General features: G+C 61.3%; 59 protein-coding genes, 1 pseudogene and 3 riboswitches. Of the genes and pseudogenes, 25 read left to right on the top strand and 35 right to left on the bottom strand.

Translation table 11 applies throughout. The features are described 5' to 3' along the window. From JP75_RS18385 to thiC, 23 genes are all read right to left on the bottom strand, one after another. Positions 1-1,152: an AAA family ATPase gene (locus tag JP75_RS18385; RefSeq protein WP_051960913.1), complete on the bottom strand. Its 1,152-nt coding sequence runs from the start codon at positions 1,150-1,152 to the stop codon at positions 1-3. Between the two features lie 288 nt (positions 1,153-1,440). Next, a complete protein-coding gene (locus JP75_RS18390; RefSeq protein ID WP_051960914.1) occupies positions 1,441-2,160 on the bottom strand; it encodes a hypothetical protein in 720 nt (239 codons plus the stop codon). Further along, on the bottom strand, positions 2,157-3,476 hold the full coding sequence (locus JP75_RS18395) for an MFS transporter (protein WP_035085837.1): 1,320 nt from the start codon (positions 3,474-3,476) through the stop codon (positions 2,157-2,159). The genes JP75_RS18390 and JP75_RS18395 overlap by 4 nt, the downstream gene beginning before the upstream one ends. A gap of 10 nt (positions 3,477-3,486) precedes the next feature. Next, positions 3,487-3,777 (bottom strand): metal-sensing transcriptional repressor, encoded by a 291-nt coding sequence (locus JP75_RS18400; protein WP_035085839.1) that lies wholly within the window; start codon positions 3,775-3,777, stop codon positions 3,487-3,489. 107 nt (positions 3,778-3,884) lie between these two features. Continuing rightward, positions 3,885-4,682, bottom strand: coding sequence for a hypothetical protein (locus JP75_RS18405; RefSeq protein WP_035085841.1), 798 nt, complete (start codon positions 4,680-4,682; stop codon positions 3,885-3,887). 12 nt (positions 4,683-4,694) lie between these two features. Further along, the gene (locus JP75_RS18410; protein ID WP_244446354.1) at positions 4,695-5,417 is read right to left on the bottom strand and encodes a HupE/UreJ family protein; all 723 of its coding nucleotides are present in this window, start codon (positions 5,415-5,417) and stop codon (positions 4,695-4,697) included. 48 nt (positions 5,418-5,465) lie between these two features. Continuing rightward, positions 5,466-5,792: a hypothetical protein gene (locus tag JP75_RS18415; protein WP_035085842.1), complete on the bottom strand. Its 327-nt coding sequence runs from the start codon at positions 5,790-5,792 to the stop codon at positions 5,466-5,468. A 91-nt stretch (positions 5,793-5,883) separates the two neighbouring features. Then, on the bottom strand, positions 5,884-7,266 hold the full coding sequence (gene chrA, locus JP75_RS18420) for a chromate efflux transporter (RefSeq protein ID WP_035085843.1): 1,383 nt from the start codon (positions 7,264-7,266) through the stop codon (positions 5,884-5,886). Then, positions 7,263-8,072, bottom strand: a complete 810-nt coding sequence (locus tag JP75_RS18425) for a chromate resistance protein ChrB domain-containing protein (RefSeq protein ID WP_035085844.1) — start codon at positions 8,070-8,072, stop codon at positions 7,263-7,265. Before JP75_RS18425 ends, chrA begins: the two co-directional genes overlap by 4 nt. A 255-nt stretch (positions 8,073-8,327) precedes the next feature. Beyond that, positions 8,328-9,188, bottom strand: a complete 861-nt coding sequence (gene panC / locus JP75_RS18430) for a pantoate--beta-alanine ligase (protein WP_035085845.1) — start codon at positions 9,186-9,188, stop codon at positions 8,328-8,330. Then, entirely contained in the window at positions 9,185-10,396 is a 1,212-nt protein-coding gene (gene coaBC, locus JP75_RS18435) for a bifunctional phosphopantothenoylcysteine decarboxylase/phosphopantothenate--cysteine ligase CoaBC (protein ID WP_035085846.1), read from the bottom strand. Before coaBC ends, panC begins: the two co-directional genes overlap by 4 nt. After that, positions 10,386-11,159 (bottom strand): type III pantothenate kinase, encoded by a 774-nt coding sequence (locus tag JP75_RS18440; RefSeq protein WP_035085848.1) that lies wholly within the window; start codon positions 11,157-11,159, stop codon positions 10,386-10,388. Before JP75_RS18440 ends, coaBC begins: the two co-directional genes overlap by 11 nt. Next, positions 11,152-11,958 (bottom strand): 3-methyl-2-oxobutanoate hydroxymethyltransferase, encoded by an 807-nt coding sequence (gene panB, locus JP75_RS18445; protein ID WP_035085851.1) that lies wholly within the window; start codon positions 11,956-11,958, stop codon positions 11,152-11,154. The genes JP75_RS18440 and panB overlap by 8 nt, the downstream gene beginning before the upstream one ends. A gap of 144 nt (positions 11,959-12,102) precedes the next feature. Further along, positions 12,103-12,831, bottom strand: a complete 729-nt coding sequence (gene queE, locus JP75_RS18450; protein ID WP_169745534.1) for a 7-carboxy-7-deazaguanine synthase QueE — start codon at positions 12,829-12,831, stop codon at positions 12,103-12,105. Between the two features lie 5 nt (positions 12,832-12,836). Then, on the bottom strand, positions 12,837-13,196 hold the full coding sequence (gene queD, locus JP75_RS18455) for a 6-carboxytetrahydropterin synthase QueD (RefSeq protein ID WP_035085853.1): 360 nt from the start codon (positions 13,194-13,196) through the stop codon (positions 12,837-12,839). Beyond that, positions 13,193-13,891 (bottom strand): 7-cyano-7-deazaguanine synthase QueC, encoded by a 699-nt coding sequence (gene queC / locus JP75_RS18460; protein WP_035085857.1) that lies wholly within the window; start codon positions 13,889-13,891, stop codon positions 13,193-13,195. Before queC ends, queD begins: the two co-directional genes overlap by 4 nt. 123 nt (positions 13,892-14,014) lie before the next feature. Continuing rightward, entirely contained in the window at positions 14,015-14,812 is a 798-nt protein-coding gene (thiD, locus tag JP75_RS18465; RefSeq protein WP_035085969.1) for a bifunctional hydroxymethylpyrimidine kinase/phosphomethylpyrimidine kinase, read from the bottom strand. Continuing rightward, positions 14,809-15,786 (bottom strand): HesA/MoeB/ThiF family protein, encoded by a 978-nt coding sequence (locus tag JP75_RS18470; RefSeq protein WP_035085858.1) that lies wholly within the window; start codon positions 15,784-15,786, stop codon positions 14,809-14,811. Before JP75_RS18470 ends, thiD begins: the two co-directional genes overlap by 4 nt. 1 nt (position 15,787) lies before the next feature. Then, positions 15,788-16,387, bottom strand: a complete 600-nt coding sequence (locus tag JP75_RS18475) for a thiamine phosphate synthase (protein WP_035085859.1) — start codon at positions 16,385-16,387, stop codon at positions 15,788-15,790. After that, entirely contained in the window at positions 16,384-17,154 is a 771-nt protein-coding gene (locus tag JP75_RS18480) for a thiazole synthase (RefSeq protein WP_035085860.1), read from the bottom strand. Before JP75_RS18480 ends, JP75_RS18475 begins: the two co-directional genes overlap by 4 nt. Positions 17,155-17,157: 3 nt before the next feature. Continuing rightward, on the bottom strand, positions 17,158-17,355 hold the full coding sequence (gene thiS, locus JP75_RS18485) for a sulfur carrier protein ThiS (protein WP_035085861.1): 198 nt from the start codon (positions 17,353-17,355) through the stop codon (positions 17,158-17,160). Further along, positions 17,339-18,361 (bottom strand): FAD-dependent oxidoreductase, encoded by a 1,023-nt coding sequence (locus tag JP75_RS18490; RefSeq protein WP_425277295.1) that lies wholly within the window; start codon positions 18,359-18,361, stop codon positions 17,339-17,341. The genes thiS and JP75_RS18490 overlap by 17 nt, the downstream gene beginning before the upstream one ends. Continuing rightward, positions 18,342-20,171 (bottom strand): phosphomethylpyrimidine synthase ThiC, encoded by a 1,830-nt coding sequence (gene thiC / locus JP75_RS18495; RefSeq protein ID WP_035085863.1) that lies wholly within the window; start codon positions 20,169-20,171, stop codon positions 18,342-18,344. Before thiC ends, JP75_RS18490 begins: the two co-directional genes overlap by 20 nt. 53 nt (positions 20,172-20,224) lie before the next feature. Further along, a riboswitch (TPP riboswitch) is annotated at positions 20,225-20,339 on the bottom strand. Positions 20,340-20,406: 67 nt separating this feature from the next. Next, a riboswitch (cobalamin riboswitch) is annotated at positions 20,407-20,585 on the top strand. 44 nt (positions 20,586-20,629) lie between these two features. On the opposite strand from thiC, the gene bluB reads away from it, so the two are divergent. The 6 genes from bluB to queF all read left to right on the top strand — a co-directional run bounded on the left by bluB (position 20,630) and on the right by queF (position 25,430). Beyond that, on the top strand, positions 20,630-21,361 hold the full coding sequence (gene bluB / locus JP75_RS18500; RefSeq protein ID WP_035085864.1) for a 5,6-dimethylbenzimidazole synthase: 732 nt from the start codon (positions 20,630-20,632) through the stop codon (positions 21,359-21,361). 84 nt (positions 21,362-21,445) lie between these two features. After that, positions 21,446-21,595: riboswitch (FMN riboswitch) on the top strand. Between the two features lie 93 nt (positions 21,596-21,688). Then, complete coding sequence (gene ribD / locus JP75_RS18505; protein ID WP_051960915.1) at positions 21,689-22,696, top strand: bifunctional diaminohydroxyphosphoribosylaminopyrimidine deaminase/5-amino-6-(5-phosphoribosylamino)uracil reductase RibD; 1,008 nt, start codon at positions 21,689-21,691, stop codon at positions 22,694-22,696. Between the two features lie 9 nt (positions 22,697-22,705). After that, positions 22,706-23,314, top strand: coding sequence for a riboflavin synthase (locus tag JP75_RS18510; RefSeq protein ID WP_035085867.1), 609 nt, complete (start codon positions 22,706-22,708; stop codon positions 23,312-23,314). Next, positions 23,290-24,489, top strand: a complete 1,200-nt coding sequence (locus JP75_RS18515) for a bifunctional 3,4-dihydroxy-2-butanone-4-phosphate synthase/GTP cyclohydrolase II (protein WP_035085869.1) — start codon at positions 23,290-23,292, stop codon at positions 24,487-24,489. The genes JP75_RS18510 and JP75_RS18515 overlap by 25 nt, the downstream gene beginning before the upstream one ends. Positions 24,490-24,498: 9 nt before the next feature. Beyond that, positions 24,499-24,975, top strand: a complete 477-nt coding sequence (gene ribH / locus JP75_RS18520; RefSeq protein WP_035085871.1) for a 6,7-dimethyl-8-ribityllumazine synthase — start codon at positions 24,499-24,501, stop codon at positions 24,973-24,975. Next, on the top strand, positions 24,972-25,430 hold the full coding sequence (gene queF, locus JP75_RS18525) for a preQ(1) synthase (protein ID WP_035085873.1): 459 nt from the start codon (positions 24,972-24,974) through the stop codon (positions 25,428-25,430). Before ribH ends, queF begins: the two co-directional genes overlap by 4 nt. An 88-nt stretch (positions 25,431-25,518) precedes the next feature. Here queF and JP75_RS18530 read toward each other — a convergent pair whose 3' ends face one another. Continuing rightward, complete coding sequence (locus JP75_RS18530) at positions 25,519-27,897, bottom strand: S8 family peptidase (RefSeq protein ID WP_160194724.1); 2,379 nt, start codon at positions 27,895-27,897, stop codon at positions 25,519-25,521. A 627-nt stretch (positions 27,898-28,524) separates the two neighbouring features. Then, positions 28,525-29,799, bottom strand: a complete 1,275-nt coding sequence (gene hemA, locus JP75_RS18540; protein WP_051960917.1) for a 5-aminolevulinate synthase — start codon at positions 29,797-29,799, stop codon at positions 28,525-28,527. A gap of 350 nt (positions 29,800-30,149) precedes the next feature. On the opposite strand from hemA, the gene JP75_RS27405 reads away from it, so the two are divergent. Then, complete coding sequence (locus JP75_RS27405) at positions 30,150-30,299, top strand: hypothetical protein (protein ID WP_425277296.1); 150 nt, start codon at positions 30,150-30,152, stop codon at positions 30,297-30,299. Positions 30,300-30,688: 389 nt separating this feature from the next. On the opposite strand, the gene JP75_RS18550 is transcribed toward JP75_RS27405, so the two are convergent. Both JP75_RS18550 and JP75_RS18555 read right to left on the bottom strand, forming a co-directional pair. Continuing rightward, positions 30,689-32,050, bottom strand: a complete 1,362-nt coding sequence (locus tag JP75_RS18550; RefSeq protein ID WP_035085878.1) for an ATP-binding protein — start codon at positions 32,048-32,050, stop codon at positions 30,689-30,691. After that, positions 32,050-32,784, bottom strand: coding sequence for a response regulator (locus JP75_RS18555; protein WP_035085879.1), 735 nt, complete (start codon positions 32,782-32,784; stop codon positions 32,050-32,052). The genes JP75_RS18550 and JP75_RS18555 overlap by 1 nt, the downstream gene beginning before the upstream one ends. Positions 32,785-32,955: 171 nt before the next feature. Between JP75_RS18555 and JP75_RS18560 the strand changes: the two genes are divergently transcribed. Together JP75_RS18560 and JP75_RS18565 are read left to right on the top strand one after the other, a co-directional pair. Next, positions 32,956-33,477 carry an EF-hand domain-containing protein gene (locus tag JP75_RS18560; protein ID WP_035085880.1) on the top strand — a complete coding sequence of 174 codons (522 nt, stop codon included), beginning with the start codon at positions 32,956-32,958 and terminating at the stop codon, positions 33,475-33,477. A 61-nt stretch (positions 33,478-33,538) separates the two neighbouring features. After that, positions 33,539-34,042: a cytochrome b gene (locus JP75_RS18565; protein ID WP_035085882.1), complete on the top strand. Its 504-nt coding sequence runs from the start codon at positions 33,539-33,541 to the stop codon at positions 34,040-34,042. Between the two features lie 88 nt (positions 34,043-34,130). On the opposite strand, the gene JP75_RS18570 is transcribed toward JP75_RS18565, so the two are convergent. The 3 genes from JP75_RS18570 to JP75_RS18580 are packed head-to-tail and all read right to left on the bottom strand — an operon-like array spanning position 34,131 to position 38,021. Then, complete coding sequence (locus tag JP75_RS18570; protein ID WP_082093705.1) at positions 34,131-35,876, bottom strand: chloride channel protein; 1,746 nt, start codon at positions 35,874-35,876, stop codon at positions 34,131-34,133. Positions 35,877-35,900: 24 nt separating this feature from the next. After that, the gene (locus JP75_RS18575) at positions 35,901-37,343 is read right to left on the bottom strand and encodes a bifunctional metallophosphatase/5'-nucleotidase (RefSeq protein WP_035085884.1); all 1,443 of its coding nucleotides are present in this window, start codon (positions 37,341-37,343) and stop codon (positions 35,901-35,903) included. Positions 37,344-37,367: 24 nt separating this feature from the next. Then, positions 37,368-38,021 carry a L,D-transpeptidase gene (locus JP75_RS18580; RefSeq protein ID WP_035085976.1) on the bottom strand — a complete coding sequence of 218 codons (654 nt, stop codon included), beginning with the start codon at positions 38,019-38,021 and terminating at the stop codon, positions 37,368-37,370. Positions 38,022-38,174: 153 nt separating this feature from the next. Between JP75_RS18580 and JP75_RS18585 the strand changes: the two genes are divergently transcribed. From JP75_RS18585 to JP75_RS18600, 4 genes are read left to right on the top strand one after another with little or no spacing between them, the layout of a single operon-like run. Beyond that, a complete protein-coding gene (locus JP75_RS18585; RefSeq protein WP_035085885.1) occupies positions 38,175-38,807 on the top strand; it encodes a peroxiredoxin in 633 nt (210 codons plus the stop codon). Further along, positions 38,804-39,688, top strand: a complete 885-nt coding sequence (locus tag JP75_RS18590) for an MBL fold metallo-hydrolase (RefSeq protein WP_035085887.1) — start codon at positions 38,804-38,806, stop codon at positions 39,686-39,688. The genes JP75_RS18585 and JP75_RS18590 overlap by 4 nt, the downstream gene beginning before the upstream one ends. Positions 39,689-39,690: 2 nt before the next feature. Next, the gene (locus tag JP75_RS18595) at positions 39,691-40,032 is read left to right on the top strand and encodes an ArsR/SmtB family transcription factor (protein WP_051960920.1); all 342 of its coding nucleotides are present in this window, start codon (positions 39,691-39,693) and stop codon (positions 40,030-40,032) included. Between the two features lie 20 nt (positions 40,033-40,052). After that, the gene (locus tag JP75_RS18600; RefSeq protein WP_035085889.1) at positions 40,053-41,741 is read left to right on the top strand and encodes a bifunctional protein tyrosine phosphatase family protein/NAD(P)/FAD-dependent oxidoreductase; all 1,689 of its coding nucleotides are present in this window, start codon (positions 40,053-40,055) and stop codon (positions 41,739-41,741) included. Positions 41,742-41,760: 19 nt separating this feature from the next. Here the strand turns inward: JP75_RS18600 and JP75_RS18605 are convergent, their stop codons facing one another. After that, positions 41,761-42,384 (bottom strand): class I SAM-dependent methyltransferase, encoded by a 624-nt coding sequence (locus JP75_RS18605; RefSeq protein ID WP_035085890.1) that lies wholly within the window; start codon positions 42,382-42,384, stop codon positions 41,761-41,763. Between the two features lie 33 nt (positions 42,385-42,417). Beyond that, entirely contained in the window at positions 42,418-43,059 is a 642-nt protein-coding gene (locus JP75_RS18610) for a DsbA family protein (RefSeq protein ID WP_035085892.1), read from the bottom strand. A gap of 106 nt (positions 43,060-43,165) precedes the next feature. Between JP75_RS18610 and JP75_RS18615 the strand changes: the two genes are divergently transcribed. From JP75_RS18615 to JP75_RS18630, 4 genes are read left to right on the top strand one after another with little or no spacing between them, the layout of a single operon-like run. Next, complete coding sequence (locus JP75_RS18615; RefSeq protein ID WP_035085894.1) at positions 43,166-43,825, top strand: response regulator; 660 nt, start codon at positions 43,166-43,168, stop codon at positions 43,823-43,825. Continuing rightward, a complete protein-coding gene (locus JP75_RS18620; RefSeq protein ID WP_035085896.1) occupies positions 43,825-45,168 on the top strand; it encodes an ATP-binding protein in 1,344 nt (447 codons plus the stop codon). Before JP75_RS18615 ends, JP75_RS18620 begins: the two co-directional genes overlap by 1 nt. Positions 45,169-45,225: 57 nt before the next feature. Then, positions 45,226-46,998 carry a protein-disulfide reductase DsbD gene (gene dsbD / locus JP75_RS18625; protein ID WP_051960921.1) on the top strand — a complete coding sequence of 591 codons (1,773 nt, stop codon included), beginning with the start codon at positions 45,226-45,228 and terminating at the stop codon, positions 46,996-46,998. Beyond that, positions 46,995-47,798, top strand: coding sequence for a TlpA disulfide reductase family protein (locus JP75_RS18630; RefSeq protein WP_035085898.1), 804 nt, complete (start codon positions 46,995-46,997; stop codon positions 47,796-47,798). Before dsbD ends, JP75_RS18630 begins: the two co-directional genes overlap by 4 nt. A 32-nt stretch (positions 47,799-47,830) precedes the next feature. Here JP75_RS18630 and JP75_RS18635 read toward each other — a convergent pair whose 3' ends face one another. From JP75_RS18635 to JP75_RS18645, 3 genes are all read right to left on the bottom strand, one after another. Next, positions 47,831-48,514 (bottom strand): L,D-transpeptidase, encoded by a 684-nt coding sequence (locus tag JP75_RS18635; protein ID WP_035085899.1) that lies wholly within the window; start codon positions 48,512-48,514, stop codon positions 47,831-47,833. Positions 48,515-48,597: 83 nt separating this feature from the next. Continuing rightward, positions 48,598-49,068 carry a methyltransferase family protein gene (locus JP75_RS18640; RefSeq protein ID WP_035085900.1) on the bottom strand — a complete coding sequence of 157 codons (471 nt, stop codon included), beginning with the start codon at positions 49,066-49,068 and terminating at the stop codon, positions 48,598-48,600. After that, a complete protein-coding gene (locus JP75_RS18645) occupies positions 49,068-49,373 on the bottom strand; it encodes an ArsR/SmtB family transcription factor (RefSeq protein ID WP_035085901.1) in 306 nt (101 codons plus the stop codon). Before JP75_RS18645 ends, JP75_RS18640 begins: the two co-directional genes overlap by 1 nt. Positions 49,374-49,449: 76 nt before the next feature. Here JP75_RS18645 and JP75_RS18650 point away from each other — a divergent pair, with 76 nt between their 5' ends. The 8 genes and pseudogenes from JP75_RS18650 to JP75_RS18680 all read left to right on the top strand — a co-directional run bounded on the left by JP75_RS18650 (position 49,450) and on the right by JP75_RS18680 (position 55,311). Beyond that, on the top strand, positions 49,450-49,671 hold the full coding sequence (locus JP75_RS18650) for a YgaP family membrane protein (protein ID WP_035085903.1): 222 nt from the start codon (positions 49,450-49,452) through the stop codon (positions 49,669-49,671). Then, positions 49,668-50,075: pseudogene (locus tag JP75_RS27410) on the top strand (YeeE/YedE family protein); the annotation flags it as partial. The gene JP75_RS18650 and the pseudogene JP75_RS27410, both read left to right, overlap by 4 nt. Positions 50,076-50,088: 13 nt before the next feature. Next, positions 50,089-50,529: a DUF6691 family protein gene (locus tag JP75_RS18655; RefSeq protein ID WP_035085905.1), complete on the top strand. Its 441-nt coding sequence runs from the start codon at positions 50,089-50,091 to the stop codon at positions 50,527-50,529. 21 nt (positions 50,530-50,550) lie between these two features. After that, positions 50,551-51,444 carry an MBL fold metallo-hydrolase gene (locus tag JP75_RS18660; RefSeq protein ID WP_035085980.1) on the top strand — a complete coding sequence of 298 codons (894 nt, stop codon included), beginning with the start codon at positions 50,551-50,553 and terminating at the stop codon, positions 51,442-51,444. Positions 51,445-51,485: 41 nt separating this feature from the next. After that, complete coding sequence (locus JP75_RS18665) at positions 51,486-51,812, top strand: protein tyrosine phosphatase family protein (protein WP_035085907.1); 327 nt, start codon at positions 51,486-51,488, stop codon at positions 51,810-51,812. Between the two features lie 52 nt (positions 51,813-51,864). Continuing rightward, positions 51,865-53,616, top strand: a complete 1,752-nt coding sequence (locus JP75_RS18670; protein WP_046133984.1) for a SulP family inorganic anion transporter — start codon at positions 51,865-51,867, stop codon at positions 53,614-53,616. An 11-nt stretch (positions 53,617-53,627) separates the two neighbouring features. Then, positions 53,628-54,062: a thioredoxin TrxC gene (gene trxC / locus JP75_RS18675; RefSeq protein ID WP_035085908.1), complete on the top strand. Its 435-nt coding sequence runs from the start codon at positions 53,628-53,630 to the stop codon at positions 54,060-54,062. Continuing rightward, positions 54,052-55,311 (top strand): DUF3422 domain-containing protein, encoded by a 1,260-nt coding sequence (locus JP75_RS18680; RefSeq protein WP_035085909.1) that lies wholly within the window; start codon positions 54,052-54,054, stop codon positions 55,309-55,311. The genes trxC and JP75_RS18680 overlap by 11 nt, the downstream gene beginning before the upstream one ends. The last annotated feature ends 52 nt before the right edge of the window (positions 55,312-55,363 follow it).

The following is a 55,363-nucleotide window of genomic DNA, read 5'->3' on the forward strand; positions in this document are numbered from 1 at the left end:
CTAATCCAAGACCCAAACTGCGCCAAATGATCTGACGACGGACACGTTGTTGTCTTCCGGTAGGCGTATGACCGGTACCACCTCCCCTTTGGCGCCGACCATGTCCACCTGGAAGGACACGGCGGCTTGGTGGTCGAGCCCATCTACTGCGCGCAGTCTGGTTGACACATATGGCCGGGGATCGGTTACACCGGGATAGCCTATGCCCTGCACTTCAGTGAAGGCTGCCTTGAAACTTTCAGTCAGACGCGCGTCGAAGGCGTCCTGCGCCTGTTCGATAGCTTGTAGCGCGCCCAGGTCTTCGGCATCCGGACTGTCGGTCGGGTCAAGATGCTTATTATAATAAGCCCGCAGCTGATCGGAAAGTCTATGGCCGGCCGAGCGTGTTGTACGGATATCGTCGGGATCCGCGGCATTGGCTTCACCAAAACCGCGTTGGGCGTTGATCTCATCGACGCGTATCAACCCTGACAACGGGTCGCCGTCCAAGGGGAACGAGTCGTCGGGAAGTGCCTGTGGTCGAGCCCTGGAACTCGCCGGTTCAACCAGTCGGTCGGGATCTAGTGGATAGGCCCGGAGCCGAAAATGCTGATCCAGGCGTCGCGCCAGATAGTCCATTAGGTTAGCAGGCCAAAGCGTCAGCTTGGTTTCACCGCCTGCAGGATTTTTTGCTCCTGCGACGGCCTTCTTCATAGTCTCTGTCGCAGCGATCGCGTCCAGGAATTCCTTGTATAGCAACTGAGCGTCAACCGGCTCGAGACGTAGCCGAATGCCAAGCAGACCCCCTGCCCAATCAAGGGTGGGCACAAGCTTGCTCACATGGTGGAGCTCCCGGGGGGACACAGTCAGCCAGAGATCGAGAGCCGGCATGAAAGGCGCCCATGAAGCGACCGCAAGGTCAGGTGGTGCGTCTTCGTCTCGACCGGCGACCCAGGCGTTGCCAAGTGCGTTGATCCCGCTCCAGTGGCAGAGTGTTATGTCATGTGTCTCGAACTTGCGGCCGCGAGCAGTCAAAAAACGCCGCATCGCCAGCATGGCGGAAGTCTTTCCGCTGTTGTTCGCACCAACGAAGAGAGTAGTTTCGTCAGCCAGGTCGATCCGAACGGCCAGAAGTTTGCGGAAATTCGACAACTCTATGTGCTTGATGTGCATTGCGCCCCCATGTGACTAGCATTGGTCCATGGTGGGGCCCAAGATCAAGTGCGATACGATACAAACAGTCCAAACAAGGAGCGTCTAGTAACGCGCCACTCCGAAAGCGGACTTGCCGTATGCCGAATTCGCGGATCACACGAACGGCCAGATTACGGCGCAACCCGATCATCGGTGGATTCTCGTAATATGTGGTCTGGAACGTTGGTGTTTGCACAATGTGGATCGGCAGCTTCCGACCCCCTTTCAGACCTTTAACCCCGAGCCCGCCAAACCCGGAAGCGAACGTCAGCGGATTAGTTGGTGGCCGGCCATCGCAATAAGTGCCACACCGGCCATCACCTCCAGGCCTCGGGCAGCATGGGCGGCACTGGTACCATGGCGACCGAGGGATCGAGCAAGCGCCTGGCCACCGAACGAGGCCACCAGAGCGACCGTGGTGAGGACCAACCCGACGCCGGCCAGCATGGCGATGGCGAACACCAGGCCGGCTTCGGGGACGCCCTGGGACATTGCCAGCACCATGACGAAAAGCGTCAATGGGCAGGGGATGAGACCAGCGATAACCGCGAAGCCCAGCCCCTCTCCATGGGCATGAGGTCGTCCAAGAACGGAGCGCAGCACCAACCACAGCCCAATCATGACGAGCAGAATTCGACTTGCCATTTCGAGTAGCGGCGCCTGACCTGCGTTGGTGATGGTGCGCGAGACCAGGAAGCTGGCACCCATGGCGATAACGACGGCGGAGCCAACGTGAACGGCGGTTAGGACAATCGCGATTAGGCTGGCCCGCAAGGCCGGCACTCTGTCGCCAGCCACATAGCTGGCCAGCACCATCTTGTTGTGGCCGGGTGTAAGCCCGTGCGCTGCCCCAAACAGCATGCCCATGGGCAATACCGCAAGTAGGGTCAGCCAGTCGCCCGAGCCTGCAAAAGCCTGGATATGCTCGGCAATGGCCCCGTGGATTGTCGCCTGCAGCGCAACCAGCCAGCCAAAGATATTGGTCACCGCGCCGGCCAGGAGGCGTGTTCGTTGTCGATGATGAAATCATGGGCGTGGACATAACCGGTGCCGGCAGGCCGGGCCTGGGCGATGTGAGCATGACCTGCCGGCAGGTCGGCATGGGTGTGCTCGACGATGACTGGATCATGGGCCGGCCACAGATACAGGGCAGCAAGAAGCCCCGATGCGGCAATGGCGGCCATGACGAGGAAAGTAAGCGGCAATCCAGCGGCAACGCCGAGCCAGCCGGCGAGGGGATAGGTCACCAGCCAGGTTGCATGCGACAGGGCGAATTGAGCCGCGAACAGTGCCGGGCGATCCTCGGGATTGGACGACCTGCGGATCAGGCGACCCGCGGGGGTCTGCGTCACAGAGTAGCCAATGCCGACGACAGCCCACAGGATGAGCAGGCTCGCATAGCCGGCAAGCAGGCTGCCCAGCAGCATGGCCGCGACGAGTATGGCGGCACCGACCAGCATCACCGCTCGGTCCGGAAATCGGTCGAGAAGCGCCGGCAATGCGAATGCCGCCCCCATCGATCCCGCGCCGAAGGCGGCAAGGGCGATAGCTGTCCACTGCTGGTCCAGGCCAAACCCGGCTTGCACCAGTACGACTGTGTTGACGATGACCATGGCGCCCGCTGCCGATACGGCAAAAGTCAGCGCCAGCAGGCCGCGAAGACGAGGGGTCTTGAGATAGATACGCAGCCCGCGGGTGGTGCGGTCATAGATGCCACGGGGGGCAGCGGGCTTGGGGCTGGGCAGCACGACCGAGACCACCAGCAGGGCTGATGCGGCAAAGCCGATGACAGTTCCGGCGAACAGGCTGTTGAAGGAAATCACCGTCAGAAGCGCAGCGGCCAGTAGCGGGCTCACCACGCTTTCGAGGTCATAAGCCAGCCGTGACAGCGAAAGGGCGCGGGTGTAATCCCGCTCATTCGGCAGGACGTCGGGAATGGTAGCCTGGAAGGTTGGCGTGAACGCCGCTGATGCCGACTGAAGCAGGAAGATCAGGATATAGACCTGCCAGATTTCGGTCACGAACGGCAGCATCACCGCCACGCCAGCCCGCACCAGGTCGAGCGTGACCAGCATGGCGCGTCGCGGCAGTCGCTCGGCAAAGGCCGAAGCAATCGGCGCCACACCCACATAGGCGATCATCTTGATGGCCAGGGCTGTGCCCAGCACCGCACCGGCATTGGCGCCGGCCAGGTTGAAGGCGAGCAGTCCGAGCGCGACGGTAGCCAGCCCGGTCCCGATGAGGGCGATGACCTGCGCCAGGAAGAGGTGACGATAGGTGCGATTGCGGAGAACGGCCAGCATCAGGGCCTCCTTAGAGGTATTTCGCGATGTCGCGGAATTCATCGATCCTTGCCCTGTCCGCGTCGGCGAGCGGCCCCACGGCGTCGGCGAGGCAATGGTCGAGGTGATCGTGGATCAGCGTCTTCTTGGCTTGGGCGATCGCCTTTTCCACTGCGTGCAACTGCTGGGCGATGTGGAGGCAGGGCCGCCCTGTCTCAATCATCTCGATCACCGATTTGAGGTGCCCATCGGCACGCTTGAGACGTTTGACAATCTGGAGGTGGGTAGCGTGGAGGTGCGGGTGCGCGTCACTGGTGGTCATGCTTTCTCATATCCCCCAGGGGGGATGCGGCGCAAGTCGTTCCGTGCGTTCGATACTCCCGGCCCGTTGCAGACCGGGAGTGTGTTTGTTGCAGCGGTGGGAGCAGATCAGATGAGCTTCCGTAGCTCCTGGTAGTCGCCCCCGGTGCGGAGGGTCACCACCACGTCCTCGGTGCCGCGATTGCGGAAGAACCAGCCATGGGTGCCGGAGACGGGCGGGACCATTTCTCCGGCGTCGCTCGCCACCCCGCGACCTTCCTCATAGGTCAGCGACTGTCCCTCGCCTTCGCCATGCGCGTCGAAGTTGATTACGCCACCATCGACCACGAACTCATAGGTGGCGACGGCGCCGGCCTGCATGACCAGCTTGTATTCCGTTCCCTCCATGGGCGTCAGCGTGAAGGTCACTTCGTCGCGCCACTGCGGTGCGGCAACTGGCGCCGGAGTTGGGAGGGTTGCCGGTGCTGCGGCCTGCTGCATCGGCACCGGTGCCACTGGAACCGGGGCTGTGGGTACTGGCGCCGTTTCGCTTGCTGCTACCACGGGGGGCAGTTGGGCCGGCTGCAGCTCCAGGACCAAGCTTTCCAGAGCATCGACGCGAGCCGCCAGTTGCTGGGTGTCAGGCGAGGCTGCCAAAGGAGCCGGGCTCGGTATGGCCGTTCCGGCAGCGACGGCTGCGCTTAGGGCTTCATCGGCTGCCGCCTCTTCGGCGAGCTGCATCTTGATCTGACCCATGGTCGTAAGGCCCGTCAGCCGACCGAAACCGGTCGGATCGATGCCGTATTCTGACGGCAGGACCACGGTGACGAGAATGGCCAGCGCACTGGCGCCGGCGATGACCGTCGAGCGAACCAGGCGCCCAGCGCTGGGCAGGTCGGCATTAGCGGGAAAGTCGGTGTTGTACATGTCTGTCGATCCTTAGGGCACGACCACGAGGCCGACGAGCTGATATCCGAACAGCACGAAACCGGCACACAGCATGGCGACGTTTGCAGAATAGGCGAACTTCCAGAACGAGCGCGTGCGGCGCCAGAAGCCCATGACGATTAGAATGGTGGCGAGCGCCAGCAGCTGCCCGATTTCGACCCCAACATTGAAGGCAATGAGGTTGGGCAGAAGGCCATCCTCGGACATGTTGTATTCGAGCACCTTGGTGGCCAGCCCTAGGCCATGGAACAGGCCGAAGATCAGGGTCGCCGCCTTGGTATTGGGTTGGAAGCCGAGCCAACGCTGGAAGGCGCCGATATTGTCGAGCGCCTTATAGACCACCGAGAGCCCGATGATGGCGTCGATGAAATAGGAGCTGATCGCCCAGTTGAAATAGACGCCCAGCACCATGGTGGTAGAGTGCCCGATGGCGAACAGCGACACATAGATGCCGATGTGCTCCATCTTGTAGAGGAAGAAGATGACGCCCAGCAGGAACAGGATGTGGTCGTAACCGGTGATCATATGCTTGGCACCCAGATAGACATAGGGCAGCAGGTTGATGCCGGTGATTTCGGCGATGTAGCCAGCGTCCGAAGTATCGACGCCATGGGCATAGGCGGCGACGCCAAAGGCCAAAAGGGCCGTCAGCGCCAAAAAAGCGGTTGCAAGTGGCCTCAATAGCCAGCTCGCCCGCGAGAGGTCGGGGATCATGATAGAAATCCGTGCATGTGAACGAGAGGGGACTGGCCCCAGGTCAGGTCACGCTGTGGATCTGGGCGGTCGTTCTGGGCTGGATCGGGCCCAGCTTTCGATCCGCACCTCGACGCTGGCGGGCCAGTCAGGCAGCCAGCTGTCGATGGCGAGGATCAGCGCCAGTTGAAGGTGTGGCACATCATGGGCATGGTCGATGGCATCATGGGCATCGCCGCCAACGTCGTCATGGACATGGCCATGCGCATCGACCGCTTCCATGACGGCGCCGATGGCGTGCGAATGCGCGTTGGCTGCAAGCACCGGGGTGGCGAGCAGCGACGCAAAAACCACAGTGATGACAGCCGTAAGCCATGTGAACCGACGTTGATGCATGGCGTTCAGTCTGCCCCGGTCTGGTTAAAGCTTGCTGAAGGCCGGGTGGGGCACCTCATCGCACGGCCAGTGGGAGGTGACGACGGCCTTTCTATGGCAGCAGGCCAACCGCCAGCCCGAGGATACCGAACAGGGCCAGCGTCCACAGCATATCCAGCCTAGTGCGGAACACCAGGATGCCGGCGAGTACGCACAGCGCCAGCGCAATCCAGTCGATTGTGGGCAGTACTGGCAACGCCATGTTGAGCTGGCCCCAGGTGACCCGTTCCACTTCGTTGAACACCACATGCATGCCGAACCATATGGCGAGGTTGAGGATGACCCCGACAACAGCGGCGGTGATGGCCGCCAGCGCGCCCGACACGGCCTTGTTGTTCCGCAGCCGTTCGATATGGGGCGCTCCCAGGAATATCCAGAGGAAGCACGGCACGAAGGTCGCCCAGGTGGTGAGTGCAGCGCCCAGCACGCCGGCCAATAAAGGATCAAGCCAAAGGCTGTCGCGATAGGCGGCAAGGAAACCGACAAAGGTCAGCACAAGCACCAGCGGGCCCGGCGTAGTTTCGGCGAGGGCCAGCCCATCGATCATCTCCCCCGGCTGCAGCCAGCCAAAGGTGACGACCGCCTCCTGCGCTACATAGGCAAGTACGGCGTAGGCGCCGCCGAACGTCACCACTGCCATCTGCGAGAAGAATACGTAGATGCTGGCGAAGCTGGAGCCCCAGCCGAAGACGAGGCCCACCCCGATCCAAGGCAGCACCCACAGACTGCCCCAGACCGCCACCACGCCCACTGCACGGCGCCAGCTCGGGTCCACACCAGGCACGTTTTGATCGATGACCGCCGGTCCGATATCGGACTTCGCCTTGCCGCCATGACTGCCGGCGGCGAACAGGTCTGGCCTTTGCCGGGCGCCGACATAGCCGACGATGCCGGCTGCCAACAAGACCAGCGGGAACGGCACAGCGAAGAAAAATAGCGCGATGAACGCAACTGCCGCCAGGGCGACCATCACCCCGTTACGCAAGGCCCTGCGGCTGACGCGAAGCACCGCCTCGATAACAATGGCCAGCACGGCGGCCTTGATACCGTAGAACAGGCTGGTGAGGATGTCGGCCTGCTGGAACAGCGCATAGGACGCCGAGAGCGCTAAGATGACGAAGAAGCCGGGGATGATGAACAGCGTGCCGGCGACGACGCCACCCTTGGTGCCGTGCAGCAGCCAGCCGATATAGGTCGCCAATTGCTGCGCCTCAGGGCCGGGCAACAGGGTGCAGTAGTTGAGGGCGTGAAGGAACCGGGTTTCCGAAATCCAGCGCTTTTCCTCGACCAGCACCTTGTGCATCAGCGCGATCTGGCCGGCGGGTCCGCCAAAGCTCAAGAGCCCGATGCGGGCGAACACGGCGGTCACCTCGGCAAAACTCGGGTGGTCGGGCGCGGTCAAGGGCGTGGTGCCGCCAGCGGTTTCGACGGTCATTTCCGCGCTCCCGTGCCCGGCCAGTTATGGGTCTCGTCGCCGGCATCCCGGCACCAGCGATAAAGCGCATCATAGACCAGCATGCCAGCGTCGAGCTGTTCAAGGTCGTCGGCATACATGCGGGAAAGTCCCAGGGAGACGGCGAGCAGGCCGGCAACTTCGGGTGCCAGGTCAAGGCGGGCGGTATCGGCGCCGCGCACGATGGTCGCCAGTTTCTGCAGTGCCGGAAAGGTCAGCCCGAACTCACCGATCATCACGTCGAAGGTGCAGAGCTCGCCGCGATGCGACCAGTGGACGCCTTCGATATCGAAAGCAATGGCATCGAACCGTTCAGCCACTGCCGAGACTTCGGACGCCGAAACGAAGAGGAATCGTGCGAGGGGATCGACAAAGCGCCGGATCAGCCACGGACAGGCGATGCGGTCGATCTTGGGCCGCACGCGGGTGACCCACAGACTGGGCGAGGCGGGTGGCAGCTTCGCGAGGGGAATGGTAGGCAGCGGCGCCTCACGCCAGGCAGTGATACCACCCTCGAGGATTTCGGCTTGGTGTCCCGCTGCCCGCAACAGGGCGGCAACCCCTTCGCTTTTGGCTCCGCCCGCAGCGCAGGTGACGACGAAGGCAGATCCTTTGATTTCGGGCAGCCACTGCCCGGCCTCTTGCCAGGGCCGGCCCAGCGACCCTGGGAGAACATGCGGTTCAGCAGCGCGCATCTCGTCGTCGCGAACATCGATGATGACCGGAGACTGGGGCGTGCCGACGAGCCGGGCCAGCTTGTCGATCGAAATTGAGGCAAAGGGTGCCATGGCGTGCGTCCTGGATTGACAATGGACGCGATACTTCGGCTGGCGCCTCACGGGGTAATCGCAAACCCCTTGCGCTAGAGTTGGCGCAGATATCGACTGGCGTCAAGAACCGCAGAGATCGTGGAAGACAACCGATTGAAGTGTCTGCGTCTCAGTGAATTTGTCGAACAGCAGACAAACCACAATCCACCCCGTACTCGACGTTGCCAGGACCAGAGCCGCGAAGCGGTCGTCAGCGGATTCGCATAATATCGCTTATGGCAGTCCAGCAGGATTGATCGTCAGATTATCGATAAGACGGGTCGAGCCGAGGTAGGCGGCTACGGCTAACAGGGCGCCGCTAGGCCCCACGGTCTCGATCTCCTCAAGACTCTCAGGGTGCCGGACTTCCCAATATTGTAGTTCGATCAGGGGCTTGGCGGCGAGGACTGACCGACCGATAGCTGCCAGCGCAACAGCATTGCGTTCGCCGCCCGCGAAGGCTTGGCGCGCCGCCTCCAGGCTGGCAAAAATGGTCGATGCCGCCGCGCGGGCGGCAGCATCGAGATAGACATTGCGCGAACTCAGTGCCAGCCCATCCGACTCGCGTACGATGGGGCCACGAACGATTTCGATGCGCAGGTTGAGATCGCGCACCATGCGTTCGATCACGGCACACTGCTGGGCGTCCTTCTGGCCGAACACGGCAAGATGGGGCGATACGATGTTGAACAGCTTCAGTACGATCGTGGCGACGCCGCGGAAGTGGCCGGGACGCACGGCGCCGCAAAGATGGCGCGATACGCTTTCCTCGACCACGAATGTGGAGGCTCCATCGGGACAGAGTTCGTGCACCGACGGCAGGAAGACCGCGCCCACAGCCGCCGCATCGAGCAAAGCGAGGTCGTTTTCGATGGGGCGCGGATATTTGCCTAGATCCTCGGTAGGCCCGAACTGGAGCGGATTGACGAAAATGCTGGCAATGGTCACGTCCGCCCGGTCGCGGGCTAGATGCACAAGGCTCATATGGCCGACATGCAGCGCTCCCATGGTCGGCACGAATGCCACCCGATGGGCGGCAGGCAACTGGCCCCGCCAGGCGCGCACTTCGGCGATGGTCCGCAGGATCGTGGTCATAGGATACTGTCCCAGAGGCGGCGGGCGAGCTCCGTCTTGCTCATCACGGGTAGCGGTAGCGGCTCGCCTTTAGCGCGAAAGAGGATGCCGCCATTGGTCGTCACCGCGAAGCCAGTGGTAGTGCTTTCGCCGGTGCAGGCGACGGGATTGGCGAACAGAAAATCGAGCTTCTTGCTGTCGAGCTTGTTGCGACCATTGGCTTCGACATTGTCGGTCTCTGCCGCGAAACCGAGAAACCACTGGCCGGTCGCCGCCGCCTTCAATGCCCCCAGCACATCGATCGAGGGCACCATGTCCAGGCTCGTGGCTGCAGAAGCGCGCTTGAGCTTGCCAGCAGAGGGAGTTGCCACGCGGTAGTCGAGGACGGCCGCCGTAGCGATCACGCCATCCACTGACGGCAGAAAGCGCAATGCGGCTTCTGCCATTTCCTCGGCCGTGTGCACTTCCATCAGTGTCAGGCGGTCGGCGCTGTCCCGAGACGGCACCGGGCGGACCACGCCCTTGTCCACGCCCAGTACATAACGCACATGGGCACCGCGACGCAGCGCTTCCTCCGCCATGGCGGCGCCCATGCGGCCCGTGGAATGGTTGGTGACATAGCGCACCGCATCGATGGGGCTGGTGGTGGGACCTGCGGTGATGAGCACGGTGAGATCGGCAAGATCGCTCGCCGGCGGAACTAGAGCCGCTTCGATTGCCGAGACAATGTCCGGCGCGGTGGCCAGCTTGCCGATGCCGACCTCACCGCAAGCCAGCGTTCCGGCCGCCGGCTCGATCACGGTCGCGCCGCGCTGCAGAAGGGTCCGCAGGTTCCCCTGCGTGGCGGGATGCTCCCACATGACGGTGTTCATAGCCGGCGCTATCAGCATGGGTGCCCTCGTTGCCAGCGCAACCGTGCCCAATAGATCGTCGGCCAAGCCAAGGGCCAGTTTGGCGAGGACATTGGCGGTTGCTGGGGCAACCACGAACACATCGGCCCAGCGCGCCAGATCGATATGTTCGGTGCCCGAAACGTCGGCGCCGAACAGGTCGGATTTGACCGGCCGACCGCTCAGCGTTTCCAGCACCAAGGGGGTGATGAACTGCTGTGCGCTGGCCGTCAGGATGCACTGCACCTGATGGCCCTGCTTGGTCAGCGCCGAGACCACATCGGCGATCTTGTAGGCTGAGATGCTGCCGGTTACGGCAATGAGGACGTTACTTGTCATTGAGCTGCCCGTAGCGGAAAAGGCCCAGAAGGGTGAGATCGGGCTCGAGGCGGAAACGCTCGGACAAACGGATTAGCCGGGAGCAGCCGCCGGTGGCGATGAGGGTAGCGACGGCAAAGCCCGCGTCGCGCAACAGCCGGTCGCTCAAGCCTTCGATCAACGCCTCGTAGCCAAGCAGGACGCCGCTCTGAAGCTGGGTCTCGGTCGTATTGCCCACGGCGTTGTCGGGCCGCACCAACTGGACTGAAAAGAGCTTGGCCGCGCGTCCCTGCAAGGCCCGCCAACTGGTTTCAAGGCCCGGAACGATAGCGCCTCCGATATAGCCGCGCCCGGGATCGATCAGGCAAAAGGTTGTCGCCGTGCCGGCATCGACAAGCAGCAGGGGCGCCGGCGCAAGCTGCAGGGCACCCGCCACATTGCAGAGACGGTCGGCGCCCAATTGTTCAGGATGGGGAAGATCGAGTTCGAAATCGCGCGCTAATGCGGCGCTGATGGAGAGGCAGGGCAGGTCGCCGCACGCCTGGGCTACCACCCGTTCCAATGCCGGCACGACGGTAGAAAGAATGACGCGGTCGGCCAATGCCCAAACATTGCTGCTAAGGGGATCCTGGAACAATTGCCGCAGCAGCACCCGATATTCATCCGCAGTGCAATGGGGATCGGTGCGGAAGCGCCTCTCAGCGACGTGTGCCCCATCCGCCTGAAACACGCCGGCCACGGTATGGGTATTGCCGATATCGAGCAGCAGCCAGTGTTCAGACAAGGGGTGGCTCCTCCGCCGGACCTTTGACTTCAGCGATATAGGCGGCAACGGCCTCGCGGACAATGCTGGCGACATCGGCCTTGGGTTTGGCAAAGCTTGGCGGCGGACAGATTCCGAGGCCGATCAGGTCGTTGATCACCAACACCTGCCCAGTGCAGTCGGGTCCCGAACCGATGCCGATCGTGGGGATATCCAGCAACCTACTGATTTCTGCGGCCAGTTCCGGCACGATGAATTCCAGTACGATGGCGAAGGCGCCTGCCTCTTGGTGAGCCTGCGCCGCCTCGATGAGCTGGCGTGCCTCGGCATCGCTCTTGCCGTGGCGGTAATAGCCGCCGAGCTGATGCACCGCCTGTGGCGTCAACCCGATATGGGCCATCACCGCAATGCCCTGCTGCACCAGCCGCGCGGTAATCGGCGCCGCCCAAGCGCCGCCTTCGATCTTGACGGCCTGGCAGCCGGTCTCCTGCAGCACCGCAATCGCGCTGTGCAACGCCGTTTCCGGATCGGTCGCGGTACCGAACGGCAGGTCGCATACGACCAAGGCGCGGCTGCTGCCGCGTTGCACCGCTCCGGCATGCCGGATCATGTCTGCCAGCGTCACCGGCAGCGTGGTTTCGTGTCCCAGAACGACATTGCCCAAGCTGTCGCCGACCAGCAATATGTCGATCCCCGACTGATCCAGCAGGCCCGCGGTGACATGGTCATAGGCGGTGAGCATAGCGATATTCTCGCCACGTTCTCTGAGCGCGTGAATGTCGCGTATGGTCAGGCGCCTGGTTTCGGGACGAAAGGACATGGATGCTCCTGGCAGGCTGGCTATTCCGATCTCCACGCAGTGGTCTATGCCGGACCGATAGCGCAGTCGCGGCGGTAGGTCACCTATGGATGGCTCTTCGTATCGCTAGACGACGTTCACCACCACCGGTGTTGCGACACGGGGCTAGACGCCGCGGGTATTGCCCCAGAGCAGCACATGAAGCTGCGGCAAAACCCGTGCCTCGAACCATCGGTCGTGAGTCACTTTGTTGACCAGCCAGTCCATGCGTCGCATCACCCCCGTTATGTCGATGATGACATCGTCAGTATCGGGCGATGGCGGCGTGTGGTTGCCCGGCTGAAGATAGATCGGCAGGTGCGGATAACGCGCCGCCGCATCTTTGGCATAGGCATAGTCTTCATCGTCGAAGACCGCCAGCTTGAGCACAGTCAGTGGCCTGCCTTGCGCGGCGGCCAGACACGCCTCGAAACGTGCCCAGTCGGTGCTCATCTGGCTCGATGGCGGCTTGGGACTTAGGACAAGAGTATCCAGCGTCGAGAACCAATCCCGCGCCACCGAACCTTGCGTCTCCAGGGCGAAGCGATAGCCCTCTCGGTGACCAAATTCGATCAGTTCGCCCAGCGGCTGGATCGCCGGATTGCCGCCTGACAGCGACACCGTCAGGGGCTCACCGCCGGACAGGGCCCGGACCTGATCCCAAATCTGCTCCACGGTCATTGCCTGCCAGTCGCTGCGAAAGCGATTATCGACGGCATGCAGGCTGTCGCACCAGGAGCAACGATAGTCGCACCCGCCGGTCCGCACGAACACGGTCGGCAGGCCGATCAACACGCCTTCGCCCTGGATAGTCGGTCCGAAGATCTCGCTGACGCGGATACTGGGCGGCTCCATCTGGTTCATGGCCGGTACTCCGCCCATGTCTTGGCCGTTTCGCTGACACGTACCGCCGAGGCCTCCGGAAGGCGCGCCTTGCACCAGTCAAAGAAGTGTTTAGCCAGGCACTCGGCCGTTACCCGGTCATGCGCGAGAACGTCGTTGAGGTGGCGATGGTCAAATGCCTCATCGATATACTGCTTGAGCAACGACAAGTCCTGATAGTCGCGCACAAAGCCGTACTCGTTCAGCTGGTCCGCCGACAATTCCACTTCCACGATGTAGTTGTGCCCATGCAGGCGCGCACATTGGTGGTCGGACGGGAGCGACGCGAGCTGATGGGATGCCGAGAAATGAAATTCCTTGGTGATGCGAAACGTCATGCGCTTCTCCCCTGCACGGCGGCGTGCCAGAAGTCGGCATCGGCATAGTGTGTTGGATCCTGCAGCCGGGCGAGGTCGAAGGCTTCCCGGCGTTCAACACAGGTGCCGCATCGCCCGCAGTGCACTTCGCCCCCCTTGTAGCAGGACCAGGTCTGATCGAAGGGCGTTGCGTGCCGGGCGCCCTCGGTCACGATGTCCGCCTTGGACACATGCACAAATGGCGCGTAAAGGCGAACGTTGGCATAGCCGTCGAGCGCGCGGTTCTGCATCGCCTGAAAGGCGTCTATGAAATCAGGCCGACAATCGGGATAGATGAAGTGATCGCCGCCATGGACGGCAACACCGACAGCCTCGGCCTGCCGCGCCGCCGCGACTCCGAAGGCTATCGCCAGCATGATGGCGTTCCGATTGGGTACCACCGTGATCCGCATCGACACTTCGGCATAGTGGCCATCGGGAACGGCGACATCGTCGGTGAGCGCGGAGCCGCTGAGTTGCCGGCCAACGTCGCGGATGTCGATGATCTGGTGGGGGACGCCAAGCCGTTGCGCGCAGGCCGCGGCAAAACCGAGCTCCTTGTTGTGCCGCTGCCCGTAGTCGAACGAAACCAGGCCGGTGAGGGTCTGCTCGGAGGCTACCTTGTGCGCGAGCGAAACCGAGTCCAATCCGCCGGAGCAGATGACGAGAGTCTTCATGATGTGAATCCTTGTTTTGACCGGGTAAGGCTGCGACCGGAGATTGCTCTGCCTTCCCACTACGCCAAATGGGGCGGTTTGTGAATGGGCCGGGCCGCGGCTGCGGCATCGTGGCTAAAAGGCCTACTCAGTCCGGCGATCGGGGTTCAGCAGTCGGGCACCGGAGCCTAGGGCGTGGCTCGGCGCTGCTGCGATGGTCCGGGCGATGAAGTGCTTGGCTTGGGTGATCGAGTCGACAAGTGACCAACCCGTGGCTAGGCCAGCCGCGATCGCGGCGGAAAAGATGCACCCCCCGCCATGAAATTCGCCGACGTCCAGGCGCTCAGAGGCAAAACGTGTGACGCCACCGGCATCGACGAGCAAGTCGGTACTCTGCCTCCCCGCGCCGTGTCCCCCTTTGATCAGCACGGCCTGGGTCCCCATCGCCAGCAACGCCCTGGCCTGGGTGATCATTGCAGCCTCGTCCATGGCAATTGGGGAGCCGGTCAAAGCGGCGGCCTCGGGCAGGTTGGGCGTGAGCAGGTGCGCCCTCGGCAACAGCAGTGTGACCAACGCGTCCAGCGCCTCCTTTGGCAACAAGCGCGCGCCGCTAGTCGCGACCAACACAGGATCAAGGACAATCCCGCTAGCGCCATGCCGAGCCAGACTTTTGGCAACCGCTGCGATGATATTGGCATTTCCGAGCATGCCGATCTTGACTGACGCTACGGGCAGATCGGCGAATACCGCCTCGATCTGGGCCGCGACCATTTCAGCGGGTATCAAGTGGACGGCGCCCACGCGCATGCTGTTCTGCGCTGTCACTGCCGTGATGGCGCTGGTCCCAAAGACGCCGAAGGCCGAAAACGTCTTGAGGTCGGCCTGAATCCCGGCGCCACCGCCAGAATCCGACCCGGCAATGGTCAACGCGACGGGAGTCAGGACGGATCTCCTTCCAGCGCGACCAGCGCCAGATTGTGCCTGCCCATGGCCTGCAATCGCCCCGCAGCCCGGAGCGCCCGCTGCCCGCTGCGGCAGCAAAGCACGATGCGCCCGCCCGGATGAGCCGCCGCCAACGAACCGACTTCCTCCGGTGCCATACGAAGCGCCCCGGGCCGCGGTAGCACCGGGGCTTCAGCCACGCCGCGCAGGTCGATGACAATGTCTTCCGGCGCCAGGTCCGCCAGCCCGATGAACGGAGCGGTATGCTCAGGCTCCGGACAATCCGCAAAACTGAAACCGCCAAACTGCATTGTATGGCCATCGAAGCTGACCATGCGACCGAGCACGCTGGGCTTGAGGTCGAGCAGCACATGAAGCGCCAAGTGCGCTTGCAGACTACCCAGCACCGCCACGGCCGATCCCAGCACGCCAATACTGGCGCAACTGCCTGCGACTTCCGGGACATCGGGGAAAACCGCGCGGTAGCTGGGCGCACCACCGCAATACACCCCGACATAGCCGGACAAATCGACTACCGAAGCACTGATCAACGGTTTGCCAGCGGCCAGGCATTGGTCGGACAGCATATAGGTCACCGCAAAATTGTCGGCGGCGTCGATGACGATGCTTGCCTTCTCGATCAGCGCGGTGGCATTGGCCGGCGTCAGACGCTCCCATTTGGCCGTCGCGACTATATCGGGATTGGCGCGGAGCACGGCGTCACGCGCCGCTTCCGCTTTGGGGGCATCAATGTCGCCCATGTCGTAGAGCGGCTGACGATGCAGATTGCTGATGTCGACATGGTCGTGGTCAACGATGACAATCGCGCCGACGCCGGCGCCCGCCAGTATCTGCAGGACCGACGAGCCCAGGCCCCCGGCACCCACCACCAGCACCGTGGCGGCGGCCAGTCTGGCCTGTCCCGTTGCCCCGACCTCGGTCAGCGTCGTCTGGCGGATATAGCGATCAGTCATCTCAAAGCCTCGTTGCTGCCAGCCAGGCGTCGGCTTGGCGGGAAGGGTCGGGATGGCGCACGATGTCGCCCACCACCGCGACGCAATCGGCCCCGGCGACAAGACAGAGTTCGGCTCGCGCCACGGTCAGCCCGCCAATGGCCACCAGAGGGCGTGCACCCACCAGGCGCTTCCATTCTGCGATCCGCGCCAACCCCTGCGGCGCCCAGGGCATCTGCTTGAGCTGGGTGGGATAGATGGGGCCCAGGGCCACATAGTCGGGGGCTTTGGCCAAGGCTCGGTCGAGTTCGGCATGGTCATGGGTGCTGATGCCGATGCGCATCCCGGCCCGCCTTAGCGCGGCTATATCGGCCCCGACGAAATCCTCCTGGCCCAAATGAACGAAATCGCACCCCGCATCGAGCGCCAGTTGCCAATGATCATTGACCACCAATTGCGCACCCGCCGCCGCGCAGGCATCCCTGGCCTGCTCGATCTCGGTCCGCAGCGCGGGCTCGGGACAATCCTTGATCCGCAATTGGATCAGCCTTGCCCCCCAGGCCAGCAGCCGCTCGACCCAGTCTGCATCGGGCACTATCGGATAGAAGCGATCGAGCGTCATGTCAGCTGCGCCTTGCCCACAACCGGGGTCGAGGGCGCCGCCATGTCGCGCGGCTCCATGGGCGAAGCGGCATGGGCCATGCGCCCCGCTTCGACGGCCAGGGCGAACGCTTCCGCCATGCGCACCGGGTCGCCCGCCTCAGCGACGGCGGTGTTGAGCAGCACCGCGTCATAGCCCAATTCCATTGCCGCCGCCGCATGCGAGGGCAAGCCGAGGCCGGCATCGATCACCAGGGGTACATCGGGGAAATGGGCCCGCATGGCGCGAAGTCCAAAGAGGTTGTTGAGCCCGCGCGCCGATCCAATCGGGGCGCCCCAGGGCATCAGTACCCGGCAGCCGGCCTCGAGCAGCCGTTCGGCCACCACCAGATCTTCGGTGGTGTAGGGAAAAATGTCGAACCCGTCCTCGGCCAGGATCCGAGCGGCCTCCACCAGCCCGAACACGTCGGGCTGCAGCGTATCGGCCTCTCCGATCACTTCGAGCTTGATCCAGGTCGTGCCGAACAGTTCGCGTGCCATATGGGCGGTGCTCACCGCCTCCTTGACCGAGTGGCAGCCGGCAGTATTGGGCAGGATGCGGACGCCCAACTCGCGAATGAACGACCAGAACGCCTGACCGGCGCGCTGTTCGCCCCCTTCGCGCCGCAGCGAGACGGTGACGATTTCGGCGCGAGAAGCGCGGATCGCCGCCTCGAGGATTTTGGGCGAGGGATAGCGGGCTGTGCCCAGCAGCAGCCGGGAGGAAAGCTCGACGCCATAAAAGTCCATTCCTCAGCCTCCCTGCATAGGGGCGAGCACTTCTAGATGGTCGCCATCGGCAAGGGGCGTGGTCGCCCGTTGCGCCGTGGGCACGAACCGCCCGTTGACGGCGGTGGCCACGATGGCGCCCTTGTAGCCCAGCGCTTCGAGCGCTTGGTCAAGGCGGTTCGCCTCCAGCCTGTGCTCGGTTCCGTTAAGCAAAATTCGCATGAGCAAGCTCCGTATTGAAATGGGGATCAAGGGCCGCGCCGGCGGCGATTTGGGCTAGAACCGGAGCGAGCAGAAAACCGTGGCGGAAGAGGCCGTTGACGCGGATCACGCGGCCGGCCCGCTCCACCCGGGGGAGATTGTCAGGAAGCGCGGGGCGCAGATCTGCGCCCAATTCGAGGATTTCGGCCTCGCCAAGCGCGGGATGGAGCGCAAAGGCCGCCCCCAGTAGTTCGAGCATTGAGCGCACGCTGACCGGCCCGCGCGCTTCGCTTTCGAGCATGGTCGCGCCCAGCATGAAGACGCCTTCGCCGCGCGGGACCACATAGAGCGGCAAGCGTGGATGGAGCAAACGCACCGGCCGGGACAGCGCGAAACTCCGTGAGCGGATCATCGCCATTTCCCCACATACGCCGCGCAAGGCCGGCATGTCGGTTCGGCCGCTGAGGCCGCGGCAATCAAAGACCAGATCGGCAGTAGCCGCCTCGGGCAGGATGTCGGTTTCAAAACGGATCGCCACGCCTAGAGATGCCAGTCGCTCCGCCAGCGCCGCCAAGGCGAGGCGCGGATCGAGATGGGCCTCGTCGGGGAAATAAAGCCCCTTGCGGAAGCGATCGGCCAGATCGGGTTCGAGTGCGGCGATGCCCGCCTCGTCCAACCAGTTATAGCGTTCGGTGCGCCGGGCGAAGCGGTCGAGTTCGACAAGGTCGCGTGCGGGGGCGACCACCAGCGTGCCTTCCGACACCGTGCCGGGGAAGCGCTCGCGCCACCAGGCGATGGACTGGACGCCAAGCCGGCCGACAATGGCTTCGGTCGAGGCCATTTCGCACCAGGGCGCAAGCATCCCGCCAGCATGCCAGGAGCAACTGCCGGGACCGAGCCCGGCATTGCGTTCGACTACTTCCACCGCAATGCCGCGTTCGGCTAGCACAAGGGCGGTGGTCAAACCCGCCACGCCGGCCCCGATCACTGTTACCCGCAGCACAGCGCTACTGCTCGAGCGGGACATAGACCGTGGCGCCCTGGTCGATGAACTCGCGCGACTTCTCCGCCATGCCCTCCTGGCGGGCCGCCATGTCGCGAATATCCTGCGTGATTTTCATGGAGCAAAATTTTGGCCCGCACATCGAACAGAAATGGGCGGTTTTGTGCGCATCCTTGGGCAGGGTCTCGTCGTGGAAGCTGCGCGCCGTATCCGGATCGAGCGAGAGGTTGAACTGGTCCTCCCAGCGGAACTCGAACCGGGCCTTGGAGAGCGCGTCGTCGCGCAACTGCGCCGCTGGATGCCCCTTCGCCAGGTCGGCGGCATGCGCCGCGATTTTGTAGGTGATGACGCCGGTCTTGACGTCGTCGCGATTGGGCAGGCCAAGATGCTCCTTAGGGGTGACGTAGCAGAGCATTGCCGTGCCGAACCAGCCGATCATGCCCGCACCGATGGCGGAGGTAATGTGGTCATAGCCCGGCGCGATGTCGGTGGTCAGCGGCCCCAGCGTATAGAACGGGGCCTCTCCGCATTCGCGCAACTGCTTGTCCATGTTCTCCTTGATCTTGTGCATCGGGACGTGCCCGGGGCCTTCGATCATCACCTGGCAGCCCTTGTCCCAGGCGATTTTGGTCAATTCGCCCAGCGTTTCCAACTCGGCAAACTGAGCCGCGTCATTGGCATCGGCAATCGAGCCCGGGCGCAGTCCATCGCCCAGGGAGAACGACACATCGTACTTGGCCATGATGTCGCAGATGTCGCCGAAGCGCTCGTAAAGGAAGCTTTCCCTGTGGTGGGCAAGGCACCAACCGGCCATTATCGAGCCGCCGCGCGAGACAATGCCGGTGACGCGCTTGGCGGTCAGCGGGACATAGGCGAGGCGCACTCCGGCATGGATGGTGAAATAATCCACGCCCTGCTCGCACTGTTCGATCAGAGTGTCGGAGAACACGTCCCAGTCGAGCTTGGAGGGATCGCCATTGACCTTTTCGAGCGCCTGGTAGATCGGCACCGTGCCGATGGGGACGGGCGAATTGCGGATGATCCATTCGCGGGTGGCGTGGATATTGCGGCCGGTCGACAGGTCCATGACCGTATCGGCGCCCCAGCGGATCGCCCAGACCAGTTTTTCAACCTCTTCCTCGACCGAGGAAGACACGGCCGAATTGCCGATATTGGCATTGATCTTGACCAGAAAATTGCGCCCAATCGCCATCGGCTCGATTTCGGGGTGGTTGATATTGGCCGGGATGATCGCCCGGCCGCGGGCGATCTCGTCGCGCACGAATTGGGGGGTAATGAAGGGCGGAATGGCCGCGCCGAAACTGTTCCCATCGGCCAGGCGCGCCTCGGCGCCTTCCAGCATTTGCTGGCGACCGAGGTTCTCCCGCTCGGCAACGAAGATCATCTCCTTGGTGATAATGCCGGCGCGCGCATAGTCGAGTTGGGTGATCGGCCGCCCCGCCTTGCCGCGCAGCGGCTGGTTGACCAGGGGGAAGTGCGCGACGGCCCGTTCGGGCGAGACATGGCCGTCGTCTTCAGGCTTGATAGCGCGACCCTGATAGGGTGCGGCGTCGCCACGCTCGGCGATCCAGCTTTCGCGCAGACGTGGCAGGCCGCGCTCGAGGTCAATGGCAATGGCAGGATCGGTATAGGGGCCGGAGGTGTCGTAGACCCGAAACGCCGGGCCCGTCGGATCGTTGATGGCGATCTCGCGAAACGGCACCCGCACATCGGCGGCGAGTGCGCTGCTTGCATAGACTTTGCGAGAGCCGGAAAGCGGTGTGGTGGACAGATCCGTGGCGCTAGGCGCCTTGGTGTCGAATGGCTTATTCACGAAGGGTCTCCATGTTTTCTCGTGAAAACGGAAACCCGGGACGCAGCTCTGGTGGCGGATAACGATCCCGTCCCTTCGCCGGCATTACCCGGATCAGGTTCAAAGGGTTCGGCTTCTCAGCCATCTCAGACCAGACCCATGCGGACCTGGACTCCCCTCGGACGCGGCGAGAAAACGCCATCGACCTGCCAATGTCAAGCCGTCACCGGCAGCCTTGCCACATGGCCCCCCGAGGGCTACACGACCTGGATCTGGTGCCTGCTGCGGCGGGAGAATCGGGAACGCGGTTGTAATCCGCGACGCGCCCAGCGCTGTGCGGGGGACCTTGCGAGCATATGCCACTGGCCGCGGCCGGGAAGGCGCCCGCCGGGATTGATCCCAAGTCAGAAGACCGGCCAGGTGATCGTTGAAGCTGGTTGGACCCCAGCTCCTGTAATTTGTTCAACAGGGGCAACGCCATGCCGGATGCAATTGACCAGCCTGAATTTCAACCACGCCTTACGACGGGTGAATCGTTCTCCGACGCCGAGCGCGAGGCCGTTTATCGCGCCATCTATAGCCGGCGCGATGTGCGCGGCCAGTTCCGACCCGATGCTGTCGCCGATGATGTACTGTTGCGAATTCTGGACGCGGCGCACCACGCGCCCTCGGTCGGCTTCATGCAGCCATGGAATTTCCTGGTGGTACGCGACGCCGAAAAGAAACGGCAGGTTGCCGGAATCTTTGCGCGAGCCAATGTCGAGGCGGCGTCAATGTTCCCCAAGGATCGTCAGGACGCTTATCGGGCGCTCAAGCTCGAGGGCATCACCAGCGCGCCGGTCAATGTCTGCGTGACCTGCGATCGCACACGCGGTGGTCCGGTCGTGCTGGGCGCCACCCACATGCCCGACATGGATCTGTTCAGTACGGTTTGCGCCGTCCAGAACCTCTGGCTCGCGGCCAGAGCCGAGGGCCTGGGCGTCGGTTGGGTCAGCATCCTGAAGGAGGCCGAGGTCAAGGCGGTTCTGGGAATCCCCGATCCGGTCCGGCTAGTTGCCTATTTGTGCGTCGGCAAGGTCGAAAGCTTCTTTGCGACGCCCGAACTGGAACAAAGGGGGTGGAGGGCACGCACGCCGATTGCCGACCTCGTGTTTGAGGATCACTGGGGGTCGGAAGCCGCAATGACCCGGGCTGGAACACCACAGGAGTGAGACCTTCGCACTAGGTCGGCGGCCCGAGGCTTGCGTCGGGCCGAGCCGCGGCCTATATGCACCCGGTCGGCCCTTGGGGTCGACAGACGTTCTCAGGGCGGGGTGCAATTCCCCACCGGCGGTGTTTGCGTTTCGGCGCATCAGCCCGCGAGCGCTTGCCTCAAACGAGGCAAGGTCAGCAGACTCGGTTAAACTCCGGGGCCGACGGTATAGTCCGGATGGAAGAGAACAGATGATCGGGTGACCCTGTTTCCGCATTCCGGGAACGGGTGCACGTGGTCATTGGGCCCTGAGCTGCGTCTTGGTTTGGCAAGACGACGGACAGGCATGGATAGCCCAGAGAGCTCCCACGGCGGGCAATTATCGAGCAGCGTGATCGCTGCCGCCTTCGGATATGCGGTTGAGCTGGCAGGCCAATGGCAAGGCGCCACCGCGCCCAATCCTCCGGTCGGCTGCGTATTGCTTGATGCGTCAGGCAAAACGCTGGCCGCGGCGGCCCATGAACGGGCCGGTGGACCGCACGCCGAAGCGCTCGCCATCTCACTCTGCCGCGCCAATGATACTCTCGATCGCATCCACACGGTGGTGGTGACCCTCGAGCCCTGCAATCATGCGGGACGAACGCCGGCCTGTACGGGCGTGATCCTCGAAACGCCGGCGCGCCACGTATGGATCGGGGCCAGAGATCCCAATCCGCTCGTTGCCGGTGGGGGTGGCAACTATCTTGCCCATGCAGGCCAGTCAGTACATGCCCTGATTGACCTGGACGATCCGACCGCCCCCCTGCTCGCCGAGGCGGTGACCCGCCTGATTGCGCCCTTCGCCAAGCACGCTACCACGGGCAAACCGTGGGTGACGGTCAAGCAGGCGCTTGATCGCCTCGGCAGCATGATCCCACCCGCGGGGCAAAAAACCTTCACGGCTGACGCCTCACTTGATCTGGCGCATCGATTGCGCAAGCGGGCCGACGCGATCATCACCGGGTCCGGAACGATCCTGGCCGACGCGCCCCATTTTACCGTCCGAAGGCTGCCAGATTTCCCCGGCAAACAACGCCATCTGGTCATCCTCGACCGGCGTGATCGCGTGCCGGCGTCCTATCTCGAGGCGGCGCAGGCACGCGGCTTCCTGGTGTGGATAGAAACCGACCTTGGCAACGCTCTGACCCATCTCGGTCAGGCTGGATGCCTCGAGGTTTTGGTCGAAGCCGGTGCCGAACTCACCCAGTCCATACTGGAAAGTCCGCTCTGGGACGAGCACGTAACGATACGCCAGCGTCTCGCAGCGGACGACGACATCACCGTCCGCTACCGGGCCAAGTCCGAACCGCATTGAGAGGTATACATGTTTTCCGGCATTATTGAACGATTGGCGCCCGTGACCGGCGTCAGCCAAGAGGGACGAACCCGCGTCCTGGTTCTGCAATCGGGTTGGGATGACCTTTCTCTTGGCGAGAGTGTCGCGATCAACGGGGTTTGCCTGACGGTCACCCATCTCGAAGCGGGTGCAGCCACATTCTTCGTCAGTCCCGAAACCACATCCCGCTCCAGCCTGGGTCGGGTCGCAGAAGGCGACCGGGTCAATCTCGAACGCTCCGTGCGCCTCGAGACCCGGCTATCGGGCCACCTTGTCCAGGGCCATGTCGACGGGACGGCCCGGCTGGTCACAGTGACACCTGAAGAAGGAACCTTTCGGCTGGAATTGGCGCTGCCTGCCGCGCTGGCCCGCTACTGCGTGGAGAAGGGCTCGATTGCGCTCGACGGCATCAGCCTGACCATCAACAGCGTCAGTCCTGCCACCGATGGTTCGACCATCATCGGCATCACCATCATTCCCCACACCTGGGAACATACCAACCTGCACGCCGCCCGCCCGGGCGACGAGATCAATGTCGAGGTCGACGTGATTGCGAAATATGTGGAGCGCCTATGCCAGCCCTATCCCAAGCCTTAGACCGACTGCGTTTCGGCGGCATGGTAATCCTCGTCGATGACGAGGACCGCGAAAACGAAGGTGACCTGGTCGTCGCTGCCGAATTTGCCACGCCCGAGGCCGTTAATTTCATGGCGACCCATGGGCGCGGTCTCATCTGTCTGGCTTTGACCGGGCAACAGGTGGACCGGCTGCAATTGCCTGCCATGACCACTTCCAACAGAGCTCGTCGATCGACTGCGTTCACGGTTTCGATCGAGGCGCGAGATGGCATTACCACCGGCATTTCTGCTTATGATCGATCCCGGACGATAATGGCCGCCACGAACCCCGGGGCTGAAGCTGCGGACGTGGTGTCGCCAGGGCACGTCTTTCCGCTTCGGGCGGCCGATGGCGGCGTTCTTGTCAGGAACGGTCATACCGAAGGGGCTATCGACTTAATGCGCCTCGCCGGACTTCAGCCCGCAGCCGCTATCTGTGAAGTCATGCGCGATGACGGTGAGATGGCCAGGCGCCCCGATCTGGAGCTTTTCGCGGCTCAACACGACTTGCCCATCCTGTCCATCAGCGATCTCGTTGCATATCGCTGCAAGACCGAGGTGCTGGTCGAGCAAGTGGCTTCGGCCGATTTGCCATCGGCTTTTTCCGGCGACGCGATGCGGGTTCATGCATTTCGTAGTCTGCTGGACGGCACCGAGCACCTGGCAATGGTCAAGGGGCCCATGACGGGAACGCCGCTGGTGCGGGTTCACTCGGAATGCCTGACGGGGGATGCTCTGGGCTCGCTGCGCTGTGATTGCGGCGCGCAACTGCAGGAGTCGTTGCGCATGATCGGCGAGTCCGGCGGCGTCCTGATCTATTTGCGAGGCCAGGAAGGCCGCGGCATTGGACTTGCCAACAAGATTCGCGCTTACGCCCTGCAGGACAAAGGCCGCGATACCGTCGAGGCCAATACCGATCTCGGTTTTGCGGCCGATGCCCGCGATTACGCGATCGCCGCCCAGATCCTTCGGGCACTCGGTGTCGTCACCATCACCCTGTTGACCAACAATCCGCAAAAGGCCGAGACGCTTCGGGCAAACGGCATTGACGTGCGCGAGCAGCAATCTCTGATCATCGCCCCCAATCCGTTCAACCTCCGCTACCTGCAAACCAAGCGCGAGAAGTTGGGCCACACCCTCACCCATCAAAACTGAAAGCTGGATATGACCGATACCAATGCTTCTCCTGAACTTCGGATCGCCATCGTGGTAAGCCGCTTCAATGAGGATGTCACGAATGGGCTAGTCTCTGGCGCCCGTGCCAGCCTTGTCGATAGCGGCATCAACCTGTCGGATCGTGACATCTATTCCGCGCCCGGCGCCTTCGAAATTCCCCTGATTGCGCAGACCCTCGCCAGGACCGGCAAATATGACGGCGTGATCTGCCTGGGTTGCGTCATCAAGGGGGATACCGCCCATTTCGAATATATCAGCCAGGCGGCCAGTACCGGTTTGATGGCCGCCTCGTTGGCGACGGGTGTGCCGCTGACCTTCGGTATCCTGACGACTTATACCGACGAACAGGCAATCGTGCGCAGCCGTGACGATGCCCATAACAAGGGCCGCGAGGCCACTCTTGCCTGCCTCGAGGCAATTCAGACCCTTGCCGCCGTTAACCAGCAATCAGAGGGCACGAAGTGATCAACCTGCCAGACGATCTTCAGCTCGGCACTTCCAGCACCATACCTGCCACGCCCGAGGCTGCGCGCCTCGATCGCGTACCAAACCCCCAAGCGGATACCCAGTATTTGACGCGCTTCACCGCGCCCGAGTTTACGTCCCTCTGCCCGGTTACGGGACAGCCGGACTTTGCCCACATCGTTATCGACTTCGTTCCCAATCAATGGCTGGTCGAATCCAAGTCGCTCAAGCTCTATCTCACATCGTTCCGCAACCATGGAGCGTTTCACGAGGATTGCACCGTGGCGATTGGGCGTCGGGTCGCGGAGCTGATTGAACCGCACTGGTTGCGGATCGGCGGGTACTGGTACCCACGCGGCGGAATGCCAATTGATGTTTTCTGGCAGTATGGAACCCTACCGCCCAATGTATGGGTGCCCGAGCAAGGCGTTCCAACCTATCGCGGGCGGGGCTAAGAGACCCGAGGCCGGACCTTCTCGCCGAGCGACAAGTTGGCGAGATGGTCCAGCAATGCTTGAGCTGAAAGCTGGCTCAAGCACTGGCCTAGAACAACTGACGAAAGCCAACGGCCGCACCGGCGGCGGACGCGCCCTGTATATGGCCGGCATCAAGCCGGTATTGCAGGCCGACCTTCAGATGACCCGCTTGCAGGGGAACCTCGTAATCGATGCCAAGGTCCAGCTCCCTGGTGTTAGGAGCAAGGTCGGCACTGGACTGCCGATGCTCAATCGTTCCGTTGGCATTACGAGCGACGGGCAGCTGAAGCCCCATCGTCCCGTTCTCAATCCGCAAGGGCTGAGCGATGGAAAAGCCGAGCTGGTCATTGTCGCCAAGAACATTGTTCATTCTCGCTCCAATCTCAAAGCCAGAAAATTGGACGTCAGACAGCGATCTCACGAGACCAGATGTGGCGCCGGTCTGCTTGGCGACGCCATACTCGAGTCGGCCAAACACCTCAAAACCTGGCGCAACCATCTGGTCAATTCCCAGATGTGCCGTACCGGACGCACTACCGCTCCCCAATCCGAACGTCGCGTTTTGCCCTAGGCCCAACAGGCTACCCTGCTCACCAAGATAGCTGACGCCAAGACTGACCCGGCTGGCCTCACCGCCCCAAGCAACATTGATGCCTGTACCGGCAACTCCATTGTTGTGGCCCGCCGCGCCCTGTCCGGCAAAACCCATCGCGGTAATTGACAGCGGGCCCGCCTGCTGTGTTGACGCTACGACAATGGCGTCATGCGCGGTCGACAGCACCGAAGCGCGAGCATTAAAGGCGGTCGGCCCGGCCGTGTCGAACAACCCTGCTGCGCTGTTTACGAGCGATATCGTTCCCGTGCTGTCCGAGGCAGAAGGAAGGACACTTCGGACCTCTCGGTAGGACGGCAGCACGCCCCACGCCGGTCCCTGTACGGACGACAGCAGATCGGGGAGCATCGACGGGCGGGGCGCGGTCACGAGTGCCGACCCTTGAACCGCAAACCCCCGGTTGAGGCTGTCGAAGACGGCAATATCGGTGGTGCTCAGGGCCGAGGTCAGGCCATCGCCAAATGCTGCGGGCGTCAGGAGCACGCTTTCGGCAAGGCTGGTCCGATCGCTCGTGACCACATTGTCGCCAGTGAGGACTGCAACCGTGCCGATCGGGCTCAGGGCAGCGGCGATGTCGAGAACGCCGTGCCCCCATTCGCCCGAATAGGCATGCGTCACGCCATTGCCAAAATCGACACTGCCCGCGACCGGCACCCCCAAGGTCGAGAACCAACTGTTATCGGCGCTCGCAAGCAGGCGCTTGGCCCATTCGTCCGCGGTGAGGTCTGGAAAGGCCTCGGCCAGGAGAGCCACGGCGCCAGCAATCTGGGGCGCAACATAGGACGTGCCCGTACCTGCCGAGTAACTGGTATCCGACGTCGCATTGGCCGCAGTGGTGGTACCGTCTCCGGCAATGCAGAAGCGGGCAGCCAGACCGCAAGGAGCCGATAGCCTGATGGCCCTGCTGATGTCGCCGGTCGGGTTGACTTCGAAATACCCGTTGGCGGCAGCGATCCAGGCGCCCTGCAGACGAGTGTCAAAGTAGGGCAAGGTGGCCATCACATCGCCTGAGGCCATGGTCTCATCGTTCGACAGTGCCCAGACAACCACGCCGCCATTCTCGAAGGTGTTGAGGGCATCGAGATAGGCCTGCCACCTGCTAGTGCCGTAGTTGGCAATAACGGTATTCAGCCCCTGGGCCACGCTCTGGTTAGGATTGGCTGCAAGATGGGCCTGGAGTGTAGAGGCGGCGACGTTGAACCCCCACGAATTGTTCTGTGCAACGGCGCCGAGCGTGGCGGCATTGAGGGTGCCGAGGGTAACGTTGGTGATGTCAAGTGTGCTGGCTCCGCTAGAATTGAGCGCGGTGAGGTGGAGGTTGGCGCCGGGGGCCACGCCATGCATGCCCATGCCTTCCCTCACGCCGGCAATCAGGGATGCCACATGCGTGCCGTGGTCAGCTACCGGCAAGGTCCCCGTCTGGTGGATGGTCTTCCCTGCAAACTCTTGATGGGTCACCCGGAACCCCGTGTCTACCACAGCCACCAATTTGTTGACGCCCGTGAGCCCCGAGGACAGCGCCGTATGCAAATTGTGTAGCTCAAAGGCCCGGGACTGGTTTGTCGCCAACGGGCCAGAGGCGGCGCAACCGACATAGATGCAGTTGGCGTCCGCGTTGCGGAATTCCGCGGATGCCAGAATCTGTGCTGCCCGCACTGGATCAAAAGTTACGCCACGAGAAGCCCAGGTCGCGGGAGGTGGTGCTGGCGGCGTCGGGGCCGGCATACCGATCGGCGTCTGACTGGGGGGGCCGTCACCGCCTGAACAGCCGGCCATTACTGTTGCGAGCACGAACGCGAGCGCCAAGAAGCGCGATTCGGAAAAATGAAACATTCGCACCAAGCGATCCATTCAGAGTAGAGTGTGCCCCAGGACGCTACGGCTGGCTGGCTTTAACACAGCGAAGGGGCGACCTATAATCACAAGTGCTTAGTATTCGTGGTTTGGGTCTCGTGTCGGTGCGACCGAAAGTTGAGGGTAGGCAGGGAAAACGCTGCGGATCAAGCTCCGCATGCAAAAGAAATTATGCCTGATCCAGATTTGGGGTTATCGCGGTCCAAGCCAGGCAGATTGTGGCTCTGATTCATGCCATTGTCAGGGCAGGTACCGCCGCCAAATCGGAGCTTCACCCCATGCCCGAAATCTCCGCCGCGCCGACGGCTGCGTTCCATTTTTTGTTGGATCGGCAGGCACTATCCCGGCTTTGGCACGAAGTCGGCCAGATATCGAACCGACGTTCCCGCTGAGGGATTAGCCGATCTCGCCGAGTGTTTAGCCTCTGCTTCAAACACTACCTCAGCGTTCATACCCACCTCGCTTGCAATCTGGGCCAGAAGCATGGCTGCCAGCGTCGCTTCGCAATGCGTCGTGTAAGGACCGTGCGTTTGGGTCTGATGGATCACCTGCCAGCCACACGCCAACGGCGAGACGAGAAACCTGTCACGGACCATCGAGACCCCCTTAGCCGCCGGCGATCGCAAGCGGGACGGCCCCTACCTCGCGCGTTGCAATGCGGTCCGGCAGAATCTGGCGACGCAATTCCAAAGCGTCCCACACTTGGATCAAGGCATGGCAGAGGGCGGCTACCATAGCATCATCATGAAGTGGCGAGGGCGTTATACGAAGCCGTTCGGCGCCCTTAGGGACCGTCGGGTAATTGATCGGTTGAATGTAGATACCGTGCTTTTCGAGCAGCATATCGCTCGCTGCCTTGCAGAGCCGAGCGTCGCCGACCATCAGAGGCACAATATGGGTGCTGGTGGGCATCACTGGGAGCCCGGCATGGATAAGAGCAATTTTAGTCAGTTGCACTTGTCGCTGGTGTTGGGTGCGCTCTACCGCTGAAGCTTTCAGATGCTCGATCGAGGTCCGTGCCGCAGCGCAAAGCGCGGGTGGCAGGGCGGTGGTGAAGATGAATTCGGGCGCATACGAGCGCACCGCATCAATGAGGGCGCCATTGCCTGTAATGTAGCCACCCATGACGCCGAAGCCCTTGGCAAGGGTACCCTCCACGATATCAATGCGTTCCATCTGCCCATCGCGCTCGGCGATGCCAGCGCCGCGAGGACCGTACATTCCGACCGCGTGGACTTCGTCGATGTAGGTGAGGGCGCCGAACTCTTCGGCCAGATCGCAAATGGCCGCAATCGGCGCCACGTCGCCATCCATCGAGTAGACAGACTCGAAACAGATGAGCTTGGGGCGAGTGCGATCTGTCCGCTGCAGAAGCTCTCGCAGATGCCCAAGGTTGTTATGCCGAAAAATCTGCTTCTGTGCGCCCGATTGGCGCACGCCCTGTATCATTGAGGCATGATTGAGCTGATCGGAGAAAATGATGCAGTCGGGCAGAAGGCGCGCAATGGTCGAAATGGCTGCTTCATTGGAGACAAAGCCTGAGGTGAATACCAGCGCGGCTTCCTTGCGGTGCAAGTCGGCAAGCGAACGCTCAAGCTCGACCAGCGGACGATTGGTCCCCGAGATATTGCGAGTGCCACCGGCGCCGACGCCCAGCCGCCCAGCCGCTTCCTGCATGGACGAGATAACCTTTTCGTTCTGGCCCATCCCCAGATAGTCGTTGGAGCACCAGATGGTGATCTCCCGAGCATTGTCAGCGGCATCCCGATAGATGGCGCGCGGGAAGCGTCCGGCAATGCGTTCCAGATCGGCAAAGACCCGGTATCGCCTTTCTTGCCGCAATGTGTCGACGGCGTCTTGGAAAATTGCTCGATAATCCACTTGCCTCTCCCCCTGACCTCGAGTTGCCCCCGTGGATTCAACTCGGCAAACCAATCTAACCCACGGCACCAAGCCAGGGTATCGACCAAGGTCCACCTAAGGTGGTGCTCATAGTCCATTGTTGTGCCCCTGCACGTGATTTGGCCGACCGACCCGCTGACCAGTGGCTGCTAGCCGGAATCCTCTATCTGATGCCGGACTTGGCCTCGCAATTGTCCATCGCCGGCGGTCGCTAGTGGGTCTACCCAGCTCCGAAGCTTCGCTGCAACGGGCCGATTGGCCCTGGCTGGCTTTCCCTGACAACGGCATCCTCGGGGTCACTACTGCTCAACCTCGAGGGTCTCGCCACCATGGTGATCGCCTGGCTGGTTTTCTGGGAGAACGCCAACCGGAAGCTGATCCTTGGCGCAGGATCCATTTTGGCCGGCGCGATCCTGCTGTCTTGGACCTTCGAGGGTTGCACGACGATTACCACCAGCACGCCCACGACGGCCCGGTGACCCAGCCGCACTCCCACTGGCACCGCCACGGGCCGTTCCGACACAGTCGGAGCACTATCGGGACCCCACCACCAGCACAGCCACAGCCGACTTGGGTCAGGTTGCCTCGACCGGCCGGCCCGCCGCTCGCCACTCGGGCAGCCCGTCGCGAAATCGCCCAACCCTAGGCAGTTACCGGGTATTGCGAGTACCGCGCTGGACGACGATCTCCGCGCGGATTCGCATAATATGCGGTATGGGACCAAAATTTTACAGCTACTGAGCTGCGCCTGCCCCCAGGTCAACTCCACGGGCAAAGTTCACCAGGAACCGTCGGTAGTCAATAATGTCAAGGGTCCGGGAATTTTCATTAGTTCTCTTCACTAGACTGGGTTGCAAGGCAGCCCGTGTCAGACTGCTACCTCTGGATGCCTAGGTAACCTTACCCTGGCGCGCAGGCCGCCCTCCGGGTTAGGAGCTAGGCTAACATCGCCGCCATGAGCACGGAGAATCGCACGGGCGATCGGCAGTCCAAGGCCAATCCCTCCGGTGTCCCGCGACCGCGAGCCTTCCAGCCGTGTGAAGGGATCGAAGACGCGGTCGAGATCCTTGGGCGGAATGCCGGGGCCATAGTCGTCGATAAGAATTTCCGCGTCACGGCCTTTATCCTCAACCGTCACCCGAGCGCCCTCGCCATAGCGTTGTGCATTCTCGAGGAGATTTCGGAGGGCACGACGCATTGGCGTCAGTCGAACAAAGGCGATCACCGACTGCTCCGCATCCACCATGATCCTGGGGCCTGTCTCGGACAACTCTCGCGCGAGGGCGCGCACAAGTTCGGCGAGGTCCATCTCCTCCATCGGCTGATCCGTTGAGATGCCGCGCGCGAAGGCCAGCGTCGTCTCGACCATGTCCTGCATCTCGTCGAGGGAGGCGATCATCCGCTCGCGGGTCTCGTCGTCATCCACCATTTCGGCGCGCACCTTGAGGGCCGTGATCGGCGAGCGAAGGTCGTGGCCGAGCGCTGTCAGCATCCGGGTCCGATCGGTGATCATTCGGGTGAGCCGGGCATTCATCCGCGCCAACGCATCGGAGAGCACGCGCACCTCCTGTGGGCCTCCCGCAGGCATGCTCGGCATCTCGCCATCCAATTCCACCTGGTCCGCTGCGGCGGCTAGTTGGCTCAGCGGAGTCGTGATCCGTCGCAAGCCCAGCCAGAGTGCCGCCATAATGAGCGCCAGCGACAAGAGAGTGGCGCCGACGATTGCAGGCGGCGCCTGGAGGTTGGGCGGCTGGAACCTAGCGGTGACGTTGAGCCAGTCGTTGTCGCCGAGCGGGGCCGATATCCGGAACTCGACAGGAGCGCCCCCGGAAACAAGCATCCGTTCATGAAGCCAGTCGAGCACCGCCGGAGGCTCGATCAGCGCTCCATCATGGGGAGATACCAAGACCTCCTCCGCGCGCAGGTCGAGCGCGGCTGTCGTCAGATGCCAAGGCTCACCAACCTCGACCAACGGCGCCCGGTCCAGGCTGAACCGCACCAAGCGGGAATTCGCGGCGGCAAGGATGCTCTCGCGGCTGCCCTCTGGCGCTCCCTCGAGCACGCTGGCAACTGCGACGGCGCGTTCCACGGTCTCGAGGCGCTGGGCGGCTCTTATCGCGGCGCCACGCTCGTCCGCGAAGAGCCACGCGCTGATCACCTGCGCCGCCAGGAACGCGCCCATGATCAGAAGCGCCAATTGCCCCAACAAACTGCGGGGAAGGAGGCGCATCACGTCACCTCGCGCACATCGGCGGCAAGGCTGTACCCACCCGCGCGGACCGTCGCGATGATCTGCGGGTGCGACGGGTCCGTTTCGATCTTCCGGCGCAGGCGGCTGACTTGATTGTCGATGGTTCGGTCGAACACATCGGCGGCACGTCCGCTGGTGACGTCGAGCAACTGGTCGCGCGACAGCACGAAGCGCGGCCGTTCGAGAAAAGCCGTGAGAAGCTTGAACTCCGCCGTGGTCAGCGAGACCTCCGCCCGGCCATCCCCGCAACTAAGCACCCGGGTGTCGGTGTCGAGGATCCAGCCTGCGAAGGCCAGCTTCCGCCCGCCGAGCCGGCCCGCGAGCGGTTCGGGGCGCTCCGAACGACGCAGGATCGCTTTCACGCGCGCCAGAAGCTCGCGTGGATTAAACGGCTTCACGAGGTAGTCGTCAGCGCCGACCTCAAGCCCGACAATCCGGTCCGTATCATCGCTGAGGGCGCTCAGCATCAGAACCGGCGGCCCACCCGAGGAGGCGAGGCGCCGTGCCGCCGAAAGTCCGTCCTCACCGGGCATCATCACGTCCAGCACGATCAAGTCGAAGCGGCCTGACTTGAGATGCGCGTCCATCTCCTTGGTGTCCTTGGCGGCGGTAGCCCGCATTCCGTTCTTCTCAAGATAGCGCGTCACGGCATCGCGGATCTCGCGATGATCGTCGACGACAAGAATATGCGGGTTTCGGGTCTGATCGTTCATGCGATCTTCATAGCGTGATTTCTTCTTTCCCTAGCCATCATTTGGGTCGTGATCTGTCGCAGGCGCGGGTTTTGCGACAGACCGTTACAATTTGCCCGCCTCCTGGCACAGGCCCGCGACAGGCCGCGCCCATCTTCTCCTCACCGAAACAACATCCCAAGAGGTGACAAGATGAAACGCAAGACAATGCTGACCCTGAGTGCTGCCGCCACCATCGCGATCATTGGCACGATCGCCGCCCCCGCAATTGCTGAGAGCTGGGGGCCCGCGCAGATGATGCAACGAATGCACGGCTCCGAAGGGGGCTTCATGCAAGGCAACCGCGGCGCAGGGCCGATGATGATGCAGGATGAGCACGGTCCAATGGGCATGGGCGACCTAGCCGATAACCCTGTCTACACGTCCTTCGATTCCGACGGTAACGGCACGGTGACAACAGCAGAGTTGGAAGCCGGCCTTGCCGCGCTTCATGCCGAGCACGACGCTGACGACAACGGCGCGCTATCTTCTGATGAGTTTTCGGCCCTCTTTGCGGACGTCACCGGCAGCATGGCTGGGCGCCCCTTCGCAATGCTCGACGCCGACGGTGACGGTCAAATCAGCGCCGACGAAATGGCATTTCCGGCACAGATGATGGCCCGCATGCCGGCGCGGCACGGATCCGCGCCGGACGCTGGTACCGAACAACAGTGACAAGCGCTAGCGGCTGGCGCCCCGTCTGCGCCAGCCAACCAAGTGCGAGAGGACCTGATCCATGTCCGTCCAACAAAACGTTCCGCAAGGATACTCCGCTACCCAGATCGCTCTGCACTGGGCCGTCGCGGTACTGATCGCCGCGCAATTCCTCTTTAAGGACGCCATCTCAAACGCGTGGGACGCGATCGGCGCGGGAAAGACCTTCGCCTTCGATCCACTGATCCTCGCCCATGTGGGTGGCGGTGGCCTGATCCTTGCACTGGTCGTCTGGCGACTGGTCTTGCGCCTCAAGCGCGGCGTCCCCGCACCGCCCGAAAACGAACCCGGCGCGCTCAAGACCCTCAGCCATGTGGCGCATTGGGCCTTCTACGCGGTCTTAGCCGCAATGACCGTCACTGGGTCGCTCGCCTGGTTCGGCTATGTGACTCAGGCCGCGCAGGCTCACAACACTCTCAAAATTGCCCTCCTGGCGCTCGTCGGGCTGCATGTGCTGGCGGTGCCGTTCCACCGCGTAGTCCTGAAGAACAACGTGATGCGGCGGATGATCCGGCCTGCCGAATAGTGCCGAGATCATGCGGGCCGGTCGTACCGTTAAACGTCGAGAGCTTCGCCCAACGAGAAGCCCTCAACGACGCGGGAACCAAGGGGTGCTAACTCGTTAAATCTTTCCAGCCCTGGTCGAGAGCCGCAGAGTAGCGCCTGAGCAAGTAGGCCTCGGTCAAAAGGCCTATGACCTTTCTGCTGGTAATGTTTTCCACGACAGCAAGCTCTTCACTGCCTTCCCGCTCAAACATGGCAGCCGCATCACTGGCGTTGATGCCCGCTAGCAGGAAGCGGTCCTTATGCCGCAATAGGGGTTCGATCGTTTCCAGCGGCTCCTCGCCTTCCCAAGGCTGATACGCTTCTGCGACAAGAACGATACCCTCATAAGCGCCACTGCTGTCCATCGCCACCACGCGTTCCGTCGATCCCAGCGGAAAACGCTGGCGAAACTCCGACAATGACGTTTCCTTCTCTATGGTCGTTATGTCCCGGCGCATAATTGCGCCGACCGTGAGGCTGCGAATTCGACCTATATCATAGGGCGCACGAATGCTCTCGCCACGTAGATGTAAGCGCCAGGTCGAGAATGAGAAGCCAAACATTTCCCGGACCAAGACGCCAGAAATCGCAGACGCCACCATTACGGCACCAGAGATTGCAAGATCGTTGGTCGTTTCCAGGATCAGGAAAGTCAGGGTGAGGGGGCCGCCAACCACCCCGGTGGCCACTGCCGCCATTCCGACTACGGCCGCCAATCCCACATCCACCTGCATACCAATAAGGGATGCGCCCATTGCGCTGATCTTCCCGATCAACGCGCCCAAAAATAGCGACGCGAAAAACAGGCCGCCGCGAAAGCCGGCGCCCAGAGATATGGCTGATGCCATCGACTTCAAGACCAGGAGACCGACGAGCGCGAAGAGCCCAAAGGACTGACTGAATTGAAGATGTAGAGCACCGTGACCAGAGGAGAGCACTTGTGGCGTAATCAGGCCCAATCCGCCAACAGCAAGTCCCCCTATTGCCGGCCTTAGCCAGATCGGCAATCTGCTTGCCACAAGGGCGCGTTCCACCAGACCCACGAAACGCATCAGCATCACGGCAAAGCTTCCGCCGATGAGACCTAAGGCAACGAACGCTACGATATCGTATGGGCCGACGGCTGCGATGGCCCCCAGTTCAATATGGGTCTGGACGGCACCGAGCTGCACTGCCAGCAGGTTTCCGGCCAAGGCGGCTCCGACCACCGGGGCGAGAAGACCAATGGAGTATATCCCAACGATGAGTTCGAATGCATAAAAGGCGCCTGTTAGCGGTGCGCCGAATGCGGCGGCGATGGCACCAGCGGCACCGCAGCCGACCAGCATACGCACCTCGTTCCGACGCAGACGAAATCTTGTAGCGAGCCAGGAACCAGCAGCGCTTGCCAACTGGGTATATCCGGCCTCGAGTCCCACGGACGCGCCGAAACTGCTCGAAATCACTGTCTGCGACGTGATGACTGCACTCTCCCGCATAGACATTCGGCCACCGTGCAGAGCGTTGGCCTCGATGGGATCGACCGGTTGGCGCTTCCTGTACTTGCGATTGAGCACAATGGTGGCTCCCATTAGTATCCCGCCTACAGCGGGAACCGTAGCCAACAGCGGGTGCCCCAACGCGGCCTGTTCGCTCAGCCGTGCCCCAGCTCCAAGTCCGAACAGGGCGTGATGTAGAACTTGGGTTAGATTACTGACGCCTGTAACGACCAGCCCGCCGAGTGCGCCGACAACCGAACCCAGCACGAACAAAAGCGTGCTCCGCAGGTGGCCGAAACGCCCCGCGAGTTTGGGTAGCCGGAAGAAGCCGAACATAGCAATATCGTTCCATTGGGAGCGTCAAACGGCGACGAAGCGGCCGGTTCCAGCAATGTCGTTTAGCACGCCTTTGCGAAGATAGGAGGCCATGGCATCGATTGCCGATATCTCCAGATTGGCACGGTCAACGCCAAATTTGGCTGGCACTCCCTGCTCGGTGACGTAGGCGACCCGGTATCGCTTTTTTGCATCGAGCACCTCCTGACCGGCATGGATATCTACCACGCGATGTCCTGGCGGGTTTTCGATGCGCCCAAATACCGTGAGGCCCCGGAAGCGTTTCACATAGCCGCCCATCTGGCCGAAGGGATCAGCGGAAAACGTGCGCTCGAGATTGTCTTCGACCATCTCCCATATTTCCACGCCGGTCAGTTCCACGGTCGAAACTGCAGGATTGGTGGGAATAATGTTCCACAAGTCGTTTTGGGATATTGGGCCGGGCGGAATGGGCGCGCCGTAGCGCCAGCCGTTAGAGAAGCCGATTGCGGTTCCGGCCACGTCACAGATCGCAGCCAAGAGAAAGTCATCCATCGGTGCGTCCATGCTAGTCGCCCGGTGCAAGGGCTTGGCGGTTGAGCCGACGATCTCGCTCAGCATTGCCCGATGCGGCGCCATCGCGCGCTCCACGAGCTCCGCAATGTCGGCCTGCTCCGGTATCGTGTCGTCAATCGGGATGAGCTGGTGCTTGACCAAGTCGATGCGCCCATCATCAAGGCTCACGGTCATCTTACCGATGAAAGATCCGTGGCAGCCCGATTGCATGATCAGAGTCTGACCAATCCGGGCGGGATGGGACAGCCGGTTGTGCGTATGGCCGCTGACGATGATGTCGATCCCAGCGACCGACTCCGCCAGCAAGCAATCCTGGGGGAAACCTTGATGCGACAGGACAACGATGATGTCGGCTTCATCTGTCTTGGCCTGCTCGATCGCAGAATGCAGCTCACTTAATCCAGACGTAAACTGCAGGCCGCCGGCAAAGCGTGGTGGCATGGACTTATCGATTATGGTGGCAGCGAGGCCGATTACAGCCACGCGTATCCCTCCGCGCTCAAAAATCATCTGAGCTGAGAAAGGTCGTTCGCCCGTGGAGGGGTCAATGCAATTCGCGGCGAGCATAGGGTAGTTTAGCTGTGACGTAAGGGACTTCAGATGCCCGGGGCCCCACGCGAAATCCCAATGTGCTGTCATGGCGTCGATTCCCAACGCATTGAGCATTGGGATCAGCGCCTCACCCCTTGAATGCACTGCAGGAAATGTGCCGTGAAACGTATCGCCGTTGTCGAGGAAGACGAGGGCGCCCGCAGTCTCCCCCCGTAAACCGGCCACGACGCTTGCAATCCGGGCAAGTCCACCCATTGTCGGAAACTGTGGGCCACCGGGCGACCAGATGATCTCGGCATGTGGTTCAAGATAGCCGTGCAGATCATTCATCTGGACAATAGTCAGGAGACGCTTGCCCATGTCTTTTGTCTCCCTTCTCGCCCTTTAAAGCACTACGACGTTGGCGCCCTGCGGCACACGGCCGTAGAGGTCGATCACATCTTGATTCATCAGGCGGATGCAACCCGACGAGACGGCAGTACCGATCGTCTCGGGCTGCGTGGTGCCGTGAATGCGGAAAAGAGTATCTTTGCCATCCTTGAACAAATAGAGGGCGCGCGGGCCCAATGGGTTCTCCGCGCCGCCTTCCATGCCGCCTGACCACTGGGCGTAACGCTCTGGTTCTCGCTTGATCATGTCCTGCGTGGGTGTCCAGCGCGGCCATTCCCGCTTCAGGGCAATGTTGGCGGTGCCCTTGAACTCAAGGCCCTCCTTGCCTACACCCACGCCGTATCGAAGGGCCTTGCCGTCTTCCTGTACCAAGTAGAGGAAACGGCTAGTTGTATCGACCACTACGGTACCGGGCGGCTCGCTCGTCGGAAAATCTACTATCTGCCGCAGATATTGAGGATCCACCTTCGCGACGTCGATCGGAGCCACTGGAAATTTCTCGTTGAGCGGTGCGGCATACCGCATGGCATCGGCGGAGTTGATCAACGGTGCCGCAGTTTGCTGGATTGGCGCGGTCGTTGCACAGGCGGCCAGTAGCGAAGCAGTCGCAGCGACAAGAGCAAAGTCTCGAATGCGAAGAAGATTCATTTTTTGTGACCGCAGAGTTGAAGAGTTTGACCGCATCGGCAGGGCCCACCTTAAGGCAGGCTTAAACGTCGGCACCTCCTTCAAGGTTTCCTCGGCTTGACATCATATTATATTAGATTATGCTAATTTATGGAATAAGAAAAAGGGTGATCCATGAATCAGGAATTGAGGTCGGCTTCCATACGGATCGGAAGCACAGCTCCAAAGTTCGAAGCTCGCTCCACGATGGGCGTACGGAGGCTGTCAGATTATCGAGGGCGATGGCTTGTGCTGTTTTCCCATCCAGCCGATTTCACGCCTGTCTGCACCTCGGAAATCCTGGCTTTTGCCCGGCTCCACGGCGAGTTTCTGGCACTGAACTGTGAACTTCTTGGACTCTCAGTGGATAGCTTGTTCGCCCACATGGGATGGATCGGCGCCATGGAAGGTACATTCGGCGTCACGATACCATTTCCTTTGTTGGAAGATCCCTCCATGGCCATCGCCAGGGCTTATGGCATGCTGGACCCAGATGCAGCCGACAGCGCCACTGTGCGCATGACCCTGGTCATCGATCCTGACGGGATAGTCCGGATGACCTCGACCTATCCTATGACGACCGGCCGCAGCGTGCATGAGGTGCTGCGGACGGTCCAGGCCCTGCAGGTCACCGATGCACACAACGTCTATACGCCCGAGGGTTGGTCCATTGGAGACCGGGTGATTGATGCGGATCTGATGCTAGGGACGGGCGCCGGATCACCGGATTGGTTTTTCCGCACGAGCGCACTCGGAGACAAGTCATGAGCAGTAAACCTGTCGTCAAAGGGTTCTTCGACTCACGGACCTCTTCGATCCAGTATGTGGTTCACTGCCCGCAGACCAAGCAGTGTGCCATCATCGACCCGGTGCTCGATTTTGACGAGAAGTCCGGTGCGACCGCGACCCGGCATGCCGATGCCATCCTGGCCTATATTGGTGAGGCCGGCCTTTCGGTGCAGTGGATATTGGACACCCATCCGCATGCCGACCATTTCTCCGCCGCACGGTATCTAAAGTCCAAGACGGCGGCGCCAACTGCGATCGGCGAACGTGTGGTGGACGTTCAGAAGCTTTGGAAAGGTATCTATAACTGGCCTGACCTTGCCGAAGACGGGAGCCAGTGGGACCGCCTGTTCAAGGACGGGGAGTCCTTCAAACTCGGCAATATTGACGCCAGCATCATGTTCTCGCCAGGCCACACAATGGCCTCGATAACCTACGTGATCGGCGACGCCGCATTTGTGCACGATACACTGTTCATGCCGGATAGCGGAACAGCCAGAGCGGACTTTCCCGGCGGCAGCGCGTCGCGTCTGTATCGCTCCATAATGGCGATCCTGGCACTTCCTGGTGAGACACGGGTGTTTACGGGCCACGACTATCAGCCTGATGGCAGGGAACCGCTGTGGGAGTCCACGGTTGCCGAGCAGAAGGCCACCAATACCCACATGTCGACCTGCCGCAACGAGGCAGAGTTCGTCGCGGTGCGCGAAGCGCGCGATCGTAGCCTGCCAATGCCAAAATTGATCCTGCATGCGCTGCAGATCAACATCAACGGTGGGCAATTGCCACCACCCGAGGCAAACGGCAAACGCTACCTCAAATTCCCGCTCGACGCGCTGGCCGGCGCCTCGTGGGGAGATTGATCGTGCTAGCCGAGGATCTGCTGCGGCTGTTGGGAAGCACGAACCGGCTCCGCATTGTCGAGCGGCTTGTGGCCGGCGAATGCTCGGTCAAGACGCTGGAGGCAGAACTTGCAATCCGGCAACCGACGCTGTCCCAGCAACTGGGTGAATTGCGCAAAGCCGGGCTGGTGATCGATCGCCGCGAAGCACAGTCGGTCCATTATTCCATGGCGCCAGATCACATCGAGCAGGTGCAGCGCGTTTTGAGCGCCTTGAACAGCGCTGACGCGCAACGATCGCATAAACCGAAATCGGAAACGCGGCCCGTCCATGCCGCACAATTTGGCCGGGTCCTTTCGGACTGAACGGTCACAGGAGGAGTCTCATGGAAACCAAGAAAATATCAGACGCACTGAGCGTCGGACCACAGCTGTATCTGACGGACCTGGCCGAAGTGGCGAAGGCGGGTTTTAAATCCATTCTCGTCAATCGACCCGATGGCGAGGGAGACGACCAACCTACATTTGCCGAGGTCGAAGCGGATGCGCGCGGCTACGGGTTGGAGGCCCGTTATGTGCCCGTCGTCCCCGGGAAGGTCGCCGATGCCGATGTCGAGGCCTTCGCGGCCGCGGTTGAGGAACTGCCCAAGCCGATCTTCGGCTTCTGCCGAACCGGAACCCGAACGACAACTCTGTGGGCGCTCTCCCAGGCCGGAAGCAGGCCGCTAACTGAAATTCTGGGAACAGCGAAGGCTGCAGGGTACGACCTCTCCGGCGTCGCTTTGCGCATTGCCAATGGGGGACAGGTCAAGACCGATGCCCCAACCGAAAAGCACCAGATCGTCGTGGTTGGTGGTGGTGCCGCCGGCCTGGCCGCTGCCGCGAGCCTATTGGCAAGGGCCAGCGATCTGGACATCGTCGTTATCGATCCTGCCGACATGCATTACTATCAGCCCGGCTGGACACTTGTGGGAGCGGGCGTTTTTACGCCGGAGCAGACCCGCAAGCGGCTCGCCGACCATGTTCCGCATGGTGCCAAACTGATCAAGGCCGCGGTCGTTGCGTTTGATCCAGCCAACAACGCGGTCATTCTCGAGGGTTGCCGCGTTGTCCACTACGAGCGCCTGATCGTGGCGCCCGGGCTCAAGGTCGACTGGGGGGCAATTGAAGGCTTGCCCGAAACACTGGGCAAAAACGGCGTGACCTCCAACTACCGCTATGACTTGGCATCCTACACCTACGATCTCGTCAAGTCGCTCAATGGAGGCACGGCCCTTTTCACCCAGCCAACTATGCCGATCAAATGTGCCGGCGCGCCGCAGAAGGCGATGTACCTGTCCTGCGACATTTGGAAGGAAAGGGGCACCCTGGGCAAAACGAAGGTCGAGTTCCTGAACGCGGGTCCCGGTCTCTTCGGCGTGGCGGACTATGTTCCTCCGCTCATGGAGTATGTGAAGGAATATGGGATCAACCTGTCGTTCGGGCACAACCTGTTCAAGATCGACGGCCCGAAAAAGATTGCTTGGTTCAAAAAGACCGACAAGGACGGAACCGTCGAGATCGTCGAGCGCAAGTTCGATATGATCCATGTGGTGCCGCCTCAGGCACCACCGGATTTCATCAGGGTCAGCCCGCTGGCGGGCGAGACCGGATGGGTGAGCGTCGATCAGGCGACCCTCCGGCACACCAAGTTCGACAACGTCTACTCATTGGGTGACGTAATGAACGCCCCCAATGCCAAGACGGCAGCGGCTGCCCGCAAACAAGCGCCGGTGGTAGCAGAGAACCTGCTCGCCGATATGGGCCGCTCGTCGAGCCAGGACCGTGCCATTTATGACGGCTACGGATCCTGCCCGCTGACGGTGGAGCGGGGTAAGATCATTCTGGCCGAATTCGGCTATGGTGGAAAGCGTATTCCCAGCTTCCCGAAATGGCTCATCAACGATCTGAAGCCATCGCGCCTGGCCTGGTTTCTCAAGGAGAGGCTGCTGCCGCCGATCTATTGGCAGGCCATGCTCAAAGGGCGTGAACCGATGGCCAAGCCCAAGCATGAAAAGATCGCTTCAGCGGAATGATCGACTGCGATGGCGCGGGTTACGCCCGCGCCAACTCAAGCGGCTTGGTCGCCACCAGATCGATCAATGCAGACATGCCGTGGTGTCCCGTGCCTTCCGCAATCTCGGCATCGTAGCTTAGGAGGCTGGTGATGGTGAGCGTTTGGAAGGCCTTTTCCAGCAACGCTTCGGTGTAAAGGTTCTCCTCGGTCCTGGGCCCGCCGGTGCCAAATGCCAGTTGCTCGGGCCGATAGCCGTGCAGCAGCAAGGTTCCGCCCGGACGCAAGGCCTTGATCATGCCGGCGAAAATTGCGTCGCGCAGAGCAGGACCCGCAAACTGGATGAATATGCCGACCACGATATCGAAGTGCTCATCGGGCCAGTCGTATTCTGCCAGATCCACCACTTCGGTGGTGATCGAAACGCCGCGGCTTTTGGCGAGTGCCTGCGCCTTGCCCAAGCCAATCGCCGACGCATCGATGGAGTGGACAGCCAGCCCCTGCTCCGCCAGCCAAACGCCGTTGCGGCCCTCACCATCGGCGACGGCGAGAGCCGAGCTACGTTCTTTCACGATTTCAGCGTGGCGGCGCAGGAAATCGCTCGGTTCTTCTCCGAACAAATATTCAGCCCGGTCGTAGCGCTCATCCCAGTCAGTGCGTGTCATTCGCGCGTATCCCGCTCCTATCCGTTTGCCCAATCAGACGCCGAGCTCCTGGCGGGCTGCAGCCACGACTTCGCGAAAACCTGCCAAGTCGAGCGCTGAGCCGACGAAGAACGGGCCGACGAGATAGGAAGGTGTTCCCGTCAAACCGATTTCGTCAGCTATCTTGGTGTTGGCACGCAACTGGTCAAGCAACGCAGGCCCTTTAGCTGCAATGGTAGCATCGACCTTGACCATATCAACATCAGACGCTTCAAGAGCCTCACGCATCCCTTGTTCGGTAATGCCTCGACCGGGAATGGCCATAAGCGCATCATGGGCTGCGAGGTACTGCCCGTTTTCGTGTGCTGCGAGTGCAGCCTGACCACCATAGACCGATGCCTCGGTCAGGATGGGCCAATCCTTAAATACCACACGAAGTTTGTCGTCGGTCGCCATCAACTCCTTGAGATATGGAGCACTCTGCTTGCAGAAAGGGCAATTGTAATCAAGAAATCCAACCATGGTTAGGTTGGCATCCGCCGGGCCGAAAACCGGCGTCCCAGGCGTTGCAAAAATTGCTTCAAGGTCGAGAGGTCCGTCCTGCGCAGATGCAACACTTGGTTTTCCAAGCCAGAGTGCCAGTGGGGCCATCATGGCAAGTTTGGTCACGGCACGGCGCGAGAGTTGCTTTTGCATGGGCATTTTCCTTTTCGTCGGCCTCCAAAGCATTCTCGACGCCTTAAGCCAGCCTTAAGTGCGGTCGCATGGTCGTGTTAAGAAACGTCAAATCCTGGAGCCGGTGATGCGTATTCTCGTGGTTGAAGACGATGACATCCTGCGAGACGGCCTCGAGGTCGGACTGCGCATTGCAGGGTTCTCGGCGGAAACGGTCGCGTCGCTTGCTGATGCACGTGCGGGACTCGCCGCTGGCCGCTTTGACGTAATCGTGCTCGATCTGATGCTGCCGGACGGGTCGGGCCTGGACCTGCTCGATGAAATCAGGCGCTCCGGATCGGACGATCCAGTCTTGCTTCTCACGGCCAGGGACAAGGTCGAGGATCGTATCGCCGGACTTGATCACGGGGCAGACGACTACCTCGTCAAACCCTTCGATCTCGACGAGCTAGCGGCTCGCCTACGGGCGCTTGTTCGTCGGGTTAACGGCCGAGCACAGGCCTATTTGGTCTGGGACCACATCCAGATCGTGCCTGCGACCATGGAGTTATCGGTGTCGGGGACGCCCGTGTCTGTGTCACGCCGGGAATTCGCGGTGCTGCAATCCCTCATGGAATCGCCAACGGTTATCCAATCCAAGAGGGCCCTCGAGGAGAAGCTCTACGGTTGGCAGGAAGAGATCGAAAGCAATGCCATCGAGGTGCATATCCATCACCTGCGTCAAAAAGTGGGACGTGACGCGATCGAAACTGTTCGCGGCTTGGGTTATCGCATGAGGAAAGCCTGATGACCCTGTCGATACGAGCGCGCCTCTTTGCCATCCTGATGGTCGCGACCAGCGTCGTGTGGCTATCCGCCGTCGCCTGGATCTATTTCAGCACGACGAGGGAAGTGGAGCGCGTGCTCGACGCTCGGCTCAGCGAGGCGGCACGAATGGTCTCCTCCCTGGTATCAAGCAGAGAAATCACCGTTGCCGACGCGGCCGACAGCATCGCCTCGCTTTCTCCGGCACCGTCTCACGTCCCCTATGACCGGCAGCTGTCCTGCCAACTTTGGTCCTTTGACGGGGATTTGGTTGGTCGATCAGACGGGGCTCCGACGTCCGCCCTGTCCGAACACAACGATGGCTTCGCCGAAACGATCATCGACGGCGAGCGTTGGCGGGTTTTTGCCATTGAGAATGCCGAGGTCGGCGTGCGGGTATTGGTGGGCGACAGTCTGGCATTGCGTGACCGGCTGGTGGGAGATGTCATCAAGGGGTTGCTGATCCCCGCCGCACTGATCCTGCCACTTATGGCGGCCATGATCCTGGTGAGTGTCAACCGCGGTCTCCGGCCCGTGGACGCAGTTGCAGCTGAGCTGACCGCCAGGGGCGCTAACGCACTTGAACCTATATCGGGTGAAGCCCCTCAAGAGATCAGGCCGATGTTGTCGGCGCTGAACGACTTGCTGGAACGTGTGCGCTCGGCACGTGAACGTGAGCGCAATTTCACGGCGTTCGCTGCCCATGAATTGCGTACCCCCCTCACAGGCTTGCGAACGCAAGCCCAGATCGCATCACGAACGGACGACCCGGTGATTCAACGCAAAGCGTTGGACAAGATCGTCGCGGGTGTCGATCGGACCGCGCGTATGGTTCGCCAACTCCTTTCCATGTCGACAGTCGATGCCACGAACAAGGATGCGCGACCGGAGCCACTGGACGCCGAAGCGGCCATCCGTTCGCTCGTTGCAAGCCTTGTGCTGCCATCGGGGGTGGAGATCGAAGGCATACACACACTGGCAGCTGCTCCCATTGCGGTCTCTCCCGCTGCCTTCGACTTGATGATGCGCAATCTCCTGGAAAACGCCATTGCGCATTCTCCTGCAAATGGCGTCGTCCGGATAGTTGTCCAGGTGGTCGGCCACGGTCTGGAGATTAAGGTGTCAGACGATGGTCCAGGCATGGATGAGGATGAACTCAAGCATGCCACCGAGCGGTTCTTTCGTGGAAAGAACCACACGGAAATCGGCAGCGGCCTTGGCCTTTCCATCGTGGAATCCGCGGCCCTCCAGGCTGGCGGCAGCCTCACGCTCGCCAACAGGCTCCCACATGGCCTTGTGGTGACGCTCGTTCTGCCGCGGGCATAAGTCTCCCTTAAGTTGGGGGCAACAAACGACGGATAGTTCCTTCCGCCGGAGACCCCTATGTCGGTATTTCAAAAACTTGCTGCCATCGCCCTGATGGCCCTCTTTGTTCTGGCGGGTCCTGTCGGCGCCCAGCAAGCCCAGCCACTCCCGGTGGAAGAGGCTTTCAAGGTTTCGCTTATGGCATCAGGATCCGGTGTAGAGGTGGTGCTCAATGTTGCCCCCGGATATTATCTTTATCGTGACCAAATTTCGTTGGCCGATGCAGAAGGCCAGGCTGTTGCGCTGCAACTTCCTTCCGGCGTCACAAAGGATGACCCTACTTTTGGGCGCACCGAAATTTTCCATGACCGTCTGAGTTTCCCCTTGCCGGAAGCCACCGCGGGAAAATTCATACTGGCCTACCAAGGCTGCAAGGACGGCAGCATCTGCTATCCACCCGTTCGCCGGTCGCTTGATGCTGATGCCGTTGCAGTTGGGTCGGTTGAGGGACCGTCCTTCCTCACAGAATCCTCCGAAGCACTCGGCGCTGCGACGCCCATCCGCGTTGCAACAGAGACCGGTGGCTCGCTCCTGACCGATCTGATGGGCCGCGGCGGGGCCCTGATGGTCATCGGTGCATTCCTTGCTTTCGGCGTTGCGTTGGCCTTTACCCCATGCGTTTTTCCTATGTATCCAATCCTGGCGGGTACATTGACCCAGGCAGGGCAACGCCTATCGATGCCCAAGGCATTCGGTATCTCACTGGTCTATGTCCTCGGCATGGCCACAGCGTTTGGGATGTTGGGCCTGGTCGCCGCCTGGTCAGGTCAAAATCTGCAGATGGTTTTGCAATCGCCATGGGCGATCGGTGGCGTAGTTGTGTTGTTCATCACGTTGGCGATCTCGATGTTCGGCGCGTTCGAGCTTCAGCTTCCCAGTGCATGGATGACAACAATCAGCCGAGTGGGCGGACGCAATGGTGCCGCCGGAGCCGCGATGATGGGTTTTCTCTCTGCTCTCATAGTGGGGCCCTGTGTCACGGCCCCTTTGGCAGCGGCGTTGCTCTACATTGCGCAGACCGGCGACGCGACACTGGGGGCGGCGGCCCTATTCGCCCTTGGTATCGGCAAGGGCATTCCGCTGATTGTTTTCGGCACTGTGGGTGGCCGTGTCATGCCACGCGCTGGGTCCTGGATGGTACGGGTCAAGCACGCTTTCGGTTTTGTCTTTCTGGGCGGTGCCATCTGGATGTCAGAACGGCTGCTGCCAGCACAATTGACCACCGGGGCATGGTCGCTTTTGGCGGCAACCGTTGCGATCTACTTCATTGTAGTCGCCTTGGGCAGCAACGGTGTTCGACGCCTGGTACCGACCGCATTGGGTGTTGCCGGCCTGGGCCTTGCAGGGTTTACGGCAATGGCTGCTATTGGTGGCCAAAATCCCGCTGACATGTTGACGGGACGACAGTCTTCTCTGTCTGGCAAGGAAATGGTTTCGGAAACAGTTTCGGGAATCGATGCCCTAACTGTCGCGCTCGAGGCCAGTGATGGTCAGGGGCGTCTGGTCTATCTGACCGCAGATTGGTGCATCTCTTGCGCGGTACTCGATCGTGAGATTTGGACCAACCCCACAGCGTTGGCGGGACTGAATGAAACGAGACTGATCAAACTAGATGTGACGAAGAACACCGCTGAAGACCGGGCAATGCTGAGTCAGCTTAAGGCGTTTGGACCACCTACTCTTCTTTTTGTAGATGGCAGCGGGGCTGAGGTGGAAGCAACTCGACTCGTCGGGGAATTTGATATCGATGCGTTTCGTACCCAGGCGCAACGTGCCGGCTTCCTGCCATGAGTGCCGTATCAATCGGGCCGTTGCTGTTCGCCACCGAGCGCTTCGCCGCCATCCTTGGCATCGGCGCTTTCTTTCTGGCGCTGCCTATCCTGGCGCGACTGTTTAAAAGCGATGCTGCTCGATACGGGTTTGGTGCGGTAGTTGCTGGTCTCCTGGCAGCCCGGCTGGGACACGTACTCCTCAACTGGCAGACATTCATCATCGAACCGCTTCGGGTGTTTTTTGTCTGGCAAGGCGGTTTTGAGCTGTTTGCAGGTCTTGCCGGGCTCATACTTTACGGCGCATTGCGCGTAAAACGCTGGAGCGGCGCAGCGACACTGACTGGGTCTACGGCTGTCGGTTTTGGCATTTGGGGGATGGTCCTGCTTCTGACCCGCTACAGTGTCGGCGTGCCCCTTCCCGAACAGCCGCTTATGCATCAAGTCACGGGCGAAGCAATTGCGTTGTCGAGTTTCGCGGGCAAACCCATGGTGATCAACCTATGGGCCAGCTGGTGCCCGCCTTGCGTACGCGAGCTGCCCTTATTGAGCGAAGTGGCCGCACAAACACCCGAGGTCACCTTCGCGTTCGTCAATCAGGGCGACCCTGTACAAACGATCGCCGAATTCTTGAGGCAGCAGGATATCGTGTTGGACGTTTCCGTGGTCGACGAGACCTGGCAGACATCGACGCATTACGGAGCGAAAGGCCTCCCAACTACGCTCTTCATCGACGCGCAGGGCCGTGTCGTTGACACTGTGGTCGGCGAGGTTTCCCCTGAAAGCCTCGCTGCACATTTGGACCTGATAGTGCCGGACTGAGAGCAGCCCCGCCCTCGGGCGGGGCTGCAGGGTCACACCACAAGGATCGGCGAGCCATCGCGGACAGCGTTCGCGAGATGGATGACGTCCTGATGCAGGAGCCTGACGCACCCCGAAGAAACGGCCTGACCGATTGATGCTTCGTCGCCCGAGCTGTGCACACGGTACAGGGTGTCTTTGTTACCCTGGTGGATGTAGAGGGCACGTGCGCCGAGGGCGTTCTCTATCCCGGGCGGCTGGCCCTCCCGATAGATCTCCAATTCAGGTTGACGCATGATCATGGACTCTGGCGGAGTCCAGACCGGCCATTCACGCTTGTAAGCGATATGCGCCCGGCCGGCCCACTCGAAACCGGCGCGGCCAATACCTGCGCCATAGCGGGTCGCCATTCCGTCATCATGCACATGATAGAGCAGGCGGTCGGCGGTATGGACCACGACGGAGCCTGGTTTTTCCCCGGTGGGATCGGGTACCCGCTGTCGCCAATATTTAGGATCCACCGCGGCGATATCGGCTGCGGGGATCGGGAATTTTTCCTCCGGCATTGCTCGATACATATAGGCCACATCGGGCGGTACGATGGGGCGAATGGGTTCGGCTGCGACCGCGAGACGTTGCGGGGTGGTCGTCGTGCAGCCAGCGGCCAGCAATGCAAGACTTGTGCCGCCCAACATCACAAAAGCGCGGCGAGAGGGATTGAAAGGTGTTTCGGACATGAATGCTCCAACATTGAGGTTGGAGACGAATTCAAGAGTAACCTTAGGACAGGCTTACGGGCCGCCTGGTGGTCAGTTCAGGGTCACAACCAGCGGCGCACTTTTTGACGGTAGTGCTCGTATTCGCTGCCGAAGCGGCTAGACAAGAACGCCTCCTCAGGGGCAATCACCCACAACCTAAGGCAAAGCCATAGAATTGGCAGGAAGACAATTGTCCACTCCAGCTTCATGATCATGCCCACACCCGCGAACAGGGCGAAAAAGCTCGCATAGATTGGGTTTCGTGAAAACCGGAAAGGACCGTCCATTACCATCGCCAGCGTGGGCTTATGTGGTTCGACATGCGTGCCGGCGCGCATGAAACGGAGCACTGCCCAACCCGCAGCTCCGAGGCCGAGTATAACCAGGATAGCACCCAGCAATGGGGCGGAGGACACGCTGTCTATGAACGGAGGTATCAGATGCTGGTCGAGGACCCACGCCATGACAAAAAGGACGGCCGGATAAGTCGGCGGAGGGAGGACAAGCTTCGGATGGTCATGCCTTGCGTCCATCAACAGGCACAGTAAATCTTGTAGAGGGTCGTCAAAACCTGACGCACCTCATCTGACGCGAGAGAATAATTGATCTGCTGACCTTCGCGGCGGGTTCTGACCAGCCCCCAGGCACGCAGCTTGGAGAGATGCTGTGACAACGGGGACTGCCCGAGCGCCACGCGTTCTGACAGCTGACCCACATTAAGTTCGTCATCGAGCAGATTGCACAAGATGAGCAGGCGCTTTGGATTGGCCATGGCCGTCAGGAGCTGGGAAGCCTTGTCTGCGTTCTCCTCCATCCTGTCCAATTCCATCTTGATCATATTAGATATCTCATATATACGAACTTACGTTAATTCACTATCGCTCGTTTAAAGGCGATTTTCAAGGAGGATGTAGATGCGCATCAATGTGGGTTCTGCCGATAGAATTTTGCGGATCATCGTCGGTCTGGCGCTGCTGATCCTGCCGTTCGTATCCGGTCTGGCGTTCTTCGCCAATCCGGTCGTGCAGTGGGGATCTGTCGTCGTCGGGCTCGTGCTCGTGGTTACCGCCCTCGTGCGCTTCTGCCCCCTCTACACCATTTTTGGCCTCTCCAGCTGCAAGGTATCAAACCGATGACTGAATTCACTCCAGTGATGTCGCTGCTCGGCGGCGCACTGATCGGCCTTTCAGCCGTTCTGCTCATGGCATTCCATGGGCGTATTGCGGGTATGACTGGCATCCTGACCGGCCTGCTGCCGCCGGTTGCCACGGATTGGCCATGGCGTGCTGCTTTCCTCGGTGGCGCCATTGTCGCTCCGATGCTCATCCTGGGCCTATCGGGATACACCATTCCCTATTCCAGCCCCGTCCCGACACCATGGGTCATCGCCGGTGGGTTGATCGTCGGCGTTGGAGTTTATTTCGGGTCCGGGTGCACCTCCGGGCACGGCGTCTGCGGCATGGCGCGCCTTTCGCCGCGCTCGATTGCGGCCACCGCTACCTTCCTTGTCACGGCCATGATCACCGTGTTCGTCATCCGCTTGGAGGCTTCTGATGCAGCGTACCATTCTTGCCGGCATTATCGGCCTCGTCTTCGGCACTGGTATTGCATTGTCCGGCATGGCCAACCCTGCCAAGGTCCTGAACTTCTTTGACCTGGCCGGTACCTGGGACCCGTCATTGGCCTTTGTGATGGGCGGTGCGCTGCTCGTGACTGCAATCGGTTACCGCTTCGTGCTCAAGCGCGACAAACCCGTATTGGAGGCGAAATTCAACCTGCCAGCCAATCGCAAGCTGGATGTGCCGCTCATCGCCGGCTCTGCTGTTTTCGGCCTCGGCTGGGGAATTGCAGGTTTTTGCCCGGGTGGAGCGATCCCGGCTCTGGGTCTTGGCGAGGCTTCTGCCTGGGCCTTTGTCGGCGCGATGCTCGTCGGCATCTTCGCCGCCCGTACCGTGCGCCTTGCGCTTGAGCAACGTGCCACCCAGTCCGCCTGACCTCTACGTGGAGCAATGACCATGACCACAATACCATTCACCACAGACCTGACGATCAAGCCGGAGGTCACCGCCTTCTTCGATGCCCCGACAAATACCATCAGCTATGTCGTCAAAGATCCCAATTCCATGGCCTGTGCAGTCATCGATTCCGTGATGGATATCGACTATGCGGCAGGCCGCATTACCTATGACGGCGCCGACGCGATAATCGCCTATATTGAGCAGCACCAGCTCAAGCTCGAATGGCTGATCGAGACCCATGTCCATGCCGATCACCTGTCCGGGGCGCCCTATATCCAGGGCAAGCTTGGCGGCAAGCTGGGGATCGGTGAGAACATCAAGATCGTGCAAGAGACCTTTGGCAAGGTGTTCAACGAAGGCACCGAATTCCAGCGCGACGGCAGCCAGTTCGACCGGCTGTTCACCGATGGCGACAGCTACCAGATCGGCGGGCTGACCGTGCATGTGATGCACACGCCGGGCCACACCCCGGCCTGCATGACGCATGTGGCGGGCGACGCCGCCTTTGTCGGCGACACCCTTTTTATGCCGGACGGCGGTTCGGCACGTGCCGACTTCCCGGGCGGCGACGCCCGCACGCTTTACCGTTCGATCCAGCGCGTGCTGTCGCTCCCGCGTGAGATGCGACTGTTCATGTGCCACGACTACGGCCCGAACGGCCGCGAGATCCAGTGGGAGACCACCGTCGGCGACGAGATCGATCACAATATCCATATCGGCCAAGGCACCGACGAGGACAGCTTTGTGGCTATGCGCGAGGCGCGCGACGCAACGCTTGCCATGCCCAAGCTGATTATTCCGGCGTTGCAGGTCAATATGCGCGCCGGCCAGCTGCCGCCCAAGGGCCCAGACGGCAAGACCTACCTCAAAGTCCCCGTGAACGGCCTCTGACCATGTGGCCCTTCAGCAGCAAACCAAGAAAGGACCGACCCATGAACATCCGTCAAATCGCTCCAGATTTCTCCGCCACCGGCCAGATCTTGCCTGAGCAGATGCAGGCTGTCGCCGACGCAGGCTTCAAGTCTATCGTCTGCGCCCGCCCCGACAATGAGGAAGGCGGCCAGCCCAGCTTTGATGAAGTGGCTAAGGCGGCTGCGGCCGCCGGCATCAGCATCGTGCACATACCCGTCTCTGGCCCTCTGGGCGAAGGCCAGATCATTCGCTTCCACGATGCCTGGGAGAAGCTGCCCAAGCCCATGCTCGGCTACTGTCGCTCTGGCGCTCGTGCTGGCAGCCTCTACGCCACGCTTGGCAAGTGATCTCCCCGGGCTCTCCCAACCGGGCTGAACCCCTCTCAGACTGAGTACATTGATGCACCTGAAGTCCTATTTTCCCATTCTTGATTGGGGTCGGCGCTATAACCGCCAGACGCTCACCAGCGATCTTGTCGCCGCGATCATCGTGACCATCATGCTGATCCCGCAGTCGCTGGCTTATGCGCTATTGGCCGGCCTGCCGCCGGAAGTGGGCCTTTATGCATCGGTGCTCCCTCTGGTTGCCTACGCAATATTTGGCACTTCGTCTGCATTGGCGGTTGGTCCCGTCGCGGTGGCTTCGCTCATGACGGCCGCAGCGGTGGGCCGTATCGCGGCGGAAGGAACGGTTGACTACGCGAGCGCAGCCATAATGCTCGCCTTTCTGTCGGGCATCATGCTGGCGCTCATGGGCCTACTACGTCTCGGGTTTGTCGCCAACTTTTTGTCCCATCCAGTTATTTCAGGGTTCATAACGGCTTCTGGCATCATCATTGCCACGAGCCAGATCGGCGGCCTGCTCGGTATCAAGACGGAAGGGCACGCCATGCCCGACCTAATCATGTCGATCATCGCCAATATTGGTCAGGTGAACTGGTACACTCTCGCCATCGGTGCTCTAGCACTGGCTCTCCTGCTTTGGATCCGGCTTGATCTCAAGAATTGGCTTGCACGCTTCGGAGTCCCTAAAGGCGTCGCGACCATCGTCGTGCGCGCCGGTCCGGTGCTCGTCGTCTTCCTGACCATGGCGCTTTCCGTGTTTCTTGATCTTGGCGCAAGGGGCGTTGCACTGGTGGGTGATGTCCCTCAAGGCCTGCCTATGCTGTCGCTGCCCGCGTTCGATATCGCTGTCATCCAGCAGTTGGCCATGCCTGCACTTATTATTTCGATCGTCGGGTTCGTCGAGTCCATTTCCGTGGCGCAAACTCTTGCCGCCAAACGCCGCGAACGTATTTCGCCCAACCAGGAACTGATTGGTCTGGGTGCGTCCAATATCGCAGCAGCCATCGGTGGCGGATATCCTGTGACTGGCGGTTTTGCTCGGTCGGTGGTCAACTTCGACGCCGGTGCTGCAACGCCTGCAGCTGGGGCATTTACCGCAATCGGTATCGCCGGTGCCACGCTGCTGTTGACCCCGTTTCTCGCCATCCTGCCCAAGGCGACGCTGGCTGCCACCATTGTGCTCGCCGTGCTGACGCTGGTGGATTTTTCCATCCTCAAGCGTGCATGGGATTACTCCAAGGCCGACTTCGCTGCCGTCGCCATCACGCTGTTGGGCACTCTGTTGTTGGGCGTTGAAGTGGGTATATCGTTGGGTGTGGGCGCTTCGATCCTGGTTTTTCTCTATCGTTCCTCCCAGCCACACGCCGCGATCGTGGGCCAAGTGCCCGGCACGGAGCACTACCGGAACGTGAAGCGGCACCAGGTCGATACTATGCCTGGCGTCCTCTCTATTCGCGTTGACGAAAGCCTCTACTTTGCCAATGCGCGCTACCTCGAGGATCTGGTGATCAATCAGGTCGCCGCCAATCCTGGGCTGACGGATGTTGTGCTCATGTGCTCAGCCGTCAATGCCATCGACATGTCGGCGCTCGAAAGCCTCGAGGCCATTCACCACCGGCTCGCCGATCTCGGTGTTCGACTTCATCTCTCCGAGGTCAAGGGTCCGGTAATGGACCGGCTCGCAGGCACAGAGTTCTTGGATCATCTCAGTGGCCAAGTTCATCTCAGCCACCACCAGGCGATGCTGGCAATCGCCGACGTAAGGCTACGGACCACGGAACTACGGCCCGAACAAACCGGAACTTAGGAGGAAATGGAATGAGCGATCTTCCTCACGTCGTCTGTTCGTTTTGCGGTGCTACCAATCGCGTTCCCAGCTCAGGGAGCGCCCGCAGCGCCAAATGTGGGAAGTGCGGCGTGGCTCTTTTTTCCGGTGTGCCGGCTGATGTTCCGGCCGCCATTCTCGAAAAGCAGATCGCAAAATCCGACATCCCGGTCGTGGTCGATATCTGGGCGCCCTGGTGCGGGCCTTGCCGCGTCATGGCCCCCCAATTCGAGGCAGCGGCAAGACAGGCAGAGCCCGCGTTGCGCTTCGTCAAGCTGAACTCCGATGAAAACCAAGAAATAGCGTCCCGTCTGGGAATTCGCGGCATACCGACCATGATCATGTTCAAGGGCGGTAAGGAGGTCGCGCGTGTTTCAGGCGCGATGAGCAGTTCAGATATCCTCAAGTGGACTCGGGATGAAGCCTGATTTCATTGCCGACCATCAGCACCGCGCAGCTATTGAGGCTGAGTTGCACGCCCGACCCGTGGAGTTGGTCGGCGCAACCCTTCGTGCACGCAGGTTGGTGTTCGCAATGCCACCGACGCCAGACGTCATGCGGCAGGCGATCGCCCGCTTTCGGGAGGCAGTCGCGGCTCGCGGTGTTGAGCTCCCTGAGCACGATGGCCGGCAATTCAGCTATCGTTGCGACGATCTTGCCATCACTTGGGAGTTCCATACCGAGTTCATAACCGTCAGTTGGCTATCCGAACTGACGGACCAGGAGAACTGGCCACCGTGCTTGTGCCTGGAGGCGCTTCAGAATGGTCAATTTGTGGCGGCGAGTCGCATCGACGTCACGGGGGGTATGCGCGTCGATCCGGCACTTTTGCCTGGATTTCAGCTCACCAGTCTGTGCTTGGCAGGGGTGGCTGACGATGCGGGAGAAGTGGCCACCGACTTCGTCGTCAACCAGGACGGGTTCACAAGGCTGGAAGCAGCATGCGGAAATCTGACTAGCTTCAAGCGATCCGTCATGGTCCGGCGACTATTGGAAGTCGAGACCTATAGGGTCATGGCTCTCATGGGATTACCGCTTGCGCGGCAACTGTCGCCTGCTTTGCGCGCTGCCGAAGAGGAACTGACGGCGGTAACGGAATCTCTGGGACACGCCACCGACTCGGTTCAAAGCTCGCTTGATCGACTACATGCGCTGTCGGTTCAGACGGGTCAGTTGGGCGAGCGTATGGGGTACAGATTTGCGGCATCGAGCGCCTACGGGGCAGTGCTGCGCAATCGACTGTCAGAGCTTAATGAGATACCGCGGGATCAAGGTTCGACGCTTGCCGGCTATATAGGCGATCGTGTCGAGCCCGCATTGGCTACCTGCGCGGCCATGGAAAAGCGCCTTCATGTCCTTTCCGGCAAGATCGCCAACTCTATCGAGCTCTTGAATGCGCGCATCGGTCTCGACATGCAGGTACAGAACAAGGCTGTTCTGGATACCATTGCGTCAACGGCCGAAAGCCAGTTCCGTCTGCAGCGTACCGTCGAAGGCCTGTCGACGATCGCGATAAGTTATTACCTTATCGGCATCCTTGGATACATGCTGGCAGGTCCCTTGGGCATTCTTCACCTGGATAAGGTGCTTATTCTTTCGATAGCGGCGCCGGCGGCGGTGATGGCCGTTTGGCTGGCCATGCGATTAGTCAGAAAAAGACACGCGACACACAATTGAAGCTGTATTTTCCAGCCGGAAGCGATCCAGGCAGCTCCCGTTCGTTCCTTGC

Origin of the sequence: Devosia riboflavina (assembly GCF_000743575.1) — a bacterium.
Lineage (GTDB): Bacteria > Pseudomonadota > Alphaproteobacteria > Rhizobiales > Devosiaceae > Devosia > Devosia riboflavina.

Bases quoted from the DNA above. Each gene is read 5' to 3' on its own strand.
- JP75_RS18385 (WP_051960913.1), bottom strand. From the start codon at position 1,152: ATGCACATCAAGCACATAGAGTTGTCGAATTTCCGCAAACTTCTGGCC.
- JP75_RS18395 (WP_035085837.1), bottom strand. From the start codon at position 3,476: ATGCTGGCCGTTCTCCGCAATCGCACCTATCGTCACCTCTTCCTGGCG.
- JP75_RS18400 (WP_035085839.1), bottom strand. From the start codon at position 3,777: ATGACCACCAGTGACGCGCACCCGCACCTCCACGCTACCCACCTCCAG.
- JP75_RS18405 (WP_035085841.1), bottom strand. From the start codon at position 4,682: ATGTACAACACCGACTTTCCCGCTAATGCCGACCTGCCCAGCGCTGGG.
- JP75_RS18410 (WP_244446354.1), bottom strand. From the start codon at position 5,417: ATGATCCCCGACCTCTCGCGGGCGAGCTGGCTATTGAGGCCACTTGCA.
- JP75_RS18415 (WP_035085842.1), bottom strand. From the start codon at position 5,792: ATGCATCAACGTCGGTTCACATGGCTTACGGCTGTCATCACTGTGGTT.
- chrA (WP_035085843.1), bottom strand. From the start codon at position 7,266: ATGACCGTCGAAACCGCTGGCGGCACCACGCCCTTGACCGCGCCCGAC.
- JP75_RS18425 (WP_035085844.1), bottom strand. From the start codon at position 8,072: ATGGCACCCTTTGCCTCAATTTCGATCGACAAGCTGGCCCGGCTCGTC.
- panC (WP_035085845.1), bottom strand. From the start codon at position 9,188: ATGACCACGATCCTGCGGACCATCGCCGAAGTGCGCGCCTGGCGGGGC.
- coaBC (WP_035085846.1), bottom strand. From the start codon at position 10,396: ATGACAAGTAACGTCCTCATTGCCGTAACCGGCAGCATCTCAGCCTAC.
- panB (WP_035085851.1), bottom strand. From the start codon at position 11,958: ATGTCCTTTCGTCCCGAAACCAGGCGCCTGACCATACGCGACATTCAC.
- queE (WP_169745534.1), bottom strand. From the start codon at position 12,831: ATGGAGCCGCCCAGTATCCGCGTCAGCGAGATCTTCGGACCGACTATC.
- queD (WP_035085853.1), bottom strand. From the start codon at position 13,196: ATGACGTTTCGCATCACCAAGGAATTTCATTTCTCGGCATCCCATCAG.
- queC (WP_035085857.1), bottom strand. From the start codon at position 13,891: ATGAAGACTCTCGTCATCTGCTCCGGCGGATTGGACTCGGTTTCGCTC.
- JP75_RS18470 (WP_035085858.1), bottom strand. From the start codon at position 15,786: ATGACTGATCGCTATATCCGCCAGACGACGCTGACCGAGGTCGGGGCA.
- JP75_RS18475 (WP_035085859.1), bottom strand. From the start codon at position 16,387: ATGACGCTCGATCGCTTCTATCCGATAGTGCCCGATGCAGACTGGGTC.
- JP75_RS18480 (WP_035085860.1), bottom strand. From the start codon at position 17,154: ATGGACTTTTATGGCGTCGAGCTTTCCTCCCGGCTGCTGCTGGGCACA.
- thiS (WP_035085861.1), bottom strand. From the start codon at position 17,355: ATGCGAATTTTGCTTAACGGAACCGAGCACAGGCTGGAGGCGAACCGC.
- JP75_RS18490 (WP_425277295.1), bottom strand. From the start codon at position 18,361: ATGTCCCGCTCGAGCAGTAGCGCTGTGCTGCGGGTAACAGTGATCGGG.
- bluB (WP_035085864.1), top strand. From the start codon at position 20,630: ATGCCGGATGCAATTGACCAGCCTGAATTTCAACCACGCCTTACGACG.
- ribD (WP_051960915.1), top strand. From the start codon at position 21,689: ATGGATAGCCCAGAGAGCTCCCACGGCGGGCAATTATCGAGCAGCGTG.
- JP75_RS18510 (WP_035085867.1), top strand. From the start codon at position 22,706: ATGTTTTCCGGCATTATTGAACGATTGGCGCCCGTGACCGGCGTCAGC.
- JP75_RS18515 (WP_035085869.1), top strand. From the start codon at position 23,290: ATGCCAGCCCTATCCCAAGCCTTAGACCGACTGCGTTTCGGCGGCATG.
- ribH (WP_035085871.1), top strand. From the start codon at position 24,499: ATGACCGATACCAATGCTTCTCCTGAACTTCGGATCGCCATCGTGGTA.
- JP75_RS18530 (WP_160194724.1), bottom strand. From the start codon at position 27,897: ATGTTTCATTTTTCCGAATCGCGCTTCTTGGCGCTCGCGTTCGTGCTC.
- JP75_RS27405 (WP_425277296.1), top strand. From the start codon at position 30,150: ATGGTGATCGCCTGGCTGGTTTTCTGGGAGAACGCCAACCGGAAGCTG.
- JP75_RS18550 (WP_035085878.1), bottom strand. From the start codon at position 32,050: ATGCGCCTCCTTCCCCGCAGTTTGTTGGGGCAATTGGCGCTTCTGATC.
- JP75_RS18555 (WP_035085879.1), bottom strand. From the start codon at position 32,784: ATGAACGATCAGACCCGAAACCCGCATATTCTTGTCGTCGACGATCAT.
- JP75_RS18560 (WP_035085880.1), top strand. From the start codon at position 32,956: ATGAAACGCAAGACAATGCTGACCCTGAGTGCTGCCGCCACCATCGCG.
- JP75_RS18565 (WP_035085882.1), top strand. From the start codon at position 33,539: ATGTCCGTCCAACAAAACGTTCCGCAAGGATACTCCGCTACCCAGATC.
- JP75_RS18570 (WP_082093705.1), bottom strand. From the start codon at position 35,876: ATGTTCGGCTTCTTCCGGCTACCCAAACTCGCGGGGCGTTTCGGCCAC.
- JP75_RS18575 (WP_035085884.1), bottom strand. From the start codon at position 37,343: ATGGGCAAGCGTCTCCTGACTATTGTCCAGATGAATGATCTGCACGGC.
- JP75_RS18580 (WP_035085976.1), bottom strand. From the start codon at position 38,021: ATGAATCTTCTTCGCATTCGAGACTTTGCTCTTGTCGCTGCGACTGCT.
- JP75_RS18585 (WP_035085885.1), top strand. From the start codon at position 38,175: ATGAATCAGGAATTGAGGTCGGCTTCCATACGGATCGGAAGCACAGCT.
- JP75_RS18590 (WP_035085887.1), top strand. From the start codon at position 38,804: ATGAGCAGTAAACCTGTCGTCAAAGGGTTCTTCGACTCACGGACCTCT.
- JP75_RS18600 (WP_035085889.1), top strand. From the start codon at position 40,053: ATGGAAACCAAGAAAATATCAGACGCACTGAGCGTCGGACCACAGCTG.
- JP75_RS18605 (WP_035085890.1), bottom strand. From the start codon at position 42,384: ATGACACGCACTGACTGGGATGAGCGCTACGACCGGGCTGAATATTTG.
- JP75_RS18610 (WP_035085892.1), bottom strand. From the start codon at position 43,059: ATGCAAAAGCAACTCTCGCGCCGTGCCGTGACCAAACTTGCCATGATG.
- JP75_RS18615 (WP_035085894.1), top strand. From the start codon at position 43,166: ATGCGTATTCTCGTGGTTGAAGACGATGACATCCTGCGAGACGGCCTC.
- JP75_RS18620 (WP_035085896.1), top strand. From the start codon at position 43,825: ATGACCCTGTCGATACGAGCGCGCCTCTTTGCCATCCTGATGGTCGCG.
- dsbD (WP_051960921.1), top strand. From the start codon at position 45,226: ATGTCGGTATTTCAAAAACTTGCTGCCATCGCCCTGATGGCCCTCTTT.
- JP75_RS18630 (WP_035085898.1), top strand. From the start codon at position 46,995: ATGAGTGCCGTATCAATCGGGCCGTTGCTGTTCGCCACCGAGCGCTTC.
- JP75_RS18635 (WP_035085899.1), bottom strand. From the start codon at position 48,514: ATGTCCGAAACACCTTTCAATCCCTCTCGCCGCGCTTTTGTGATGTTG.
- JP75_RS18640 (WP_035085900.1), bottom strand. From the start codon at position 49,068: ATGGACGCAAGGCATGACCATCCGAAGCTTGTCCTCCCTCCGCCGACT.
- JP75_RS18645 (WP_035085901.1), bottom strand. From the start codon at position 49,373: ATGATCAAGATGGAATTGGACAGGATGGAGGAGAACGCAGACAAGGCT.
- JP75_RS18650 (WP_035085903.1), top strand. From the start codon at position 49,450: ATGCGCATCAATGTGGGTTCTGCCGATAGAATTTTGCGGATCATCGTC.
- JP75_RS18655 (WP_035085905.1), top strand. From the start codon at position 50,089: ATGCAGCGTACCATTCTTGCCGGCATTATCGGCCTCGTCTTCGGCACT.
- JP75_RS18660 (WP_035085980.1), top strand. From the start codon at position 50,551: ATGACCACAATACCATTCACCACAGACCTGACGATCAAGCCGGAGGTC.
- JP75_RS18665 (WP_035085907.1), top strand. From the start codon at position 51,486: ATGAACATCCGTCAAATCGCTCCAGATTTCTCCGCCACCGGCCAGATC.
- JP75_RS18670 (WP_046133984.1), top strand. From the start codon at position 51,865: ATGCACCTGAAGTCCTATTTTCCCATTCTTGATTGGGGTCGGCGCTAT.
- trxC (WP_035085908.1), top strand. From the start codon at position 53,628: ATGAGCGATCTTCCTCACGTCGTCTGTTCGTTTTGCGGTGCTACCAAT.
- JP75_RS18680 (WP_035085909.1), top strand. From the start codon at position 54,052: ATGAAGCCTGATTTCATTGCCGACCATCAGCACCGCGCAGCTATTGAG.